Origin of the sequence: Paenibacillus sp. Marseille-P2973, assembly GCF_018101095.1 — a bacterium.
GTDB classification, from domain to species: Bacteria; Bacillota; Bacilli; order Paenibacillales; family Paenibacillaceae; genus Fontibacillus; species Fontibacillus vini.
The window spans coordinates 57,672-115,342 of sequence record NZ_JAGQEH010000011.1 but is presented as its reverse complement, the minus strand read 5'-3'; the positions used below and the strand labels follow the sequence as shown (position 1 = coordinate 115,342).

The window sequence follows — 57,671 nt, the reverse complement described above, 5'->3', positions numbered from 1 at the left end:
CGCCGTATCCGCCTCCACGGCGGCGAAGCTCGTTGATCAGCGTGGCGGTGAGTTTGGTTCCGGTGCAGCCGAGCGGATGGCCAAGGGCAATCGCTCCGCCGTTGACATTGACTTTGTCTTCGTCGATGCCGAGCTCGCGGATGATGTGCAGGCACTGCGACGCGAAGGCCTCGTTAATTTCGAAAAGCGAGACGTCGTCCAGGCTGATGCCCGCCATCTCAAGCGCCTTCGGAATCGCCTTCACTGGGCCGACGCCCATCAATTCCGGCTCTACGCCGGCCAAAGCAAAGGAGCGAAACGTCGCGAGCGGCTTCAAGCCGAGCTGGTCGGCGCGCTCGCGGCTCATGAGGGCAACCACGGCCGCACCGTCGCTCATCTGCGACGTATTCCCTGCCGTTACTGTGCCGCCGGCTTTAAAGCCGGGCTTCAGCTTCGCTAAAGCTTCAAGTGTCGTATCCGTCCTAACCCCCTCATCGGTATCGAAAACGACTGTGTTCCGCACCAGTTTTCCGCTGTCCCCAATTTGGGAGAGCTCCGCCTGAATCGGAACGATCTCTTCTTTAAACCTCTCCTCGGCAATCGCCTTCGCCGCTTTCATATGCGAGCGGAATGCGAATTCATCCTGATCTTCGCGGGAGATGCCAAACTTCTCCGCCACCCGTTCGGCCGTATGTCCCATGGCCATATACACTTCCGGCATCTCATCCACAATTCTCGGATTCGGTGATACCTTGAACCCGGTCATCGGGACATGGCTCATGCTTTCGACGCCTCCGGCGATCATTACTTCCGCATGGCCGAGCATGATCCGCTCCGCAGCAGAGGCGATCGCTTGCAAACCGGAGGAGCAAAACCGGTTGATCGTAATTGCGGGAACCGTCACCGGAAATCCGGCATACAACGACATGATGCGGGCAAAATTAAGCCCCTGCTCACCTTCAGGCATCGCGCAGCCGATGATGATATCATCCACATCCTCTTTATTCAGCCCCGGCGCCCGTTCAACGACGGCTTCCAACACCGCTTTCCCGAGATCGTCGGCACGGGTCTGTGCCAAACTGCCCCGCTTGGCCTTGCCCACCGCCGTTCGTGCCATAGACACAATCACTGCTTCTTTCATAAACTCACCCTCCCTTTCCTTTTTCTAATTCCGCAGCGGTTTGCCTTTGGTGAGCATGTGCTGCATCCGTTGTCTTGTTTTCGGCTCGCCGCATAAGCTCAGGAATGCTTCCCGCTCCAAGTCCAGCATGTGCTGCTCCGTTACCCAAGAGCCGGGCGGAACATCTCCTCCCGCCAGCACATGGGCCAGCTTGTTGGCGATCAGCAGATCATGGTCACTGATATATCCGCTCTCCCTCATGCCCAGCGCTCCCAACCGCAAAACCGCTTTGCCTTCCGTACCGACTACACGCAGCTTCGTTTCGGCAATCGGTTCGTATCCCGATGACGCCATGCGAAGAACCGCCTGTTTCGCTTCATAAATCGTATGGTCGGGATTCAGCACGACCCGGTCCGACGGTCGTAAGTAGCCCAACTTCTTCGCATCATGTCCGCTAGTCGATACTTTCGCCGTTCCGACCGTTTCGAAGATCCGGTTAATGTATGGCTGCAGATCCGCTTCAGGCAGCCCGGCCTGTTGACTGGCCCGCAGGGCAAGCTCCTTGCAGCCGCCCCCGGCGGGAATGAGGCCGACGCCGACCTCCACCAATCCATAATAGGTTTCCGCTGCTGCGATTACCTGATCGGCGGGCATACAAGCCTCCACACCTCCGCCTAACGTCATTCGATGCGGTGCGGCTACTACCGGTTTCTCAAAGCGTTTCAGGCGGTACATCGTGTTCTGGAACAGGCGGATAATATCATCCACTTCATCCCATTCCTCATCCTGCGCTTCCATCAGCAGCAGCATCAGATTGGCCCCGACACAGAAGTTTTTGCCTTGATTGGCGATGACCAACCCGTTAAAATTACTGCGAACCTCCTCTACACTCTGCGAGATCATCGCCAAAATATCCCCGCCGATCGCATTGTTCGGTGAATGGAATTCCAAACAGGCCACGCCGTCGCCGAGATCGATCAGGCTTGCTCCGCTGTTTCCCTTCACCACCCGGTTTTGCGCTTTCAGGTCCCGAAGCGAGATGACTTCCGGCGGCTGTTCCACCTGTTTATAACGCCCATCCGATACATGGAACAGCTTACCGTCTTCTTTCTTATAAAAAGAGGTGTTTCCCTCCGCGATCCAGTCTTTCACCCAAGCCGGAACCGTCATCCCCTCGGCTTCCATCCTGGATACGGACTTGACCAGCCCGATCGCATCCCAGGTTTCAAACGGACCGAGTTCCCAGTTGAATCCCCATTTCATCGCTTCGTCGATTTCCCGCACGGTATCGGCGATTTCACCCCGTTTTTCGGCGGCATAGATGAGCACTTGCTTCAAAATGCTCCATGCTAAATCCGAATACCGGTCGCCTCCGGCCAACAGCGCAGCAGTTTTGGCCTTGGCGCCTTTCGCCAGCTTGGCGGCCTCCAGCGACCCTGAAGCCGCCTTCCCCTGCGGCCGGTACTCCATACTTTGCAAATCCAGAGCCAGGATTTGGCTGCCTTCCGGCCCCTTGACCTTCTTGTAAAAGCCCTGGCCGGATTTTTCGCCCAATCTGCCCTGCGCCACCATCTGCTTCAGCACCTCAGGCGCCTCAAACACGGATTTCTCCGATTCATTCGAAACGTTCGAAAACACATTGTCCGCCACATGAAGGAAGGTATCGAGCCCGACCAAATCCAGAGTGCGGAACGTTGCGCTCTTGGGCCGTCCCATTGCGGGTCCGGTGACTGCGTCCACTTCCTCTACCGTGTAACCTTTTCGTATCATCTCGCTAAGGGTAACGAGCAAGCCGTAAGTACCGATCCGGTTGGCGATGAAATTCGGCGTATCTTTGGCCAGTACGACCGTTTTTCCCAGCGTACGCTCGCAAAACCCGCTTAAGTCCGCTACCAGCCCGGCATCCGTCGTTTCACCGGGGATGATCTCAAGCAGTTTCATGTACCGGGGAGGGTTGAAAAAGTGAGTGCCTAGGAAATGCTTCCGGAACTCCGGAGACCTTTCTTCCGCCATCGCATTAACGGAAATCCCGGAGGTATTCGTACTGACGATCATTCCTGGCGACCAATACTGCTCCACTTTGGCCAGGAGTTCTTTTTTCACCCCCAAATTCTCAACGACCACCTCAATGACCCAATTGACTTCCTTAATCTGCGACAAATGATCCTCCAGATTGCCCGGGGTAATACGCTCGGCAAAATCGTTATCATAGAGCGGAGCCGGCTTACTTTTCGTCATTCCTTTGATCGCCGAAACCGCCAGCCGGTTGCGCACACTCGGGTGCTCCAGTGTATACCCCTTAGCGGCTTCCGCCTCGGTCAACTCGGTCGGGACCCTATCCAGCAGCAAGCAGGGAATGCCTGCGTTGGCAAGTACGGCGGCGATTCCCGAGCCCATGATTCCGGAGCCGATAACGGCCGCTTTGCGAATTGGTTTATTCATATTCCGAACCCTCCATTTCACTTGTTCATCTCATATAGCTAGAACACCGACATCTCCAACAACTCGGCGATATCCCGTGCCTGGACCTGATCCTCGACCTCCTTCATCTTAGTGCCGTCCTCCAGCATGGTCAGACAGTAAGGGCAGGCGCTGCTGATTACCGTCGGCTTTACCTCCAGCGCTTGCTCCGTGCGGGCCAGGTTGACGCGCTTGCCGCCCGTCTCTTCCATCCACATCATCCCGCCCCCGGCTCCGCAGCACATCGCATTCTCCCGGGCACGTTCCATCTCGACGAGTTCCACGCCCGGGATCGCTTTGAGTACATTCCGGGGCTGGTCATAAACATCGTTGAAGCGACCCAAATAACAGGAATCATGATAAGTGATCCGCTCCTTCACTTCATGCTTGGGCGTCAGTCTGCCTTCCGTGATCAACCGGTCCAGCAGCTGCGAATGATGCCATACCTCCACGCCTTCCAAACCAAACTCCGGGTACTCATTTTTGAACGTATTAAAAGTATGCGGGCAAGCGGTAACGATTTTCCGGACCCCATATTTCCGGAAAGTCTCAATATTCTCCAGGCAAAGCTGCTGGAACAGCAGCTCATTGCCCATGCGGCGCGGCGTGTCCCCCGAGTTTTTCTCCTCGTTCCCGAGAATCGCGAAGCTTACGCCGGACTCTTTGAGCAGGCGGGCAAACGCCCGCGAGACTTTGCGGCTGCGCAGATCATAAGAGCCCATCGAACCGACGAAGAACAAATACTCAAACTCCGGATTCTCCTTGACGGTCGGCACGGTGATCCCTTCCACTTCCCCCGTCCATTTGGCGCGGTCGTTGCGGCTGATACCCCAAGGATTACCCTGCCGCTCGATGTTGGTAAGCGCCCGCTGGCCTTCCTGCGGCACGCTGCCCTGCATCAAGACGAGATGACGGCGCAGATCGATAATTTTGTCCACATGTTCATTGCCGACAGGGCACTGGTCTTCGCAATTGCGGCAGGTCGTGCAGGACCAGATCTCCTCCTCCGTCATGACGTCGCCGATCAGCTCCAGACTCACGGGATCTGCACCTTGCTCCCGCTTTTGCCAGGTTTCCTTTTGCCAATCCAGTGTCGGCCGGATATCGGTAATTCCCACGGAATCATTCCAATTCACTCCGGGAGTCATTTCCCCCGTCATTCCATGCGTGGACAGCCCTCCCGGCGCGAACGCAAACTCCGGTGCCCAAGGCGATTTTCCCGTGATAGCGGTGCCTTTTTCGGTCAAATGATCCCGCAGCTTGGTGATCAGATGCATCGGAGACAGCGCTTTACCGGTGTTCGAGGCCGGACAAACATTCGTACAGCGACCGCATTCTACGCAGGCATAGAAATCCAGCATCTGTTTCTGTGTGAAATCTTCGATTTTCCCGGCGCCGAAGCTTTCCGCTTCTTCATCCTCCAGATCGAGGGATTTCAATCGGCCGACCGGCTCCCTGCGCCGCAAACCGATATTGATAGGAGCCGTAATAAGATGAAAATGCTTCGACTGAGGTACATAAACAAGAAAGGAGAGCAAAATCAGGAGATGCAGCCACCAGAACACGTAAAATAAAATTTTCGCCGCCAAGGCCGAAAGGCCGGAGAACGCTGCTGCTATAAGTGAGGAAGCCGGAGCCAATGCCGAAGGTTCCAAATCGAGCCATAGACGCTCGAAGCCCAGCGACAAAACCACCGAGAACATAAGCGAGTATATGAAGAAAACGACCAGACTGGGTTTCCAGCCTCTTTTCAAACGAGGGAGCTTCTCGCCGTAACGACGGTACGCCGCATAACCCATAGCGATCAGAATCAGCAGAACCGTCAGCTCCTGCAGCAATCCGAATACGTCATAGGCCGGGAGCGGCAGATGCCCTCCCTCCGTCAATCCTTTTACGATCAAATCGATCGCTCCGAACTGCAAAATGATGAATCCGTAAAAAATGACGAAGTGCATGATTCCGCTTTTGCGGTCCTTCAACAATTTCTTTTGCCCGAACACCTGAGCCAGAAATTCGCTCCACCCCCCTTTAAGACGTTGCCTGAAATCCGAGGGCTGCCCAAGTTTTAAATAAAGGTAGCGATGATAGACGACCCTGCAGAACAAATAAATGCCCCAGCCCGTTACCGCCAAAAACAATGCCAAATTGATGATCTGCCACACCATCCCTGCCCCCACCCTTCTTCAAGACTAGTTAGAATTTCTTTAGTCCAAGCCTAGGTAAGCGTTTACAACGTGATTTTTAAAAATGGCGCTTCTATTGACAAAGCGCTTGGGTTCCCCTAAGATTAAGAAAAATGAATGAGTATTCATTCAGTTGACTTAAATTTTAGCATTGAGGTGTCGTCATGACAAGTAGGAAACAGGAAAAATTTGAAATGATTTTGGACGCCGCCGAAAAAGTCATTGCGGAGAACGGGTTTCACGGGTCCCAGGTATCCAAAATCGCCAAGGAGGCCGGAGTCGCGGACGGTACGATTTATTTATATTTCAAGAAGAAGGAAGATATCCTCATCTCCCTATTCGAGGACCGATTGGGGAAACTGGTCGCCCTCTTCAACGCCAACATTCAGGAATCGAATACGGCGGCCGAAGCGCTTCACAAAGTGTGTGAAATCCACTTCACCCAGCTCGAGCAAAATGTGGCCCTGGCTTATGTGACTCAAATCGAGCTGCGCCAGAGCTCCCTGGAACTGCGCAAGGCGATCGGCTTGTCGGTAAAGCCCTATATTCAGTTGATCGAGCATATTTTAAAAAGGGGGATGGAAGAACAGTCGTTCCGCGCTGATTTGGATACGAAGCTGACCCGCCAGCTCATCTTCGGGGCCATGGACGAGGTCGTCACATCCTGGCTCATCTCGGGACGGAAGTATTCCTTGTCCGCTCAGGTTAACGGAACGGTGGATTTTTTTCTGAGAGGTTTACGGTAAAAGGTTGTCTCAATAATGATCATTTTGAGAGGAGACGTGCCTGATGAACATTTACGTAATTCTGAAGCAGACCTTTGATACGGAGGAAAAAGTCGTTATTCAAAACGGTGAGATTCTTGATGACGGTGTGAAGTACATTATTAATCCGTACGACGAGTATGCCGTGGAAGAAGCTCTTCGGCTAAAAGAACAGCATGGCGGTACCGTGATCGTCGTATCCGTAGGACCGGATCGGACCGCCGAGGCGCTGCGAACCGCACTGGCGATGGGCGCCGATGAGGCGGTGCTGATCTCTGACCCGTCGATCCGAACCGATGAGTCCGGTATCGCCGCCCTGCTCGCCTCCTACTTCGGAAGCCAAAGCTATGACCTTATTCTCGGCGGCTACTTCTCCGTCGACAACGGCGCGGGACAGGTCGCTGTCCGGTTGGCCCAACTGCTGGACATTCCTCATGCTTCCGCGATCGTGAAGCTGGATGTTTCCGGCGGGCAGGCCGTCGCCGTCCGTGACGCGGAAGGTGACAGCGAAACCGTTGAAATATCCCTTCCTGCGCTGTTCACTGCCCAACAGGGCCTGAATGAGCCGCGGTATCCCTCCCTGCCCGGCATCATGAAAGCCAAGAAAAAGCCGTTTCAACAGCTCGGCTTGAATGAGCTTGGCATCGATGCGGAATCCATCGTCCCCAAGACCGAACGGATCGAGCTTTTCAACCCGCCGGAGCGCAAAGCGGGGATCATTTTGCAAGGCGGATTGGCCGAACAAGCTGCTGAGCTGGTTCGACTGTTGAAGACCGAAGCGAAGGTTCTATAGCTGATGAAAGCGTCAACGTCTACTTATTGAGGAGGGATATTCATGAGTAAAACGTTTATGGTCGTAGCGGAAACGCGTGACGGAAAATTGCGCCAGGTTTCTTTGGAAGCGCTTCAGGCCGCGGAATTGGCAAAAGAAGACGGCGATCAAGTGACCGCCGTTCTGCTCGGATATGAACTTGAAGGACCCGCGGAAGAGCTGGCCCGTTGTTTTCAAGGACGGGTTCTCGTCGTGGATCACCCGGATTTAAAGTCCTATTTGGCGGAAACCTATATTTCCGCGCTCTCTCAAGTCTTGAGCTCCATAACCCCTGACTTGGTTCTGTTCGGTCATACGACCGTTGGCCGCGACCTCGCCCCGCAAGTCGCTTCCCGCCTCCAGGCCGGTCAGATCTCCGATGTAACGGCGATCGAAAATTCTGGCGGCGATATCATTTATACTCGCCCGGTCTATGCGGGTAAAGGCTTCGAGAAGAAGCGGTTCATTGGAGGATCCGGCATCATTACCCTGCGCCCCAACAACATTCCGCCCGCCGGACCGGCTTCCTCCCCGGCTGAAATCACCGCTTTCGATTATGCACCTGCGTCTTCCCTGCGCTCGGTGATCAAGGATGTGGTCCGTAAAGCGACGGGAAAAATCGATTTGACCGAGGCGAAGGTCGTCATCTCCGGCGGACGCGGGGTCAAGAGCGCCGAGGGCTTCAAGCCGCTCGAAGATCTGGCCGAGGTGCTGCATGGAGCTGTCGGTGCTTCCCGCGGCGCCTGCGATGCTGGCTACTGCGATTATGCCCTCCAAATCGGGCAAACCGGAAAGGTTGTGACGCCCGAAATTTATATTGCCTGCGGGATTAGCGGCGCTATTCAGCACCTCGCCGGCATGAGCCAGTCACGCGTTATTATCGCGATTAACAAAGACCCGGAGGCGCCGATCTTTAAAGTTGCCGATTATGGCATCGTCGGCGATCTGTTCGAAGTTGTTCCTCTTTTAACCCAGGAATTCAAACAGGCCCTGGCTTGATTTCTTAAATAAATACACTATGGGGAATTTTTCATACCCGGCATTATTCCCAGAAACCTGGTCATCCAGGTTTTCTTTTTTTTCCCGAGGCGGTACGTCATCCTCCGCTCCCTGCATTCATTCCTGACCTGTGCGATACTGACTTTCGGATTATGAAATGTCTTCAATTCCAGTTCTCTTCTGTAAAATTCTTCGTAACTCAACTTGCCCCTCTCCCTTCCCACTCCATCGCTGTTCCGCTATGATATTTGTTACCATTATCTGCTATGAAATCAGGAAGAAAAAGTGTACACTATGTAAAACGCGTTTCCCCTTTTAACGTGCAAAGGCCGATGACACAAGGAAAAATGACAGTTGGACATTGCATTTCGGGGGATGACCGGATTGCTTTGGGGAGGTGTTATATGCTTACGGCAGAACGTTACATTACGCTGCTAAACCACTTTGCCGGGCCGGTGTCCGGAGAGCAGGATGAGTATGAAGCGACGCTTGAAGATTTAACCGAGCTCTTTCATTGTACGGAGCGGAACGTGAAACTGATCGTCCGCAAGCTTCAGGAGGAGGAATTGATTTGCTGGCTACCTGGTCGTGGCCGCGGTAACCGTTCCCGGATTCGTTTTATGGTCAATCGGGATCTGTTTCTGCTGGAGTTTGCCAAGCGGCTTGCGCAAAAAGGGGAATACCGGTCGGCTTTCGAGTTCCTGCATCAGTTCGAAGAGGATAAGACTATTTTGGACCAGTTTATTAAATGGTTGAATGACCAGTTCGGCGTGGAAAAAATCACCGCGGATGCCCAGGGAAAGGACGTATTCCGTCTCCCCGTTTATCGCTCTCCCGTCTCGCTGGACCCGTCGATGCTTTTTTTCGGATTTGATTCCCATCTGGTACGGCAATTGTTCGACCGGCTGGTGGAATACGACTCTGAGCGTGAGGAAATCATGCCGAGAATCGCCCATCACTGGGAACATAACGATTCGGGCACCGAATGGACTTTTTATTTGCGCAAAGGGATTCAGTTCCATCATGGCAAGGTTCTAGCCGCAGAGGATGTGGTTTTTACCTTGGAACGATTGCGGACCTCGATGAATTCCTGGCTGGTCAACATGATGAATAGCGTAGAAGCAATTGACACCAGAACCGTAAAAGTCACCCTACGGCAACCCAACTGGCTGTTTCCCCGCTTAATGTGCTCTTCCTGCGCCTCCATCGTACCTTCGGATTTATCCGCCAAAGAGGAACGGAGCTACTGGAGATTGCCTAGCGGCACGGGGCCGTTCAAAATCGTACATTGGTGCAACAACCGCATAGAATTGGTAGTAAATGATGGGTATTTTATGGGAAGACCTTACTTGGACGGGGTTAAGCTTATTTTTATGCCGGAGAACATCCCTAACGCATCCAAATTAAAATGGGAGCATCTCGTGGCGAATGAATCGCATACTCCAGCGAAAGCTGAGGGAGACTGGCAGCGAATCGAAACGCTCAGCAAAGGATGCAGTCTTATCAGCTGGAACCGAAATAAGGAAGGCCCGCAGCAATCCCTCTCTTTCCGGCAAGCCGTTAATCTGATCATCGACCGCTCGGCCCTGATTCAACATTCCGGAAAATCCGGATATCCCGCAAGGAGTTTCTTACCGAGGGAAGAAGCCGCACTGGGCGTCCATTGGCATGATGCCTCCGCCGCCAAGCGTTTACTTGAGCAATCGGGGTACGACGGCACCCCCTTCGTGCTGATTACCGGGGAATCGGAATGCGAGGATGCGGAGTGGATTCGCCAGCAATGCGCCTCCATTGGTATACCGGTTATCATCCGTTACGAAGAAAAAAGCTCGCTCACCAAAACGGAAACATCCCAGGAGGCGGATGCCTTGCTGATGTGCCTCGTTTTTGCCGATGATGAGGTTTGTGAATTGGAGAGCTTCCTGCAGGAGAACAGCATGATTTATCAGCATCTCGATCCGGGGCTCAGACAGTGGATCTTCGGGATCACTAATGAAATTTTCGCCACTCCGTCCAAAGGAAGGCGCAGCGCCTTGCTTCAGCAGATCGAATACCGGCTGCAGGACGAAGCCCAACTGCTGTTTCTCGTGCACCAGAAGCTCAACACCTACGTTCACCCCTCCATCCGCGGGCTCGTTATCAATAATCTGGGCTGGATGGATTTTAAGGATATCTGGCTCACAAAAAGGAACGAGTCTGAACTCGATGCCCGAAGAGCTTGAAAATGCAAAAAAGCGTTTGACAGCCGAACTGTCAAACGCTTTTTTTCTAAGTATATAATCCTGCTTAATTAAAAACTTTTACGCGGCTTTCGATCGGTGCGAACTGTTTCTCGCCAGGCTCAGCCACGATGCTGCCGAACGGCATTTGAGCCAGCAGTTTCCAGCTCTCAGGCAGGTTCCATTCCTTAGCTACTTGCTCGTCGATCAACGGGTTGTAGTGCTGCAGCGATGCGCCTACGCCTTCGTTTGCCAGAGCCGTCCATACTACAAATTGCAGCATGCCGTTGGATTGATTGGACCATACAGGGAAGTTGTCGGCATAAGCCGCGAATTGCTCCTGCAATCCTTGAATAACGGCTTGATCTTCAAAGAATAAAACGGTGCCGCGTCCGCTGCGGAAAGCGCCCATTTTCTCTTCCGTCGGAGCAAAGCTGTCAGCAGGTACGATTTTACGCAATGTTTCCTTGGTCAAATCCCAAAACTTGTCGTGCTGCTCACCAAACAGAACAACTACTCTTGAACTTTGCGAGTTGAAGGAAGATGGCGTATGATTAACTGCTTCCTCCACGATCTCCTGGATCCGGGATTCCGATACCGGAATATCTTTGCTAATTCCATATACGCTGCGTCTTGTTTTAACTGCATTTAAAAATTGACTCATTAAATTTCTCTCCTTCTTGCTTTTAAATTATTTACTTACGTTTTTTAAGTGACTATGGATAGTATATTACATGAACATAATTTGATTTGCAAGCATGAGATTGCAATAATTAGATTTCCCCCAATCTTTTTTGTTAAGTCTGGGTTATAATGGGAGAAACAAGCACCTTTGGGGGAGGTCACTTTCTTGGCAAGAACTAAAATTTTCATCAGTTCCGTAAATGAAGACGGCCTAAAACCTTTGCGCCGCAACGTTTTCCGGGAGCTTGAAGCCTTGGGGCACGAACCGGTCATGTGGGAAGAAAATTTGGGCCCCTGGCCCGCTCATGTTGACCCCGTGGTCCGCTGTCTGGAAGCGGTGGAGGAATGCGACATCTATCTGCTGTTTATTGGCGGCAAAGCCGGTACATATCATTCAAAAGCGAAGAGAACTGTAACACATATGGAATTCATCAAGGCGCATGAGCAGGAAAAAACGATTCTCGTATTTGGAGACGTCGAGGTCAAAGCCGCTTTCTTCGGGCAGGTCAAGCCTATTCTCGATCAATATATCGACGGTTTTATTAACAAAGAAGAGCGATTTCCAACCCCGTCACATATGATGGAAATGCTACAAGGAGACGAACGGGTTCCGCAAAATATCGATCCTTATGTCTGGTACTTGCTTTATGACATGCTAATGCGGAAAGTGTATATTGACGACTTGTCACTCGGGGTAATGATAGATTGGAAGGTGTATTTCAGCGATCTGCTGCGGAGAGGTTCCCTGTTGCTGCCTTTGGAGGATTCCATTGAGCAGAATGCCGACCGGCTTGACCGGTTTGACGAAGCATTCGAGCTTATGACCGGCTTGTTACCGAATCTGCGCATTTCCGGATTCCGACAAGCCGATAAGTTCCTTGAATTGATTATGCACCGCTTATCCGGCGGGTCGATCGAGCAAACTTATGGGCCCTATATGTCCGAATGCGTTGGGTATTACAGTGATTGCTGTGCAGCCACACTTTACGAGCTCCGTGAAAACGGCCTGAATCTGGTGTCTAAATCGGGAAGCGCGGCTTCCGTCGCCCTGTTTGCACTGGACGATAAGAGCTCTTACGCGGTGCTCACCGTCGATTTAGGCGATCCTGGAGAACAAGTGTTTTTTAAAGAAGCGAAGAGTATGTTCTACCACTGCATCAGGACGGGAAATTATGTCCTTACTCTGCATTATCCGGCCGATCCGGACTGGAATTATAAGAAATTCATCCACTACAAAGAAAGTGTCAACCATGCTATAATGAGTAAAAATCCGCTGATCATCGAAATTATCAAACTTTTTTTGGGAGGAATGCAGCCATGAGTACTGGAGTATTCGTATCCAAGAACGGCCGGGTAAGCAAAGCTGTCGGAATTCAGCCCAAGGAAGCGCTGTTGTTTGCTCCCTTAAATAAAAATTCCTCGCAAATATTGCGTGAACAGCGCACCGCCATGAAACGCAACAACAAACAAATTAAAGACCGATTTGCCCAGGCCTCAAAAAGGGCATAAACACAAACCGCTCTACCGGTTCTTTGACCGAATAGAGCGGTTTTTTTTGTATCTGCGAGATAATGCAATTAGGCCAACAATTTCAGGCCGACGGCTGCGGACAAAACCATCGCGATGAAGATAAGCCGCTTAATATCTTTGGACTCTCCAAAAATAAACATGCCGACCAAAGCGCTACCGACCGTACCCATTCCTGTCCATACGGCGTAGGCGGTCCCCATAGAGATCGACTCCATGGCGAACGAGAGCAGCACCAGACTCAATATAAAGCCTCCGAAAAGTAAGGCAAAAGATTTAAAATCCCGCGACCGGTTTAAGCGGTTGATTCCGGCAACTCCGACGACTTCGCCCAAACCGGCTAGAACTAATAATAGCCATGCCATGTTACTGCACCCCCTTCGTTTGAGGCTCCACGGTAACGATTTTCAATCCGATCACTCCGGATAACAGCAAAAGAATCAGCAACAGCTTCATGATCCGGAACGGTTCCCCGAAAAGCACCATTTCGGCAATTACGGTGCCAGCCGTTCCGATTCCGGTAAATACCGCATAGGCGGTTCCGACCGGCAATTTCTTAGTTGCAAGGATAAGCAAATACATGCTCATGATCAAGGCAAAGCCGGTTCCTGCCCATGACCAGACATCGTGCGAATGCTTTAAACCGATAACCCAGCCGATTTCCAGCAGTCCCGCGACCCAAATGAGATTCCAATAACGTTTCATGATCTTCTCCCCCTCCAGTTTCCGCCGTATATCTTCCCTCTCGGCTAACAAACAATAAGCCCGGGAAGATATCTGGCTTCGATATCCTCCCGGGCTTTTATCCCTCCGTGTCCGCAGAGTATGCTCTGCGTGTTCCCTCTCGGACCAAGACCGGCGAACCGCCGCGGAACCCTAGGGAACAAAGTGACACTAATATTACACGATTTGGCTAACCCGGTCAAGAGGGCGGTTACTTTTTCCTAAACAGGCCAATAAGCATATATAACACGAAAATAGCAACCCCGCCGATTATAACACAACGAATGAAACGAACACCCACCGCCATCCAATCACTCCGGAACGAAGAAGCCGATACGAACAAGCACAGGATGCCCAACAGCATAACGGCTACAGGCAATAGCCACTCGAATTTCTTCATCGCGGAGTTCCTCCCGTTTCTTCCGCCGGCGAAGGAAATGGAAATGTGACTTCAAACCGGCTTCCCGTTCCTGGTGTGCTTATCACATAGATCTCCCCGCCTTGCAATTCCACAAGTTTTTTAACGATGGACAGACCAAGTCCGGTTCCTCCAAACTTTCGGGATCTGGATTTTTCCACGCGGTAGAAGCGTTCGAATATCAACGACAATTCATTCTCGGGAATTCCCACTCCCGTATCCTCCACAGCAAATAGCAACCGGCTCTCTCTCGTGTCAACGGTGACAATGATCGAGCCTTCTTCCGTGTAACTTATCGCATTGTCGAGCAGATTGATCACGATCTGTTCCATTCTCAGCCCATCCCCTCGCAGCCGCGGAAGCGGGCCATGGCAATCCAGCTTGAGCTCCAGCCCCTTTTGTTTGGCCCTCCACTCTATTTTGTGGACGGCCTGCTCCACGATTTCCTCGAACTCCAACAGGTCCGGTTGCAGTTCAATCCGGCCTTCTTCCATTTTGGCCAGTTCAAACAAATCATTGACCAGCCGTTGCAGGCGAAGGCTCTCCTGCTCGATAATCCCGAGGTATAGATCCCGCTCTTCATCGGTCTCATACAGCCGGTTCTTCAGTACCTTGGCATACCCCTCGAGATAAGTTATCGGAGTGCGGAGCTCATGTGAGATATTGGCAAAAAACTCCTGCTGGGAATCCCGGTACCTTTGCAAATGTGCCGCCAGATCATTGATGGATTCCGCAAGGGAACCCACCTCATCCCTACTGGATATATCCAGCCGGGTCTCCAGCTCCCCTGCCGCGATTTTTCGCGTGGCACGCTGCATTTGAAGTAAAGGCCGCGACAGGATCTGCGCAATCAACCACGTGATTCCAAGCGCTAGCAAAAACGCCCCAAGCCCCGCCAAAACCAGCAACTGGCGAACATTGCGAAGTGAAGATTCCATATGAGATGAAGAGGCCAGAACATAAAGGGCTTCCGTTGGACCGTCTCCATGGCTGACAGGCATCCCGATCATAAAAAAACGCTGGCCACGGTCATCCGTATATTCCTCCCGAACCTTACTTCCTGAAAGAATCGAGGAGACATCTTCCGATTGAATAAATGACCGGTCAGCCGGAATATGCCGTCCCGAATGAAGTACAATGTTCTCTTTTCCATCTACATAAAAAACGCTGACTTCAGAAAATTCAGCAAAGTCCTTGATCATTTCCTGGGTCGTCGTGTTCGGAGAGGAAGCCATGGCTACCATATGCTTGGACAGTTCTTCTACCCTTGTCGTCATCTCGGTACGATAGAAGTTGGAGAACATCACGTCAAGAGCAAGGCCAAGCGCTACCAGAACGACCAAGAATACAGCCACTATAATTAAACCCAGCTTTTTTCCGATCCGGTTGCTGATCATGGTCCTGTGTCACCGTCAAAAAACTTATAGCCGATCCCCCAGATGGTCTGAATGGGATTGTATTCCAATCCGGCTTTACTCGTCTTTTCCCTTATATTCTTCACATGGGTATCCACGACCCGGGGGTCGCCAAAATAATCGTTCCCCCACACCCGTTCCACCAGCTCTTCTCTAGGAAATGCACGTTTCCCGGATTCAGCCAGAGCAACCAGAAGATCGAATTCCTTCGGGGTGAAATCTACCGGCCGGTCTTTGACATAGACCTGACGGCCTTCCGGCAAGATCAGCAGATCGGTAAACCTCAGCTTGAACTCAGGCTGGACCGCCTGCTTATTTACGACAGACCTGCGGATCAAGGAGTAAATGCGGGCGATCAGTTCCTCCGGTTCAAACGGCTTCGTCAAATAATCATCCGCCCCAAGTCCCAAGCCGCGTACTTTATCCTTCGTCTCCGAGCGGGCGGTCAGCATAAGGACGGGAACCTGGCTGCGGGCCCGGATTCCTTGGCAAACCTGCCACCCGTCCATATCGGGCATCATCACATCGAGCAGGACGATGTCGAATTCCTCCCTGTCGATCCACGCCAGCGCCTCATGCCCGTTCGAGGCTTCCTTTGCCTCAAAGCCTTCCTTTAGCAAGTAAATACGGAGCAGATTCCGCATATTCCATTCATCATCCACGATGAGTACCTTTAACTTCATAAGCCATGTCACCTGCTACTATCGATTTCGAAATATGTATATATTATATCTGATAATTATGTAGAAAAAATGTAGCATGTTGAGCGGATGGGACGGCCTCCGTCTCGGCCTCGCCAGGTTTATATCTATCCTAACGGACACAGCGGCCGTTATTTGGGCAAAATAAATCGGTTATGAATTCTAACGGACACCTCAGCGTTTATTAAGGCGCTTTTAGCCAGTTGGGCTCCCTTTTTCATCGAATAAGGTCTCGTGTGTCCGTTAGATTTTCAAAACAGCGAATTTGCTGAAGATAACGGCTCTGGTGTCCGTTAGAAGTTGCGGTTTCAACAAAAAAGCCCCGGCACCAACCCCGGAGCTCTTTTGTTGAATCATCATCAGATCACAAATTGGAGGTATCGTCAAAGCGGTACGCGCTTTGCATCATAGTCCCGCTTTGCTGCATTCCATTTCCCTGATGGCAGTTTTGATACATTTGATTGAGCTCTCCCTCGGACAGCTGTGGATGCATCTTTTGCATGAACGGCAGCATGTCCCGGAATGAAGGAGTCCCGTCCGCCGCATAAACGGCAGTTCCGATCCCTAGCGTCAACAGGATGGCTCCCAAGCCGGCAATCCATTTTTTGTTCACAGTGTTTCGCCTCCTTAGACCCCATATTACTTAATAAGTTTGTGGTTTTTGTGGGGACCGTGTGAAAACGCCGTGAGCAAAACTAATGTCCCATGCTTCCGTGTCCTTCGCCTTTAGCGGATACGATTTCGAGCATCTCGTCGATCTCGGCCTGTGCCGCATAGGTCAGGTCCTCTTCATTCCCTGTCAGCCAAGCATGATTGTAAGGACCCTCCGCCGGACTATGCTCATACTTGGGCTGAATGGACATGACATAGTCCATCACGGAGCCGGGCATCTTGTCCTTGTCCGTAAAAATGAGCGGAGCATGCTTGCCGAGATGGGAAAACGGTGCCGCCGCTATGGCAAGTTCTATCTTCCCCTTATTCAGGAAGGACAAATTATGGCCCGGTGTCGTAATGCCCCAGCCAAAGCCGGTTTCCGGGTCTTTGAATTTTGCAAAAGCGATCGCGTTCTCATAGACATCATCACCAGCGATTCGCGTTACTTTTCCGTAGTTCTCTAATTTGCTCTCAACATCCTTCGAAACGGCCGCTTCGGGTCCGATCAAATAAATATGAGCCTGGCCGTTTCTTTTTTTCAACGCTTTCTCCGTTTCCGCCGGAATGGCGTCTTTCGTTACATAGAGAAGCGGCTCCGGCATATGGGCAATCCAATTGACTGCGGGAAGCGTATATTCCGGATTATCCAAGGAGCCCACAACGACGGATTTTGGAAGCTCGCCGGCGGCTTCTGCGTAATAAGCGTCAATGGCTTCCGCGACGGCCGCAGGCTCGTCCCCTTGAATATGATCAAATTTGAGCTTCATTTGCTTTAATTCAACCTTTACGGCTTCAGAGACGGGACCAACAAGCACGGCTTGAACTCCGCGATTGCTTTCCGCCCCTGTAGGTGCGAGGCGCTTCAGTTCATCAGCTGTAACCCTCGGTAACCCGTCCTTTGTCACGAACAATATCGGCCCGTTGTTGGGATGGTGAACCAGATCGGCACTGGCAGCCGCGATTCCCCAGTTTCCGGGATCCACCAGTACCACGCTTCCCGGAGTATTGCTCTTGGCGGTTGCGGGCCATAACGACCTCGACACCAAAACCGCTGCTTCAGCCGGATCCGATGAATTGACCCTGGTAGTATTTTTGGTTGCGATCCAAGGGGCTTGCCCTTGTCCACCCCCTTCTTCTGCGGCCGCGGCCTTCACTGCATTGCTATTGCTCCCCTCCGCGCCGCTGCCGGCCGATGACTGGCATCCGGCGATCACAACGCCGGTGAGTAAGAGTAAGGATAGGCCGATCGTCCATTTTTTATTGTTCATAATAAATCCCTCCATTTTCCATATTTCCATATTTCCGGCCTTATAAACTTACCCCGAATGTATGGAGAAACTGTGAAGCGAATATGGAGATTTCGCAGGGTCGACTTGTATCACCGATTTCTTTGATCTAACATAGACACAGAGGGATTGAGATCTACTCCATATAGACTTAGATAAACAAAGGAGCGAAATCATGAACAACAAACTATTCACACCGTACACCATAAAAAATGTCACTTTAAAAAACCGTATCGTCATGTCCCCAATGTGCATGTACTCTTCCCCGAACAAAGACGGGAAAATCGCAGATTGGCACCGGATCCATTATGCAACCCGGGCCGTCGGCGGCGTGGGTCTGATCGTTGTTGAAGCGACGGCTGTTCTGCCGGAAGGCCGGATTTCTTATCGGGATTTGGGCATCTGGAACGATGAACATGTCACCGGCTTAAAAGAAATTACGGACCTGATTCACCAAAACGGAGCCAAAGCGGCGATTCAGCTTGCCCATGCCGGCCGGAAAGCCGAGCTGGACGAGCCGATTTATGCTCCGTCGGCCATTCCTTTTCCGGGAATGCAAACACCTGTCGAGGCTGATGGTGATTACATACAGAAGGTTGTCGGCGCATTCAAGGATGCAGCCCGCCGGGCGAAGGAAGCCGGATTTGATATTATTGAGCTGCACGGCGCCCACGGTTACCTGATTAATCAATTTCTGTCCCCGCTAGCCAACCATAGACAGGATCAATACGGCGGCAGCGCGGACGGGCGATATCGGCTGCTCGGTGAAATCATTGAGGCGGTTAAGACCGTATGGGACGGTCCGATCTTCGTACGCGTCTCCGCTAATGAATATGACGAAAACGGAAATACGCTCGACCAATATATTGAATACGCACGTAAAATGAAAACCCAAGGCGTAGATTTGATCGACTGCAGCTCTGGCGCTGTAGTGCCTGCAAAAATCAACGTCTTTCCCGGTTACCAGGTAGATTTATCCGATCAAATCCGCAGCCAGGCCGGCATCGCAACCGGAGCCGTCGGTTTGATCACCAATACCGCTCAAGCCGAAGAGATTCTAGGCAATGAACGAGCTGATTTGATATTCCTCGGACGGGAATTGCTCCGCAATCCGTATTGGGCTTTAAATGCCGCCAAGGAACTCGGCGCCGAGATCGACCGGCCTCAGCAATATGGGAGAGCCTGATCCCACCGTTAATTCCATTGAAGCGTTAATGAAAGATAAGAGAAAGAGGATCACATAAGGAGTTGGCAAAAGAATGACAGATAGAGCAAGCAATCCGTCCATAGGGCGGGACCCGCAAGCGCCAGTCAAGCGGGTTCTTATCATGACCGCGGTCGAGGCGGAACGGGACGCCGTGCTCCGCGGTTTGAGCCGCGCTTCTGCTGCGGGTTCTTCCTCCGCAGCAGAAGCTGGCGGCGAGCCGGCCGTGGACGTGCGGCTGGCCGGGGTCGGGTCTGCACTGGCCGCGGCGGCTACGGCGGCCGAGCTGGCGGCCGGCGCTTACGACCTCGTCGTCAGCGCCGGCATTGGCGGCGGCTTCGAGAGCCGCGCGCCGGTCGGCTCGCTCGTGGTCGCGAGCGAGATCATCGCCGCCGATCTCGGGGCGGAGACGCCGGACGGCTTCTCCAGCGTGGACGAGCTCGGCTTTGGCTCGGCCCGCGTGACCGTCCATGGCGGCCTGGCCGCACGCTGGGCTGATGCTGCTCGGGACGCCGGCCTCCCCGTTTGCCAGGGACCCGTGTTGACCTTGTCCACGGTCACCGGCTCGGCGGCCACGGCGGACCTGTTGGCCGACCGTGTCCCCGGTGCGGCCGCTGAGGCAATGGAAGGCTACGGTGTCGCCGCAGCCGCCCACCGCCTGGGCATTCCCGCGCTGGAAATCCGAGCGATTTCAAACCGCGTCGGCCCGCGCCAGCGCGAGCTGTGGAAGATCGGCGAAGCGCTTCAAGCGCTTGAACAAGCCTGCTCATTACTACCGGAGGTGCTGCAATCATGAATATAGCTTTTTCCCCTTGTCCCAATGACACTTTTGTATTTCATGCCCTGGTGCATGGGCTCATTCCCGGTGCGCCGGAATTTGATGTTACTTACGCGGATATCGACATAACCAACGGCCTCGCAGCCTCTGGCAACGGTCCCGATCTCCTGAAAATTTCATACGCCGCCCTGCCTTGGGTGCTGGACGAGTACGCTTTGCTGCCTTGCGGCGGGGCGCTCGGCCGCGGCTGCGGTCCGCTCGTCCTGACGGCGGACGGCCAGCAAGATCCGGCAGCCCTTGCCGGTAAAAGGGTCGCCGTGCCGAGCGAACGCTCGACCGCCTACCTGCTGTTCCGGTTGTGGGCTGCTCAAAACGTGCCGGGCGGCATCGGTGAAATCGTCGTACTTCCGTTCGACGAAATTATGCCGGCCGTACAACACGGCTCCATCAACGCCGGGCTCGTCATTCATGAAGCCCGGTTCACGTATCCGACCTACGGTCTGCATATGCTCGCCGATCTCGGCAGCTGGTGGGAGTCGGATACCGGCCTTCCCATCCCGCTCGGGGCCATCATCGCCCGGCGCTCGCTGGATTTGGAAGCCGTCTCCGGCTGGATCCGCGCTTCCGTCGAATACGCTTGGGCCCATCCCGAAGCCTCTGCGGAGTACGTACTCCAGCATGCTCAGGAAATGTCCCCGGACGTCACAAAGGCCCACATTAACCTGTACGTCAACGAGTACACGGCGAATCTGGGCGATGACGGCTACGCTGCGATCACGGCTTTGCTTGACCGAGCTGCCCGGGAAGGGCTTGTTCCTGCGGTCGATCTCTCCCGGCTTAAAGCGGGATCCAATGTTACTAAATAACAAATAGGAAATAAAAAACCACCCTGAGGCGAGTATATGTCACAGGGTGGTTTGCTTTAGGTTTGCGCGGTGCTCCCGGCGCGCCTTCATTTCTGCTTATCCTCGTATCTACTGTTTATCCGCATATCAGCCTATCCACTAGCCTGCTTTTGCATCATAGGTTCCATGGCTAACGAACCCTAAAATCGCTATTTATCGTTTTTTTCACTCTTAATGTTTTTAACGAACTCAGTAAACCTTATTTGGCAAAATAACTACCCAATAGACCCATCTTCGCTCAAATAGCGAGTCTGGAGTTCGTTAGCTTCAAAAGCTAATGAAAAATGGGCACATAGCGATGCTCAGATTCGTTAGAACTGTTATATAAAGCAATTCAAATTACTTGCCTAACACTGGCCCACTTCTTACGCCCCGCCAAACCGTTGACGGTATCCGCATTTGCGGCACAATTCCTCCACCGCAATACGGCGCGAGAATCCGTCGTACAACCGGTTCGCCCGTTCACCTTCCACGATTTCCGAGAACGGTGTCTCATAGACATTTCCCAGATTGATGATGCCTTCCCCATCCAGACAGCAAGGAATGACCGTCCCGTCTACAAGGATTCCGGCTTGATTGCGAAGCGCATGGCAAAAACCGCGGCCGTCGTCTTCCTTAGCCCTTAAATCCGGCCAGTCAAATTCATGATCCTGATTTAGGTAAATGCGGTCAGCCAGTTTAATGCCGCTGCCAGGCACCACCTTCTCTTCGATCCGAAAATCCAACCCGAATTCCTTCTCGATCAACTCCAAAGTCGCCCTGTTACGGCTGCGCTCCAGGTTGGTCTCGTTGTCCTTCGTCAAATTCCATAGACGGAACGACACGATCATCTCGGAGGCTGCCGTCGCTTCCCTCACGAAGGACAAAACACTGGTGATATACCCTTCTCTGTCCGTCGATCCCTCATGCCCGTCAAAGCTGTGCAAAGAGAAATTCATCTGCCGGAGCGCCGGCTTACCTAACAGCTTATGAGCGTTTTTGCGAATCAGTGTACCGTTGGTCGTAATGTTGACTTTAAACCCTTTTTCATGACTGATATCCAGCAACTGATCGATTTTGGGATGCAGCAGCGGTTCTCCCTTGACATGAAAATAAATATAATCGGTGTGCGGCTTGATATCATCAAGAATTTTGCTGAAATCCTCCACCGAGATAAATTGAGATTGACGGTGGGTCGGAGGACAAAAACTGCAAGCCAGATTGCAGATACTCGTTGTTTCAATATAGAATTTTTTGAATTTTTTCATAATAACCTTTAACCTGCTTCTCTACGGTATTTTCACACATAGAACCTATTCTATCGTATTTTCTCATTCATCCCAACAGCAAATTTATAGGGGTGGCAGCATTAGTCAAAAAATTGCATGTGCAGCTTGTCCGCCTTGTAGTATTCCATGCGATCCGCCAACGTTCCGGTATGAAATTCAAATTGGTGTCCGTCCGGATCCAAGAAATAAACCGACTTATAATCCCGGGCATCCCGATTGCGCCCCTCCAGTACGACAGCACCCGCCTGCTCCAGTTTATCCTTCCATCGATCCAAGTCTGCTTCCTCGACCGTGAAAGCGATATGCGTATATGTATGGACGTCCCTGTCCCGTTTGACATCTTCCTGATTCAAGGCAATCCAGAGGCCATTGAGGTCAAAATAAGCCAAAGACCTTCCCTTTACAAGCAGCTTGGCATCAAAAACGTTCTGATAAAATAAAATTGACTTTTCCAGATACGATACGGAAAAGCAAAAATGATTTATTCCTTGCAGCTTCATCCTGTTCCCTCCGTTTCGATCCACCCAGCGGGACCGGAGCTCCCGATCCCGCCGATTTTGGGCGTACAACGCCGGTATGCGCCCATCGCAGAAACTATGCTGTTACCGGCTGCACATTCAGCTCCACATTCTCAATAATGATCGGAGTCCCTGCCAATATCATATCCAAGCCTAGGCGGAGCGTCAAAGCTGAAGGATCAATAGAATATAGCCTGCTCTCTTGCAGCATCCCATTCACAAACAAACGGGAATAACAATTAAATGACAAGCCTTCAATCGCCTCTACCGGTCCCCCAACATCGTTTGTAAATTGGCTGGCTTCAACGACCGTCAAAGCTGCTAATTCGGTATCGGGAATATAAAAATATCTGTAAACCCTCGGCACAATCATTATATCCGAGCTACCCGGCGGGCCTTGCGGGCCTCGGGGACCCTGAATCCCTTGTTCTCCTTGTAACCCTTGTTCTCCTTGTAACCCTTGCTCTCCTTGTAACCCTTGCTCTCCTCGTTCTCCTTGAGGTCCTTGCAATCCCTGCGGTCCCTGCAAGCCCTCCGGTCCAGGTGCCCCGCGTTCTCCTTGCGGTCCAACCGGACCCGGCATTCCTTGTTCTCCCCGTTGGCCCTTTACCCCTTGCTCTCCTCGTTCTCCTTGAGGTCCTTGCAATCCTTGCGGTCCCTGAGGTCCCTCCGCTCCAGGTGTACCTCGGTCTCCTTGCAGCCCCTGTAAACCCTGTGGTCCCGGAATTCCCTGTGGTCCCTGAGCGCCCTCAGGTCCAGGCGCACCGCGGTCTCCTTGCGGTCCAACCGGACCCGGAACTCCTTGTTCCCCCTTCATCCCCATCGGCCCCGTTGGTCTGGCGGGTCCTATAGGTCCGGCGGGGCCGCGTAGTCCATCTCTGCCTTTTCTCCCGGGCGGACCCGCAGCTCCAAACACTCTCCGCTGGATGGGCTTTCTCCGCTTTCTCTTACGCCCCAACGATCCCTTCCGGCCCGGTATTATCGAATGTTTTGCCTTACCTGGCGAATCCAATTGCCGCGATTTGCGTTTAAGCCTACCATGGCCGGGGCGAGCCCGCCAATTACATGGTTTGGGTGGAGGACATACGCAGGAACGACTTCTTTTCTTTTTATAGGAAAAGTGTCTTTTCCTCTTAAACAAAGGATCACCTCCCATTGTCCTAAAACCTTCAATATCATATGTCGATCTCCCGGCTATGAAATAGACGAACTGCCTGAAATCAGGAACATTTGACCTCAAGGAGGAAGAAACGCCGTTTCATCGAGAAAAACTGATCATTAACTGTTAAGGAATCGAGGATTGTCTCGATATCCTGCTGATTAGGAGGTGAAACCATAATGCCAGTAATCAAGCCTGTTTTCACTGCTGTTGCCAGTGCTCCGGTATCTACCGGCGGAGTAATCACCACTTCAATAACTCCGTCCATTACCCGCTATTTTGCAACGATAACGGCTGCTATGATCGGAGCAACCGACACTACAATTGCTGCCGCAAGCTTTACGGATGACGCGGATGCGGCCATCACAGCGTTGCCGGCTTTGGCTGCCAGCGATTATTTTAACGTTTATATTAACGGGGTTTTGCAGCAGGCGTCCTTATCGACGCTTTCCACCGCCAGTCTGGTATTGGACACGGTTGATTTGATCGAAGGAGTTCCGGTCCAACTGGAAATTGGAAGCTTTACGGGTGTAACTTCGGATATTACGACCCAGCCCGTCATATCGGCTCCCACCATCACGATCATCACCTGATTCTCCGATGAACATGGATCGACCCGGCCATTGGCCGGGTCACAATTCCATAATTGCTTCGAATCCAGAGCTGGAATCCGCCCAGTACTCTTGGCCTGTTGTGCATAGTATAGAGCAAATAAGAAGAAAAGGTGATGTAATGGCCAGTTTTCGTAAAGCTTATTTGCTTAAGCAGCGTTATTCCGCACGAATGCTAAGACAACGGGGAATTCATGGCGTCGGGGTCGGCTTTAAAGAGCCATCGAAACCGCATAAAGGAGCAGCCCTCATCGTATATGCGGACGCAATTTCCGCTGCGTCCGGCAAAAACAGGAAAGGCAAATCTAAGCCCAAGGCCCTCTCTCTACCCGCAAAACTGAAAGCCGAAATTCCGGTGCGCATTGTGAGATCAACCAAATTTCATAAAAACAGCTTGCTTCCATCACGCTTCCGGAGAAGAATTCGACCTGTCCCTGCCGGATACAGCGTGGGTACTCCTAATGTCTCGGGAACCGTAGGCTTGATTGTCAGCGACAAAAAAAAGCCCGGAAGCCGATTTATACTAAGCAACAACCATGTGCTGGTCAACGAAAATTCGAATCGTCCTTCCGCGACAATCCAGCCGGGCGGAGCTGACGGCGGTACCGTACCTCGGGACAAAATCGGAAGCGTGCAACGATTCGTCAAGCTTCACAAGAATAAGCCCAACTTCCTCGATGCGGCGCTCTCAAAGCCGCTGCGCCGCAACCTTCTATCCCCGTCTTATGCGGTTTACGGAAATGTACCTGGCTTCGTCCGCTCTTACGCCATTGGCGACAAGTTCAAAAAGGTCGGCCGGACAACAGGAGCCGTAACCGGAACTGTTGAATCGATTCACACGGATATTCAGGTCAACTATGGAGATTACGGTAATTTGGGAACGATCACTTTCAAGAACCAGAGCGTGATCCGGGGCAAGCGTCCGGTATCGCTCGGCGGAGATTCCGGTTCCGTTTGGCTGACACGCCGGGGCAATCTTGCCGCAGCCGTTAATTTCGCGGGTACGGAAGAAGGCCGTCTCTCCATCGCCTATCCCGTCGAATGGTTCATGAAGGTATTCGGTACCCGTGTCGCGCGCTCCGGTAGACGTTCGATCCTGGCACCGGCTAGAGGCGGTAAGCAAAAATACATGTGCGTTCGTCCGTTAGGTCGTAAAACGGAAAAAGCGCTGCGGCCAAAACAATGCCGTTTTGTATCCAAATCATAAAATAAAAAGAGGAAAGCCCCTTTTCCTAGCGGCTCAATCGGCCGGGTCAAGGAATGCTTTCCTCTTCATATGTGGTCGTACTTTACGCTTTTATTCCATAAAGTCCTTCAAACGCTTGCTGCGACTTGGATGTCTGAGCTTCCGCAACGCCTTGGCTTCGATTTGACGAATCCGTTCCCGGGTTACGCCAAACTCTTTACCCACTTCTTCCAAGGTCCGTGTTCTGCCGTCATCCATACCGAAACGCAGCCGGAGCACGTTTTCTTCCCGCTCGGTCAGCGTATCCAACACTTCTTCCAACTGTTCCTTCAAAAGTTCATAAGCGGCTGCCTCCGCCGGAGCCAGAGCGTCATGATCTTCGATAAAATCACCCAGATTGGAATCGTTCTCTTCACCGATCGGCGTTTCCAGGGAAACCGGTTCTTGGGCGATCTTCATAATCTCCCGAACTTTCTCAGGCGTAAGATCCATTTCCTTGGCGATTTCTTCCGGCGTCGGTTCCCGTCCGATCTCTTGCAGAAGCTGTCTGGATACACGAATCAGCTTATTAATGGTTTCCACCATATGCACCGGAATCCGGATCGTTCTCGCTTGGTCGGCGATCGCTCTTGTAATGGCTTGACGAATCCACCATGTCGCATAGGTGCTGAATTTGAAGCCTTTGGAATAGTCAAATTTCTCAACCGCTTTAATCAAGCCCATATTTCCTTCCTGAATCAAATCCAGGAAGACCATACCGCGCCCTACATAGCGCCGGGCAATACTCACGACCAGCCGCAGGTTCGCTTCAGCCAGACGACGCTTGGCCTCTTCGTCTCCCTGCTCGATGCGTTGAGCGAGTTGAATTTCCTCATCGGCGGACAAAAGAGGTACCCGTCCGATTTCCTTTAAATACATACGGACCGGATCATCGATTTTTACGCCTGGCGGCAGCGTAAGGTCATCTGTAAAATCAAGTTCACTGCGCTTTGTCAAATCCTCTGTCATGGCTCAGACCCCCACCCTAATAAATGGAAAAGAATAACAAGATTTTTCTCTAACAACGGTATACTCTATTTGACAAATTAGTGCTAATATGCTATTATATAAGCGATGTTGATTAAGTCAGCCCATTGATTTGACTATCCGTCATTTTAACATATTTATTATGGCTTTACAAGATCATTTTTTACTAATGGAAATGAACGCTGGTCTATAGAGATCAGCGTTTTTTTATTTTCTTCATATTATTCGGTATTAATCCTGCTGTTCCGTGCGCTTTTCCCACACTTGCTGCAGTGCTTTCTGGAAAACTTCCAACGGCTGAGCTCCAGATACCGCATATTTTTCGTCCAAGACAAAGAACGGCACCCCGCGGACCCCGATTTCTCCAGCCAACCGTTCATCTCTCCGAACTTCATCCGCAAAGGCGTCAGACGCCAATATATCGGCTGTTTCCTTTCCATCTAATCCAATTCCTTGGGCCAGAAAAATAAGTGTATCCATATCGCCGATATGTAGGGAATCCGTAAAATAAGCTTTAAATATCCGTTCGGACATCTCGGCCATTTTCCCTTGCTCCCCAGCATAATGAGTCAAGCGGTGAGCATCAAACGTATTCGTCGGAATCATAGTGTCGAACCGGTAAACCAGCCCCTCTTCCGAAGCTTGCCCCGCAACACGATCATTGGCTGCTTTCGCCTCATCCAACGACATCCCGTATTTTGCTGCCAAAATCTCCTGCATACTCGTCCTGATTTCCTTCGGAGAGGAAGGATCCAGCTCAAAGCTGCGAAACACGACTTCCACTTCATCTTTATGAGGGAATTGCTCCAGCGCTTTTTCGAATCTTCTTTTACCGATATAACAAAACGGACAAGCGTAATCCGACCAAATCTCCACCTTCATAACAAATTGCCTCCCATTTGCTTCTTAGCTGCCTCAGCGAATCAAGCCAAGCTCTTTGGCCTGTTCTTCTGTAAGTATAAATTGCTCCGTCTCCCAGATCTCATCATCTTTTGTAATTCCGAACATGCTCATCACTTGTTTCCATATGCCTTTTTCCAGAGCTTCATGCTGGGTGATCATAATTTTCATGGACCCATTGCCCCCTTTTCCGTTCGTCTTCCGCCTTATTCCCTGATTAACCGGATCATCGGATTTTGAAGCTAAAGAAGTTCTACGTACAATGAGGAGCAATTATTCCATAGCTTAAGTTACCCCGGATGAAAAAGTCCAATTACAATTGTGAATTAATCCATAAGACCTATGTCTGTATGTATCATTTATGACGAATATAATAACATACCCCTTTCTAAGGTCGCAAATCATTCCCGGATTTCCGGGACAAATTTCGGCTTAAATACGGGATAATACAATGCTATGCAGGAGGTTAGGCCTGGAATAACCCGATTATTAGAGAATCCTCTCATCATGTCTCTACGTTGCTCCTATCCCGCAATGAACGAACTTACTATTTCCATAAAGGAGTGTACTTCTCTTGAAAACAGGATCCTTCCTCCGCAGATTTACTTTGAGCATGGTATGTGCTCTGATGATTTCGTCTTTCGGCTATGCGATGAAACCGGCTTTGGCAGAACCTGAGACGGGTACTCTGACTAAGACGACCTGGCTGTGGCATACTCAGCTTATTCAAACTTCGCCAGCCGAACTTCTTGAATTTTCCGAATCCCAAGGAATCGATATTATTTATCTTCAAATAAGCACCAAAGTGCAACCTGCTTCCTACAAGAGCTTCATCCGTCAGGCTGGCGAGAAAGGAATCGAGGTCCATGCGCTGAACGGTGCCCCGGACTGGGCCCTTGCTACTAGCAAACCCAAACTGGATGCTTTTATAAAATGGATTAACGACTACCAGGCCACAGCTGCCCCCAATGAAAAGTTAAAAGGCATTCACGTCGATATCGAGCCGTACCTGCTTCCGCAATGGAAGACCGACTGGGCTTCCCTGGTCGGGCAATGGCAGAAAAATGTCGACGATCTCGTAGAACAGGCGAAAGCGGCAGAATTGCCTCTTTCCGCAGCGTTGCCTTTCTGGCTGGACAATGACAATTACAAGGTTCCGGACAGCGATCAAACCTTAAGTTCCTGGATGATTTCCCGCTTTGAATCCGTTACGCTGATGTCTTACCGCGACAATGCCAGCGCCATTTATAATACGGCCAAGGGCGAGCTTTTAGAAGGAGAGCGGCTGAACAAAAAGGTGTACACCGGTGTGGAAACAAAGCCCTCATCTGAAGGCAATTTCATTACTTTCTATGAGGAAGGTAACGGCGTTCTGAATGAACAAATGCTTGAGCTTGAGAAGTTAGCCTCTACTCATTCGTCCTTTGGCGGAATAGCCGTGCATGACCTGGTCGGATGGATGGACCTGGTTCAACGGGACAAGCCAATAAATTAAAAACATTAACCCCGGTCAGAATCCGTAAATATCGGATATGGCCGGGGTTTTGTATTTCATTAGGCCAGCCTATTTATTCCCTGACACAATCAGTACATCACGGGCCGTTGATTTTCGAATAACGCCGAGTCCAATAGCGGGACTGATACTCAAACATCTCTGCCAACGTCTGCGCGTCTGCCCCATTATAATCTGAGTAGCCCCTAGTTTGTCTGCTTTCGATAAAAGCGTATCGGCTATCCTGCAACGCCGAGGGCTGGTCAACAGATCAAATGTCCCTCCAAGCCGTTGCGTTAATCTTTTTATTTGTAACAATTCCTGATCTTCTTGTAGGGAAGCCTGTTTACGTATATCCACAAACGTGACATGCCATTCCGCCTTCAAGCGGTAAGCAAGCCTGAATCCATGCCGAATAATCCTCTCGGCATTCGGGCCTTTGTCTACGCAGACGAAGATCAATTCTTTTCTTCGCCAAGGACCGCGGAGCGAATTTCCGCGATCCCAGGACTCCAGCCTTTCGTCGACATCATCGGCGATCTCCCGCAACGCCAATTCACGCAGAGCGATTAAATTCCCGATCTTAAAGAAGGACTGCAATGCTTGATCTACCTTGGAAGAAGCATAAATCTTGCCTTCTCTTAATCGCTGTTGGAGCATCTGCGGAGTCACATCAATCAATTCCACTTCATCGGCCTTCCGAAGTAAATCATCGGGTACGGTTTCCCTTACCCGTACCCCTGTCACCTGCTCTACCGCATCGTTCAGGCTCTCCAGATGCTGCACATTTACCGTGGTAATGACGGATATACCAGCATCCAAAATTCGAAGAATATCCTCGTACCTTTTCACGTGCAGGCTTCCGGGGATGTTCGTATGGGCCAGCTCGTCAATTAAAACGACCTCGGGGTAGCGGCTTAGCACAGCTTCCGTATCCATATCTTCCAACTGTGATCCCCGGTAAACCGCCTTGCGCCGTGGAATGATCTCCAAACCACCAAGCTGTGCGATCGTTTCGCGCCTCCCATGCGTTTCAAGCAGCCCAACGACAACATCGACCCCACTGCTTCTCAGCAGGTTTCCTTCCCGAAGCATGGTATAGGTTTTACCGACACCTGGCGAAGCTCCAATATACACCTTGAACGTCCCCCGGTTAAGCCGTATCTTCTGCTGCTCCGCTTCTTCGGGAGTTTGCCTGCGGAATGTTTTAGCAATTGCACCCGGGAGACCTTGTTCGTACTCATGATGTTTTATCGGCATAATACGCTCCCCTTCTGTATCCGCCCGGTCGGCCATTAGGAACAAATCGGTATGCGTCAGCTTTCGCAGCAATCCATGGATGACGGAGCCTTTAAGGATTTCCTGAATCCGGCTCTGTTTGGAATGCCCCATTACAATCCTCGTAGCCCCAAGCCTGGTTGACAGTTCCCGCAGTTTAACCGGCAAAAGCCGGCGGCCCGGCAAAGGCCACTCCGTAAACTGGGCGCCAATCTTACTACAGAGTTTAACAATCGAGCGTTTAAAAGCCTCCTGCTCCTTCGTAAGCTTGATTCCTGGCTTCACGAAACTGGCCACAATCAAATCACCGTTCAGACGTTTAGCAATCTGTTGTCCTCGGCGAATATAGATTGAAGCGTTCCAGTGATATTGCACCGAAACGAGAATCCGTTCCGAGGCCCCGGAAGGGCCCGACAGTCCTTCTGTTTCACGATGGCGGTTCAACAACTCATTCACGCCTTCGGCTACTAACCGCAGCGATAATTCGCGCAATACCGCCAGATTGTCGCGGCGGCAAATCGATGGATGTACCTTTTTTCCGAGCAATCCCGCTTCGATCCGTTTCATCACCGTTTCCGGCGCAACATCGATCAACCGGACTTCATCCGCCAGATCCAGTGTCCCCGGCGGGATAGTCTCTTCTGCCTGAATACCGGTTCGCTGTAAGGCAATCTCATCCGCTCCTGCCAGCTCATATGCATTGATCGTGGTAATCACGCTGATTCCTTGTTTGAGCAGAAACAGGATGTCCTCAAGCCGGGTGTTGAATTTAGCCCCAGGCCGGTTGCGATGTGCCAGATGATCGACTAGTACCACCTCCGGATTCCGCTTAACAAGCTCCTCCACTGGCAAATCCTTTTTTTCCTCACCATTCTTCATCCAATGGATACTTGGAATCCGGTCCAATCCGGCAAGTTGCTCTACTGTCTCGGGTCGTTGCAGTGTCGTCACCGCACAGATCACGACATCGATACCCCGCTCCTTTAACTGCTGACCCTCCCTAAGCATTTGGTAGGTCTTTCCCGTACCGCTGGCGGCTCCAATCAATATTTTGAATTTTCCATGCTTTAGCCGCTCGATCGATTCCAGCAGCTCTTCCGGCGTTTTTCTGCGAAAGGTCGTCATCGCTGGCATTTCGCTCCTATCATCGGCTCATTCCGGCCATTTCCTTTTGTAAGGCCAAATTCAGCTTAAGCACGTTTACTCTCGGTTCGCCGAATATCCCCAGATCCCTACCTTGTGAAGCCTCTTTGATAAGATTTCGTAACTTCTCTTCCGAAACTCCGGACAACTTGCTTACACGAGAAATTTGAACTTCTGCGGCTTTATTCGTGATATGCGGGTCCAGCCCTGACCCGGAGTTCGTAATTAAATCAATAGGGACCAAGTTTACCGGTATATCCGGATTATTCATGGACCAATCGTTCAACGAGGCCTGCATCCGCTTCATCAATTCAGGATTCGAGGGTGCATAATTGTTAGAACCCGAACCTTCGGCATTGTATTCGATACTCGACACACGGCCTTGGAACCATTGAGGGTCCGTATAGGATTGGCCAATTAACTCGGAGCCGATAACGATTCCTTCACTATTCTTCAACTGACTTCCGTTAGCCTGATGAGGGAACAACAGCTGAGCTAAACCTGTGCTTGCCAGCGGGTAAAGAACGCCGCAAATAACGATCAAAATAAGACTGAACCGCAAGGCGGCCCAAAAAGTAGTTCCGAATGAAGCTGTCAATGAAGCGCTCTTGGTATCTTGAGTTTGGATATGATTCATGAAGGAAAACTCCCTTTCCACTTTTTAAGGGGATCCGGTTTGCCGAAGCAAACCGGTCTGCATATTTGTTAAATCCACAAATGAACCACCAGGTCAATCAACTTGATGCCGATAAACGGGGCTATGACACCACCGACTCCATAGATCAGCAAATTTTTGGAGAGCAGTCGCTGGGAGCTCATCGGTTTATAGGCGACGCCGCGCATCGAGAGCGGTATCAACAACGGGATAATAACCGCATTGAAAATCAAGGCCGACAACACTGCGGATAACGGGGAGCCGAGCCCCATGACATTCAGGGTATTCATTTGCGGTACAGCCAGCATGAACATTGCCGGAATAATGGCAAAATACTTGGCAATATCATTTGCGATACTGAACGTGGTTAGCGCACCGCGGGTCATCAGCAGCTGTTTGCCGATGGCGACCACTTCGATGATCTTGGACGGGTCGGAATCGAGATCGACCATATTGGCCGCTTCCTTCGCAGACACCGTACCGCTGTTCATCGCCAGGCCGACGTCCGCTTGGGCCAGCGCCGGAGCATCATTCGTGCCGTCCCCGGTCATGGCGACGAGTTTGCCTTGCGCCTGTTCACGGCGGATCACCGCAATTTTGTCCTCGGGCTTACTCTCGGCTATAAAATCGTCGACCCCGGCTTCACGGGCGATCGTTGCCGCCGTCAGCGGATTGTCCCCTGTACACATGATTGTTTTTATGCCCATCTTCCGCAGTTGATCAAAGCGTTCCTTCATTCCCGGTTTCACCGTGTCCTTCAAATAAATAATCCCGTAAATCCGGCCGTCTACGGCAACGGCAAGCGGAGTTCCGCCTTCTGTCGCAACGTGTTGGCTCTTCTGTTCCAAATCGCCCGGGATGGTTCCGCCTTGTGCTTGAACCCATTCGCGCACGGCATCTACCGCTCCCTTACGGATTTTGCGGCCATCTTTCAAGTCGATGCCGCTCATCCGCGTCTCCGCCTTGAACTCCACAATTTCTCCGCCCTCAGCCATTTCCGCGTCAAATGTAAATCCGCGCACCTTCGTAAACTCGATGACGGAACGGCCTTCCGGCGTCTCATCCCGGAGGGACGCTATCGCCGCCCAAGCGGCAAGCTCGCTCTCTTGTTCCCCTTGCGCAGGAAGGAACTCCGATGCCATACGGTTCCCGTACGTGATCGTTCCGGTCTTATCCAGGATCATCGTATTGATATCCCCTGCCGCTTCCACCGCTTTACCTGACATCGCCAACACATTGAACCGGGTGACCCGGTCCATGCCTGCGATGCCGATGGCGGACAGCAGGCCGCCGATGGTCGTCGGTATGAGACAAACGAGCAAAGACACGAGGACGGGAATTTCAAGCTGAATATTTATAAAGTCAGCGATCGGCTTTAACGTGACAACCACGATCAAGAAGATCAGTGTCAGTACGGTAAGCAACGTGCTCAGAGCAATTTCGTTCGGCGTCTTTTGCCGTTTCGCGCCTTCGACCAGCGAGATCATACGATCGATGAACGATTCTCCGGGATCGCTGGTGATCCGCACGACGATGCGATCGCTCACGACCAGCGTGCCGCCTGTCACCGAACTGAAGTCACCGCCAGCTTCCTTGATGACCGGGGCGGATTCCCCGGTGATCGCAGACTCATCCACAGAGGCTAGCCCTTCGATAATTTCTCCGTCGCCGGGAATCATCTCGCCTTGTTCAACAACGACGATGTCCCCCTTGCGTAAGTCCGTAGATGACACTTCGCGAAGCGCTCCGCCTACAAGCTTATTTGCAGTTACCTCTTGCTTCGTCTTTTTCAGCGAATCAGCCTGCGCTTTCCCCCGCCCTTCAGCCAAAGCTTCGGCAAAGTTAGCAAACAGCACCGTGAAGAGCAGAATCAGGAATACCGATAAATTAAAACCGAATCCATTGCCGGAACCGGACAGGTTCGGAAACAGCAGAAGGAGCATTACGATGGCCATTCCGATTTCGACCACGAACATGACCGGGTTTTTCATCATTGTGGCCGGATTCAACTTGACCAGGCTTTCCACCGCAGCCTTACGTATAATCGGGCCAGTAAGCATTGTTTTACGACTGTTCGACATCCATTAACCCCTCTTTCGCTTATCCTAAAGTTAAAAACTCGGCAACCGGGCCCATAGCAATGACCGGTAAAAACGTGAGCGCACCGATAAGGAGCACCGTTCCGATCAATATGCCGACGAACAGGCGGTTGTCGGTACGCAAGGTACCGATCGTTTCCGGAATCGGCTCCTTGGCCATTAGTGAACCCGCAACGCCCAACAAGGCTATGATGGAAACATAACGCCCAAACAGCATGACCAACCCGGTCATAATGTTCCAGAACGGCGTATTGTCCGCCAGCCCTTCAAAGCCGGACCCGTTATTTGCGGCAGAGGAGGTGTATTCATACAGCACCTGGGATAAACCATGGAAACCGGGGTTCGTGATTGCACTGTGCCCCAGATCCGTCATAAAACTGATTGCAGTCGGCACAAGAATGATAAACGGATGCGCCAAAATCGCGATGGCGATCAGCTTCATTTCCTTGGCCTCGATTTTGCGGCCCAGAAATTCCGGCGTCCGGCCGACCATCAGCCCGCAAATAAACACTCCTAGAATGGCGTACATCATCATGTTCATAAGGCCGACGCCTTTTCCGCCGAATACGACGTTCAGCATCATTTGTACCAGCGGAACCATCCCGCCGAGCGGCGTCAGAGTATCATGCATATTGTTGACGCTCCCTGTCGTAGCGGCCGTCGTTACAGTGGTAAACAGCGTGGATCCGGCGATCCCGAAGCGAACTTCCTTCCCTTCCATGCTTCCTTGCGCAGCGTCGATACCCAGTGCGTTGATTGCCGGGTTACCCGCTTTTTCCGAGAAATAGACGGTGGATAAAAAGACGAGAAATAGAATCATCATGGCGGAGAAAATGACCCAGCCTTGTTTCTTATTCTTGGCGAACAACCCGAATGTGTATGGCAACGCGGCACCAATCATCCACATCGACCACATTTCCACGGCGTTACTCAAACCGTTCGGATTCTCAAACGGATGTGCGGAGTTTACTCCGAAAAATCCCCCGCCGTTCGTCCCCAAATGCTTGATCGACTCGAGCGAGGCGACGGGCCCCATCGAAATTCGCTGTAACGCGCCATCCAGCGTATGAACCGTCAAGGTCGGATCCAACGTCTGTGGAACCTGCAGTGCCACGAGAATTAGGGTAACGAGCAAAGCTGCCGGTAGAAATACCCGGACATGGGCTTTTGTAAAATCTTCAAAGAAGTTTCCGAGCGTTTGCCCTCTCTGCGTCAAACCGCGGATAAATGATATTGCTACGCACAGACCGCTGGCGGCCGAAGTAAACATCATCATCGTAATGACGGCCATTTGTGAGAAATAGGATAGAGCAGACTCCCCGCTATAATGCTGTAGGTTCGTATTGGTCATAAAGCTGATGACCGTATTGAATGAAAGCGACGATTCCATGTTTCCCATCCCATTAGGATTCAAAGGAAGAAACTGCTGAATCCGCAGAACCAAATAGCTTACTCCCACCAGAACGGCGTTCGTCACAATCATGCTAAAGGCGTATTTTTTCCAGCTCATGCCTTCACGGCGTTTGAAACCGACCAGCTTATAGATCAGTCTTTCGAAACCTCCGAATATGTTGTCGGTACGGTTCGATTCCCCGGAAAACACATGGTATAAATAAGTGCCCAGCGGTTTCACCAGTACAATGATGACGCCGATCACAACTAACATTTGCACTAAATCCATTGGGATCCCCCTCAAAAGTAGGCTTTTTAAAATTTCTCAGGATGAATCAAGGCATAGATCAAATAAAGAAATACGAACAGGACGACCAACCCGATCCCTATCATGGCGTATCCCCCTCCTTTAATTCCTGTTAATCCCCGGTTTCCGGAATGCCGTTTGCTAAAAATCCGACCTCGCAGGAACCGGAATGAATCACATAAGTCGCTCCAAGGCCCTTGTAAATCATTCTCGGATGCCGCTCCGGCGTAATCACGATTATTGGACTCGATGTCCATTGACGGCATAACTGCAAATATCGACATGTTAAAGTTAGCGTAGTTTCAAAAATAAAGACCCTCCCGATCCGAAATTCGGGAATCCTCCAAGTTTTCTCATCCTCCGTCTTCACCCGGATCACTTGAACCGTCCCCAATTTACGAGCCCGTTTCTCCTCAGTTTTGTTGTTCACGAGAACCGCAACATTCCGCCGCTTAGACAACAGCAGCCGTACAAAATTCAGCCCTGCCTGATTTGGCGCAGCAATGAGGATACAATCTTCCTCCACCTTTGTTTCCTCCCTCAGATAATAGCAAGACCTAAAGCCCCTCCTGGTGAGGTAGACTTTACTAGTAAGCTCATTCCAGTACTTTGCACAGCAAAAAAGCCGCAGGAAAGGAAGGAACCTTTCCGCAGCTTCTGGCATGGTGTTCATAACCATGGTGGGCTTATGGCGGTTGCCTCTCCCAATTACGCTTACGAGGTTAGCTGTCGGATTCGGGCGCGAGAGTCGCCCTACGCTGGAAATTAAGGATATTTCCGGCGATTCACCCCATGAAACGTTCCGATCCCAGATCGGCGTTTCGTTGGTTCCCCCGCTTCTGCGTTCGCAGAATTCAGCGAAAAAGACATTATTATTCATTTCGATTTTTCATAACAATTTCAGTCAATTTTTCAGTTTAGGCAATAAAAAACCACAGAGGCACCTTGGCGCTCTGTGGCCTACTCATACGGCTGACAGTTCACCCATCCTCTCTTCATCCACGCTTACGAAGTTAGCTGTCGGATTCGGGCGGTGAGAGTCGCCCTACCCGAACGGAATCCATGGTTTCCGTCCGGGATTCACCCCTGTCCGTTTGCGGTCTTTAACTCTCACATTAAAGACCGCAAACGAACGAAACGGCTTCTTGGCCTTGGAGCCAAGATAGATGCGCCGCAATTTGGTTCCCCCGTTTTCCCGTTTCCGGGAAATTCAGCGATCGACAAATGGTATGATATTTGTTTCATGGATTGAATCATAACTCCGGCGCCGAATCCAGTAAAGTCAGGCAACCGTCTAAAAACAGTTTGCAATTGCCAAATATATGAAACGGGAGCGTTTTCATAATGGTTAAACTCTCTCATTTACGTCATATCTCTTTAATGCTTCATTTTTCATTCCATTATATTAAAGGTCATTAAACGGTTATTGCCCTAAGAAAAATACTACGGCTACAATACAATTGTAAACGTTTACAATTATTCCGGATAGAAAGCGAGGGGTATTCATGCCGATTCGTCAACAAAAGAAAGCCTTATTGAATCAAGTTGTAGGTTCATTGATTTTCAAAGGGTTGACTGCTTCTCTATTCCTTTGCTTCTCTTTTATCCTCGTGGCTCAGATCCCCTACGCTCACGCCGAATCCATGCTGACCATCGATTCTCCGGCGGAAGGTGATCAGGTACCTCCGGGATGGCTGCGGGTTACGGGAGGGTATACCGAAACTTATGACATCAAATTGATTATTAATGGAACCGAACAGCTTAACTCCGTAAGAGAGGACTTAAATGGACCCGAAAGCGGCACTTGGTATGCGGATGTCGACGTATCCAAATACGACGGCAACATCTCGCTGATTGCCAAGGGAGTGCAGAGTTCGTCTCGTTATGGAATCTCCACGGCTACGACATCGGTGTATGTCAATAATCCCGAAGCCAGCCTCCCTGTTGTGAAGATTACAAATCCTTCGGACGATGAAACCGTCCACGGCTCGGTCCCTGTAAAAATCACCGTCGACGCCAAGAATTCCGTTGAGCTGGTAGAGATTCGAATCAACGGCGGGCCATGGATGAAAGCAAAGCAAACCGGGAACCACTATCAATTCAAATGGGACGCCAAAAATCTCGGTAACCGGACCTCCAGTCTGGAGGCAAGGGCCTTCGACGAATTCGGCAATGAAGGCCGGAGCACTACGGTTTATGCTCATACCGGGAACTGGGCTCCCGAACCGGTTACACTTGAAAAGCAAGACCGTGCGATGTGGATCTGGGAAAAAGCCGCTTACAATCTCTTTTTGAACCCGGGCTCCAAATCGGCGTTAAAAGCGCTTGCCGATGATACCGGAACCTTCGGCTCCGATCCGATCACCACCTTTTATATCGGCGTTTTTCCGTATGAGGGTGTAGACATCCTTGAAGACCAGCCTGAGGCTGTCCGGGAGTTCGTAAAGTGGGCGCATGACAACGGCTATCGGGTCCACGCCTGTATCGCCGGAGGAACCGTACCTCCCTATTATGGCGCCCTGGCTCCATATCACGGCAATGCAATCCATGAGATGGAAAAGGTCATCAATTACAACCTCTCCTCCTCCGCAGATGAGCAGTTTGATGGGGTGAATGTCGATATCGAGCCTTATATTTTACCTGAGTTTAAGACCGATAAACCGGCCGTACAGCTTCAATATTTAGATGTGCTTCAAAAAATGATTCAGCGCAGAGACGCCGCCGGCATTGACCTTCCTTTCGGCCCGGCGATCCCGAGATGGTTTGATAGCAGCGACACTTCCAGCAATATTACCTGGAACGGTCAGACCAAGTGGCTGTCCGAGCATGTACAGGACATCAGCGATTATATTTCAATCATGGATTACCGGGACACCGCCGAGGGCGGCCCTGGCATTATACCTCAGGCTCAGGCCGAGCTTGCCTATGCCAATGCGATCGGGAAACCGGATTCGGTCATCGTAGGGGTAGAAACGCTGGACATTGCCAACAGCGGAGACCCCGAAACAATCACATTCCGGGAGGAAGGCCGGACCTATATGGAAAGTGAACTGGATAAAGTTTATACTGCCTTTTCCGGAGATCCGGCTTTCGGCGGCATTGCGATGCACCATTATGACTCGATACGCTGGCTTCCTTCCGCTTGGGGACCTAGTGGATTTAAGTGGACCATGAATCCGCCGGATACAGCTCCTCCTACCGGAGTAAGCAGGGAACCGCAAGCCACTGCGTTCGATTTCAGTACCATTGAACTTTCCTATGGCAGAGCCTCCGACGATTCCGATATTGAGGAGTATATTATTTACCGCGGCACCGAGCCCGGATTTACGCCGGATGATTCCAACATCGGGGGAACGTCGAGAAACCTGACTTACCGCGATACCGGATTGCTTCCTAACTCCGTTTATTATTACAAGGTAGCCGCCGTCGATATCAGCGGGAACATCGGTCCAGTTTCTAGCGAAGTTTCAGCCGTGACCGGAAATACGACCCTGCGCCCTATGATTATCGGGGACATGAACATCGTGTTTAACGGCACGCAGGGAAAAGTAACGCTACAAGTCATCGATCTGGAAACCGGCGAAGGAATTACTGCTGACGTTCATGGCCGGTTTACCTACAACGGCGGAAAATATGTAGATCTGATCACAAATGCTGCCGGATCCGCCACCGCTACTTCCGAAACGCTACCTAAGGCAGCGGGGCTTGTCGGCTTCTGGCCGCAACGGATCGCCGCCCAGGGATATTATTGGGCTTCCGCTTATGACCGTCCGCATACCGTTACCGTGTCTTGGCCCGAAAATGAGTGATCTGAGTAAACGAAAGGGACTGCCTACGGGTCAATAAGACCTGTAGGCAGTCCCTTTTACATTTTGGCAACTGCTTTAGCTGTCGATTTGCCAGTCGCAATAGCCCGGTGTTAGTTAAGATCTCCCGGACGCCAAGATCTTACCGCGCCAACCATATCCGCTGCATTCTGAGTGATCGTTTCGTAACGCTTTTCCCGAATGAGAGCAGGATTTACCAGGCATCCGCCTAATCCGACCGCTGTAGCACCCGCCTCTAAAAATCCATGAATATTGTCGAGACGCACGCCTCCCGTCGCAATCAAAGGAATCCGGTCGAGCGGGGCGGTTATCTCTTTGAGGTAACCCACTCCAAGAGAGGCCATCGGAAACACCTTCACCGCAGTCGCTCCCGCTTTCCAGGCCTTCACAATTTCCGTAGGCGTCATCGCTCCGGGAAAAACGGCTATTCCTTGTTCAAGCGCATAAGCCACAACCGCCTCATCCAGATTCGGGGAAACCAGATATTCTGCCCCAGCCCGGACCGCTTCTTTGGCCTCCTCGAGGTCCAGCACGGTGCCTGCCCCAATCTTCATCCGTTCTCCGAATGTCTCTCTCCAGCTTGAGATCATTCCTAGCGCACCTTCCGTATTCAACGTCACTTCGGCAAACACAATCCCTCCCAAGCTAAGCGCTTCGGCAACAGCTTTCCCCTGCTCCTTCGGCACACCGCGCAGGATAGCAATGATTTTCTCCGCCTTCAGCCGATCCAATAAGGAAGTTGTCATCCCGTTCCCCCTTAATATGTATTTGAGTCTGCCTATATTTTAACCTATAGACCATGACTTGAGGAGCTTGACCCGATATAATGAAAAGGTAGTGTAAACCTTTCCATAGGAGTGATAATTATGAAGCTGACTTATTTGGGACATTCCTCCGTGCTTATCGATACGGGCGAATTCACACTCATCATCGACCCCTTTCTGACAGGAAATCCGGTGGCTTCGGCCAAAGCCGATGAAATCAAAGCCGATTATGTACTCCTGACCCATGGACATTTCGACCATATCGGAGATGCTGAAGCTATTGCCAGAGCCAACGGGGCCACGATCATCGGAATTGTGGAGTTGGCTGACTTCTTCAAAAACAAAGGATTAACAACCGCTGGCTTGAATCTGGGCGGATCGTTCGTTTTCCCGTTCGGGAAATTGACCTTGACCCCCGCCCTCCACAGCTCATCCGTAGAGATTGACGGCACCAATGTGTATCTGGGCGTAGCAGCAGGAATCTTGCTGGATCTCGGCGGATTCGTTCTCTATCATGCCGGCGATACGGCATTGTTCAGCGACTTGAAGCTGATCGGAGACCGGCGACAGATCGATCTTGCTTTCCTGCCGATCGGTGATTATTTCACTATGGGACCGGAGGATGCGCTGCTTGCGGCCGAATGGCTTCATCCCAAGCATGTCGTCCCTATTCACTACAATACCTTCGGACTCGTCGCCCAAGACGGAGCGAAATTTGTGGATCAATTAAAACACAAAAACATCATCGGCCATGCGCTCAAACCAGGAGAAAGCCTGGACACCTCCAGCCTGGACCAATAACTGCAAAAGCAAAACAAAACTCCACAAATCTTCCTGGCGAAGGTCTGTGGAGTTTATTTATTTATGAACATTCAAAACAATAATTAAAGGTTCAGTCCGTTAACTCCTTGCCCTTTGTCTCGCTTCCGAGCAGCAATACCGCCACGGCGCCAACCAGGATAGTAATGAAGAAGATCCAGAATATTGCACCGATGGACACCTGCCGGGCAACCAGCATACCGACAAGGTAAGGGCCGATAATGCCTCCCACCCGGCCGAAGGAAGCAGCCAAACCTACTCCCGTAGAACGAACCCGGGTCGGATATAATTCGGGCGTATAAGCGTACATCCCGCCCCATGCTCCAAGATTAAAGAACGACAGACAGATTCCAGCCGCAATGAGCATGCCTTCGCTTGTCGCATTGCCGAACCAGGCAGCGCTTGCTGCAGTCAGCAGCAAATACACGACAAGCACAAATTTCCGGCCGAATTTTTCGATTAAATAAGCGGCCGTGAAATATCCCGGCAGTTGGGCGAGCGTCATAATCAGTACGTATTCAAAGCTCTTCACCAGGCTGAAGCCTTTGAGCATCATAACGTTAGGAAGCCACAGAAACATGCCGTAATACGAAAAAACGACTGTAAACCAAAGGATCCAAAGCATAATCGTAGATCGTCTGTGCGGTCCAGCCCAAACCGATACGAACCGTTCCCGGACCGACAGCTTTTTCTGCCTGCCTCCGGCGATGTTCTGAGTAAACCGCGGCGGGTCTTGAATCGATTTGCGCAAATAGAGCGCGTAGAGTGCCGGTACCGCCCCGATCAGAAAAGCGGCCTGCCAGCCGAATTTCGGAATAACGAAATAGGCGATCAAAGCAGATAAAATCCATCCGGCGGCCCAGAAACTTTCCAGCAGAACTACCATTCTTCCCCGGTCCTTTGCCGCTACCGATTCCGATACAAGCGTCGACGCCACGGGCAGCTCCCCACCCAGACCGAAGCCGGCTACAAAACGAAGCAAGCATAATACCGCAAACCCGGTTGCCGCTGCGGACAAACCGCTGGCGATCGAGAAAATAAGAAGCGTCCAAAGCAGCACAGCTTTGCGGCCGTACTTGTCCGCCATGATGCCGGCGATCGCCGCGCCGAACGCCATGCCGACCGAATTAATGCTGGTGAAAAACCCGGTCTGCTGCGGTGTCAGGCTCCATTCGGCCGCCAGTGCCGCGGCGATAAACGAAATGATGCCTACGTCCATCGCATCGAACATCCAGCTGAGGCCGGCGCTCATTAGCAGCTTCCGCTGTTTGGGCTTAGGCGCAATTTCAGCAGTATTCATTTGTATTCCCCCACTCATCCTCAAAATCAATTTTTCTATCTCATATCTTGCATCTTATTTTAGCAAATAATGCTATTTTTTTCACAAAAAATTTGACAGCACAACCATACCGATCCCTTTCACAATTAAATGACCGGAATGTAGTTCTGTCACGATATCCTCGCCAAAAGCTACTTCCCATTTCCCCAGCTCCGGTAAAGAAAAGGTTTGTGATGAAGATGAAGCATGATATAGAACATATAAATTCCGGGCCGGGTCTCCTCCTGCATGTTCCCTTAACGTAAAAGCAACGGCGGATTCCGCACCCGCTGTCGGCTCGAACCGAAGGTGCCGGGAAATCTCTGCTGCGGTTTTCAATCGGAAAGCAGGATGCCGTTTCCTCAGTTCAATCATCTTCCGAATGGCCTCAACTTCATCCTGATATGCCGCACACCGGGACCAATCCAGTTGATTTACGGCCGGGGGAGCCTGATAGCTGTTGCCCATCCCGCCCTTGGTACGCAGAAATTCCTGGCCCGCATGAAGAAACGGGATACCTTGACTGGTGAGCACTATTCCCGCAGCCAAACGCTGCATGCGCCTGCGCTCATTTTCATCGGCTTTCGCGGCGGAACAGGACAGTTTATCCCATAGCGTATGATTATCGTGACATTCGGCAAAATTCACGCACTGCGTCGGCTCAGACGCAAATCCGTGCACTTCATTGTTATAGGAAATCGATCCGACGACGCCTTTCATGATTTCCGGCTCCAACCCTTTCCCTCTGCTCACGAAGCCAGTTTGATCAGGCTTGAAAATATCTCCCTTAAGCGCATTTCGAAGCTCCCCGTTAAAATGGGCAATGCCCGGCATCCTGCCGGCTTGCTGTAAATTAGCCCTGCGCTCAGCCTGAAGCTCCGTCTCCATAATCCATCCCTCACCGAGCACTAGAATAGACGGATCGATTTCATCCAATCTCCGGCGGATTTCGTTCATCGTGTCGACATCAAGCAAGCCCATCAAATCGAATCGAAACCCGTCCACCCGGTATTCGGTTGCCCAGTAAACAACGGAGTCAATAATATATTTAGACATCATGAACCGCTCGGAAGCACAATCATTGCCGCAGCCCGATCCGTTCGAGAAGCTCCCGTCCTTCTTGTAACGCAAATAATAACCCGGCACCAGCTTCGTGAAATGAGCAATGTATCCGTCGTAAACGTGGTTGTAGACCACATCCAGAATTACCCGTAATCCCTGTTCATGCAGCGCTTGAACGGCTTGCTTCAGCTCGCGGATCCGGAGCCCGGGCTGAAAAGGATTGCTGGCATACGAGCCTTCCGGCGCATTAAAGTTTTTCGGATCATATCCCCAGTTGTACTGCAAATTCTTCTTGCCAGTCGCTGCAGTCTTTTCTTCATCCACACTGGCTTTTGCAAAATCCTGAACCGGAAGAAGCTGCACATGGGTGATTCCCAAATGCTTCAAATGGTCCAATCCGGTTAGAATGCCTTGCGGCCCCCTTGTTCCCGTTTCCGTGAAACCCAGGTATTTCCCCTTATGCTGGATCCCGCTCTCCGGGTGAAGTGAGAAATCCCCGACATGCACCTCATAAATGATGACATCGGTTGCCGAAACAAGCGACGGCTTATCCGGGGTCCAGCGTGCAGGATTGGTTTTCTGTAAATCCAGAATAACGCCTTTGTCCCCATTGATTCCTACTGCTTTGGCATAAGGGTCTACCGCCTCGTTCCAGTTGCTCCCTACCCGGACGACAAAAGTATATAATACCTGGTCCAGATTGCGTTCCACCGTCAATACCCAAGTCCCCGAATCGCTCCGGGTCATCACAAGATCCTCAAACGATTCGCTCTCGGCATTCGGATATAATCTTACCTTGGCTTCCGAAGCAGTTGGAGCCCAAAGCCGAAATTGCGTCCGTTCCGGGCTATATTTCGTACCCAGATCGTTACCGTCATACCGGTATGCCTCATCAAATTCGCGCGAAAAAACAGAGATCCCCCCGGTTACGGCTGGATCTCCATAGTCAGTTACCATTTTTCTTTCCTGCTGAACCGCCAAATCGGTCCCTCCTCGATATCGGATACATTCTACACTTCATTTATAAACATAAAGTGTTCCTCCGAACTTCAAGTTATACGCACGGGACAATTCGGTTGCAGCAGAGTTGGTTTATGCGGTCATACCGCGGTCTTTTTTCATCATTAACCGTTGTCTTACAAAAAAAGCGGCGAGCAGTGCCAGCAAAAATATAGCATAGGACAAAATCAGCAAACGGAGATCCATGTTCGGAAACACGATCGAAGCGCTAAGAATTCCGAACAGCCAAATACTCGACAGATTGCCGATAATATTGGACCAAGTGTAGGATCCCGTCTTCAAATTGGACACCGCCGACATAAATGAAATGAGATTATTAGGCATGATCGGAACGGTACGCAAGAAGATAACGGCCCAAACGCCGTAACGGTTCAGGCTTTTTTGCCAGCGTTCATACTTCTGCAGCTTGGACAGCCACCTTCGGTTAAACCAGTCGGAAAACAGAAACTTGCAGAGCATATAGACAGCCATGCCGGCTACCGAACCGGCGATCCAGCTGGCCAGCAATCCGTTCATCACGCCCAGTACGGAAATGTTCAGCATAACGATTGTGGCAAATGGAAAAATGCCGATGATGCCTTGGATCAAAGCAAGAGGAATCGTAATCAGTAAAATCCAAAAGCCTTCGATCTGAGTGACTTCGAGCAGCCACCCGGTAAATTGTTCAATCCATTCATTCAATGTAGTCCTTCTCCATTCTCCTCGTTCCCGTCTATTCTTCTTCCTAAAATGACCAAATCGCGCTCAACCCCGTCCAGGTTCGCCACCCGCGGTAAAAAGGCCCATTCTTCGAAACCGAATTTACGCAGCAGGGAAAGACTTGGCTCATTATGTGCAAACACAAAACCAAGGAGCGTCTTTACGGAAATACTCGGACTAAACTCGATGGCCTTCTTCAGCAGTATGCTTCCCAGACCTTTGGCGCGATGATTCCCCGAAATATAGATGCTGATTTCCGCAGTCGCGTTGTAAGCCGGTCTTCCGTAAAAAGATTGAAAGCTAAGCCAGGCGACGATCTCCTCACCGGATTTCATGACCCAAAGCGGCCTTGAATCGGGTAAATGCTCCTCGAACCAGCGCAGCCTGCTATCCACGGTAACCGGCTCCAGATCGGCTGTCACCGTCCGCCCGGCAATTGTCTCATTGTAGATCGATACGATGGCTTCCAAATCGGACAGCTTGGCGTCTTCAATCGTGTAACCTTCAATTTCTGATTTGTACATAGTGTTCTACCGTCGGGAAGGGATCGTAAAAATGATGCAGCAGCGCCTTCCATTCTTCGTATTGGGGCGATTTTCTGAAGCCTATTTCATGATCCGCAATGGAGTTCCATTTTACGAGTAAAATATATTTATCCGCAGTTTCTACACACTTATGGAGCTCATGGTCTATGTACCCGTGCATCTGAGATATAATTTTGGAAGCTTTGCGGAAATTGCTCTCAAAATCGTTGATAGTTCCGGGCTTCACGCGCAGCTCGGCTACCTCAAGTATCATCACTTCATCCCCTTCCATTTTTATGATTATATCATGTACTCAGTGCTTTATGAATCCAAATCGCGGCGATCGAACCTTCCCCCATGGCGACGGTAACCTGCTCCGCATGAACGCCCAGATCTCCGGCCGCGAATACGCCCGCGATGTTCGTCGCCTTACTGCGTGGGTCGGTTTCGATATGTTTATTATGGCTCAGAGAGACTCCGAGTTGACCAGCCAGTTCCGAATGAACCTTATTCCCTCCAAATGCGATAAATCCCCGTTCCGCCTCAAAAAGGCGCCCATCCTTCATCACCACGGCTTTAATATCACCTTCGTGTCCTTCATTCCCTGTTCTCAATTCCTCAATCTCACCCTCCTCATAACCGATGTTTAACGATTTTAGAGACTCCATTCGCTCAGGTGAAACCGTTTCTGATTCATGATTCAAATAGATCAATTCCTTCGTCCGATCCGCAAGAATCATCGCCATATCAGCACCGGCATTTCCCGAACCCATCAGCACCGTGCGCCGATTCTGAATTTCATGTCCGTCGCAATCCGGGCAAATATACACCGTGGAACCCAAAACAGACAGAAGTCCGGGAATATCGGGGAATCGGTCCATCACTCCCGTTGCCAGCAGCAGAGTTGCAGCTCTATATTCCGTCCCGTTCGCTCCTGTTAATTTAAACTGTTCATCGGTTTGTTCCGCGTGCAAGATCCGGTCGTGTTTGAAAGAAACCCCTAAAGATTCAGCCTGCTTTTGCCCCCGGCTGCGGAGCTCCGGACCCGAAATGCCGTCCGGAAACCCCAGGATGTTGCGATAATTTCGGCAAATGGCCGATCTGCCATCCCCTGCATCGATAACAAGCACTTGATGGCGGTCATATCTGCCTAATTGAATGGCGGCCTGTAATCCGGCGATTCCGCCGCCCACAATAATACAATCATAAACCATGCACATTCTCCTCTCCGATCTTCCTGATTAATGTCCCCGGTGATGAATCGTTAAATGCATCCCGGCCTTCTGTTTCACTCCCTGTGCATACGAGGTAATGAACCGGGAGAACCTATGCGGTATATTAAACACATTTCGGCATTTTTAAAGGAGGTGAAATCATGGATAAAATTTTGGTGAAGCTGCTCGGAAACGGAGTCATCGTAGTTGCCATGATGATGATTCTCAGCAACGCCTCTTTTATCGGTTCGCTTCTTACGGCGGTTGCACTATCCGCTTTGGCTTATTTGTTCGGCGATTTGTTCATCCTTCCGCGGACCAACAATATGATTGCGACCCTCACAGACGGGGTATTGGCTTTCGCATTTATTTGGGCCATTTCCGCCAATGCTGCCTGGACCCTCTCCATGGGCGAGATTTTATCGACCGCCCTCGTGCTTGGGATATTCGAATATGCCTTCCATATCTGGCTGTTGAGAGACGGCATCCGGCGGGACAGCAGCGTACGTGTGCGATGATCTTACAGCGGTGCAAGCTATGAAAAAAGCCTATTGCTAGACGGGAAATTCCGTTCAGCAATAGGCTTTTTATAATATCTCAGGAGCCGAGGACCACGCGGTCATCCGACAGCTTATGCCCGCTGATGCGCTCAAATTCGCCGATCAGGCGCTCCATCGTCAAATCGCGCTTCGTTTCGTCATCAACGTCAAGAATGATGCGTCCAGCATCCATCATGATGAGCCGGTTCCCCAAACGGATCGCCTGCTCCATGTTATGGGTAACCATGAGGGTCGTCAGCTTCAGCTCGCTGACGATATTTTGCGTAAGCCGGGTAACCAGCTCTGCGCGGGCCGGATCAAGTGCGGCTGTATGCTCGTCAAGCAAAAGGATTTGCGGCTCCGTAAACGTCGCCATCAACAGGCTGAGCGCCTGGCGTTCCCCGCCGGACAAGGTGCCTACCTTCGCTTTGAGCCGGCCTTCCAAACCGATGCCTAGGCGGCTAAGCTGCTCGCGGAACATACCGCGCCGTTTGGAAGTGACTCCGAATCTTAGACCGCGGGATTTCCCCCGGGAATAAGCCATCGCGAGGTTCTCCTCAATCGTCATATGCGGCGCCGTCCCGGCCATCGGGTCCTGGAATACCCGGCCTACCCAGCGGCTGCGCCGATATTCCGGCAAATGGCTAATTTCATGACCGTCGATCCGTACCTCACCTGCGTCAGGTTTCAATACGCCGGAAATCATATTCATGAGTGTGGACTTGCCGGCCCCGTTACTGCCGATGACCGTTACGAAATCGCCTGGACGCAAATCAAGATTCACGTCGATCAGAGCGATCTTTTCATCGGGGGAACCGGGATGAAATAGCTTGGATACATGATTCAGTTGCAGCATCAGAGCCCACCCCCCACTTGTTTACGGTCCGGCATTGAGATCATTTCCTCAGAGCGGATACGCGCCATGTTCTTTTGCTTCCACGTCCTGCGTGCGGATGGGACTACCAGAGCGATTACTACAATCACTGCCGTAATCAGCTTCAAATCGGTCGGTTCCAGCCAGTCGATCCGCAAAGCCAGCGCTACGACCACACGGTAGACGATGGAACCGAGCACGGCCGCTAAGGTGGCGAAGAATACGGTCCGCGCTCCGAAGATCGCCTCGCCGATAATGACGGAAGCCAACCCAATTACGATCATTCCGATCCCCGAAGAGATGTCGGCAAAGCCGGATTGCTGGGCGATCAGCGCACCGGACAATGCCACCAATCCGTTGGAAATACTGAGCCCCAGAATAATCGTATTGTCCGTATGTGTTCCGAAACTGCGGATCATGCGCTGATTATCCCCGGTCGCGCGGAGCGCCAACCCGAGGTCGGTACGCAGAAACAGATCAAGCAGCACTTTTACAATTACGACGATAATCGGCATCAAAATTAGCGGCGCAATGGAGTTAAACACCGTATTTTCGCCAAGCAAACTGATGTTGGGCTTACCCATAATCCGCATATTAATCGAATAAAGTGCGATCATCATCAAAATCCCGGACAAGAGTCCATTGATTTTCCCTTTCGTGTGCAGCAATCCGGTTACCGCTCCGGCAACCAGGCCGCCCAGCACGGCGGCAAGGGTAGCGATCCAGGGAGAGCTTCCCCCCGAGATCATAACCGCGGCGATCGCGCCGCCCGTTGTAAAGCTCCCGTCAACCGTTAAATCCGGGAAGTCAAGGATACGAAACGTAATGTAAACGCCAAGCGCCATCAAGGCGTACAGCAATCCGGATTCGAGGGCTCCAAGCATTTGGATCGTCATGATGTATTCCTCCTACATTTTAGGCAAGGCCCTATTGGATCAAATTGTTCTCCTGATCCTGCACTTCGTTTTTCATGGCGTCAGTCACTTCAATGCCCTGCTCTGCAGCGGCTTTCAAGTTGAGGATCAGATCCAGCTTGTCGGGAACTGTCACACTCATGTCGCCCACCTTCTTGCCATCCTTGAGTACTTCAACTGCCATCTGGCCGACTTGATAGCCGTGGTCGAAATATTTGAAGCCTACAGTTGCAAAAGCTCCATTTTCAACGGTATCACGGTCTGCGGAGAAGAAAGGAATATCGTTATCGTTTGCCACTTTAATGACCGAATTGACGGCTTCGACAACCGTATTATCCAGGGTAATATAGATGGCGTCTGCGCGGCCTACAAGAGATTCCGCAGCTTGTTTTACCTCGGAAGTATTGGTTACCGCAGCTCTTACCATTTTAATGCCGCTCTTCTCCAATTCCTTCTCGGCAAGATCAGCCATGACAACCGCATTCGGTTCGCCCTGATTGAGTACGACGCCTACATTTTTCACATCTTTAAAGTTCGTGGCGATGAAATTCATCAGCTTCGTAATCGCTTCCGGATTCGTATCGGAGGCACCGGAGATATTGCCGCCCGGTTTCTCCAAATTATCGACGAGCTTCGCATCCAGCGGATCTGTCACAGCTGCGAATAAAACCGGAGAATTCTTCACTTGCCCGGCGAGTGCGATAGCCGGAGGCGTAGCGATCCCCAGAACCAGATCATATTTCTCGCCTGCGATCTTTTGAGCAATGGACATATTATTCGTAGGATCGGCTTGGGCATTGCTATAATCTACGGTCAGATTTTCTTTTTCAATCAAGCCCGCATCTTTCAGCGCCGCCATGAAACCTTCCCGGGTTGCATCCAGGGACGGATGCTCGACGTACTGCGAGATTGCGATTTTGTAAGAGCCTTTTGCCGTATCATTGGCAGCCCCTTCATTCGACGTTTTTGCCGCGTTTCCGGCGCCGGTGTTCGTGTTAGCGGAGTCCGGCGTCTTCGCCGAGTTGTTTCCGCAGCCCACAACGCCGATCAATAGAGCCGTCACCGCCAAAAACATGCTTAGCTTGTTCCTCTTTTTCATTCTAAAAACCCCTCTCTCATTTTAATAATGTCGGCCTGAAAGATTTAGGCCATGAAAGCATGATCCTGTTACCGCTTTTACAGATGAAAGTATTAAAGCAAGAAGGTGTGAAGGGATGCAGTCCCGCTCACCGATGTATTATTCCTATATTAAATGGTGGTCAATTATCCGTCAATCAAAAAAAGAGTCCGTTTTCAGGACTCTAAACTTTGGAATCAAAAAAATGATGTTGTGCTTTCAGTCCGCTCTCTGTCCATTCCAAAATGCCGAACGAATACCTCGGCTGTCTCCTTTTATCGGTGGGTGATCCCGGATTAAAAAGCAGGATTCCATCCTTCCGTTCAAGCAGCGGCTGATGGGAATGACCGAACAGGATCGCATCCAATGTCTGGCCGGCAAACGTTCGAAGCGCTTTGTCCTTGGCGGTGCCCCGTCCTTCCGGCAAAAAGCCATGAGTGAGTCCGATTCTTGCGGCTCCACCGCCCACCGTGATCACCTTATGGTATCCAAATCTGCGGACTATCTCGGCAGGATCGTTATTGCCTGCCACCCCTTCAACCGGAGCCAGCGAGGCAAGCTGATCCAGCACATCGATGGAAGTCCAGTCTCCCAAATGAATGATCATATCCACCCGGCGAAAAGTTTTCAGAAGGGCAGCCGGCAAGGCCTTCGCTTTGCGCGGCATATGCGTATCCGACAAGACTCCGATCCGCATCCTTCCTACCTCAGCGGCGAAGCGGCCATCCGGATATAAGTATGCCTGCGCCCTCGAATCGCTATCGACAAAGCCATGATGTTCTCGGGGTTCGCCATTCCGGAATAACCGGCATCGCCGATATGCAATATATCGGCGCCTGCACGCTTGGCGCTGAGTGCGATCGTCCGGACTGTGCCTTCATCGGCACCTTCCTGACTCGTACCGATCGCAGCTAATGCCAAGGCGCCTTTCTCTTTCACCTCCGCGATGATTCCCGCAAGTTCCTCTTCCCGGAGTCCCGGAACGGTTCCCGGCGCCGGAAACAGAACGATGTCGGCGCCCGCTTCGGCAAAAGATACGGCGGCCTCCCTGTCGATGACGCTTCCCCGCGTGCCGGCGCCATGCATTTTACCGGCGATGATCAAGCCGCCGAAATGCTCCTGCGCGGTACTGATCGCCTGCAGGATCTGGGCATTGGTCACCCCGGTCTTCGGGTTGCCCGTCAGGCAGACGAAGTCGCAGCCCAACTCTTTTGCCCTCGCCAGACTGCCAGCCGTTGCACGGCGCCCTTCCGGCAATACGTTCAGGGATTCCACCGCATCGGCCGAAGCGTCCACCGGCTCCAGATTGATGCCGACCGGCAGCCCGGTCAATCGTTTGATTTCCGCAATCGGGTTCGAGACCGTTCCGGCTCCGCTATCCGGATTGAAAATATCGAACGGAACAATACCGCGTACCTCCGGCTGAAACACATCAAACACGTTGAGCAGAATCAAATCCGCTCCAAACGCCTTCGCCAACTCGGCATTCGTGATTTCCGGCAGCAGCGGCTGCGAGACGACGACCGTCTCCGCCATCACCGTCCGGCCTTCTGCGGCCAGAATGGCGCCTTTGAGCTCCTCACGCCCCATTTGCCGAAAATTCGAAGCCCGGCAATCCAATATTCTTTTCATAGGGTCACCTCACTAGTTCTAAGATAAAGGTTAAAACCTCTTAAGATATACTCTGGCCTCATAGGGGCGCAGTTTCAGACGGGTAAGATCCTCCCCTTTTTTGGGCTCGAAATTGGAGATCAACAGCTCCATTCCTTCAGGCTCCAAACCGTCTGGCATTTCAAATACCGGCTCTTGACCGAAAAAATTCAAAATCACAAGCAGCTGCTCATTCTCCAATGTTCGGGTATACGCGTAAATTTCTTCGTGAAGCGGTAGCAGCAGCTTGTATTCGCCATAAACGATCACTTTATGTTTCTTCCGCAGCTCGATCAGCTTCTTATAATAATGATAAATCGAATCCGGATCTTTCATCGCCCGAACCACGTTGATTTCCATGTAATTCGAGTTGACCTTCAACCAGGGCTGCCCCGTCGTAAAGCCCGCATTCTCGGTAGCGTCCCACTGCATGGGCGTCCGCGCATTATCACGGCTTTTGTTGTGGATCGCCCTCATGATGTCTTCTTCGGGAACGCCTTGCTGCCGCTTTTCCTCATAATAGTTCAGCGTTTCAACATCCCGGTATTCATCGATAGAGTCGAACGCGACGTTGGTCATTCCAATTTCTTCGCCTTGATATATATATGGCGTCCCTTCGAGCGTATGAATGAACGTTGCCAGCATTTTAGCCGACGGTACCCGGCATACGACATCGTTGCCGAACCTGGAGACCGAGCGCGGCTGGTCGTGATTGCATAAATAATTCGCATTCCAGCCCCGGTTGTGAAGAACAATCTGCCAATTGCTCATGATTTTCTTAAGTTCGATCAGGCTCCAGGGGACCATATCCCATTTCCCGCTTCCGGCGGAGGCGGCATCCAGGAACATATGCTCAAACTGAAACGTCATGTTCAACTCACGCCGGCCATCTCCTACGTAGTCAAGCGCTTGCTCCGGCCCGAGACCGGACGTCTCTCCAACCGTCATAATATCGTAGAAATACAACACTTTGTCGTAAAGATTTTGAAGCAGCGTGTGTACGTTTTCCAGATTGGAGAACATGTCATAAGCACGAACCGTGGGCGACTGGTTCGGATTCTCCGCATCCGGCAGTCCCTGCTGCTTGACGATATGGGCGATAGCATCGAACCGGAAGCCGTCGACGCCCTTTTTCAGCCACCACTCGACCATATCATGCAGCTTCTCGATCACCTCCGGGTTTTCCCAATTCAGATCCGGCTGATATTTGGAGTATAGATGAAGGTAATATTCGTCCGTCTCCGGATCATACTCCCAAACCGAGCCGCTGAAATAAGATTCCCAGTTGTTCGGCGGACCTCCGTTTTTCCCTTTGCGCCATATGTAGAAGTCCCGTTTGGGATCATTCTTGGATCTCTTCGAATCAAGAAACCAGGGATGTTCATGTGAAGTATGATTAAGCACCAGGTCCATCATCAGTTTCATGCCGCGGATATGAATCTCTTTCAGCATGAGATCAAAATCCGCCATCGTCCCGAATTCCTTCATTATATCGCAGTAGTCGCTAATATCGTATCCGTTGTCGTGATTAGGTGATTTGTAAATCGGGCAAACCCAGATTACGTCGACGCCGAGGTCCTTCAAGTAATCCAGCTTGGATATGATCCCCTTGAGATCCCCGATTCCGTCTCCGTTAGAGTCCATGAAGCTGATCGGATAGATTTGATATACCACGCTCTCTTTCCACCATTTCGGATTCATCTGCCATGCCTCCTTATTTTCCTTATCTATAACATACCCGATTCAGCAAGGTTTCCCGCATCTCACATGAAAGTCAGCGGCTCCCCGATTTGGTAACCTTGTAGTATAATTAGAAAATCTATTCCAGAAGAGGTGGATCAAAAAGTCATCTTTCCACGACGAAGGGGATCATGAAGCGGATTCGACGTCGAATCTTGAATTCAGCCGGGCCTTCCGTTGCTCACGTACCTCATGTACGCTCCGCTACTCAGCCCCTAGCTTCATCCAACCTTCTTGATCCTGATAACCTGACTTTTTGAACTTGCACTAGAAAGGAACACATCCATGAGTCTTACTGTCGAAAATACTTCTATATCCCAAGCACCCAAATCACGTTCAAGCCGCATGAAGGCCGCGATCATACTGGGCAGCTTATCGGCCTTTGGCCCGCTGTCTCTGGATATGTATCTGCCTGCTTTGCCAAAAATGGCGGGCGACCTTCACACCAGCGCTCCGATGATCCAGCTCAGCCTGACGGCTTGCCTGCTCGGTCTTGCCCTCGGACAGCTAATCGTTGGACCGCTCAGCGACACACGGGGGCGCCGCGCCCCGCTGATTATATCGATGGCGGCCTACGCCATCAGCTCGTTACTCTGCGTGTTCGCACCGAACGTGGCTGTCTTGAACATACTTCGCTTCATTCAAGGTCTGTCCGGCTCCGCCGGCATCGTTTTGTCCCGTGCGATCGTGCGGGATATGTATTCCGGCTCCGAGCTGACCAAATTCTTCTCGCTGCTGATGCTGATCAATGGCGCGGCACCGATCCTTGCTCCGATCTTCGGAGGACAGCTGCTGACCTTCGTCTCGTGGCGCGGCGTATTCGTCGTCCTCACCCTGATCGGCGTCTTAATGCTCCTGTCCGTATTGCTCGGCCTTCCGGAGACCTTGCCCAAAGAGCGCCGTCAAAGCGGAGGTCTGGGTGAAACGCTATCGACCTTTTCCCGGCTGCTCCGCGACCGGCTGTTTATCGGCTACTGCCTCTGCCAGGGACTTATCTCTGCGGCGATGTTCGGTTATATCTCGGGATCTTCGTTCGTGCTGCAAAACCTGTTTCATGTCTCCGAGCAGACGTTCAGTCTTATCTTTGCCATGAATGGTCTCGGAATCATCTTTGCCAGCCAGATTACCGGACGCCTGGCGGGGAAAATCGACGAGTCTACCTTACTCCGATTCGGAATCGGGCTGGCCGCCGCCGCATCGCTTGTGTTGCTTGGCGGCATTCTGATGGACGGAGGCTTGGCCGCCGTGTTGATCCCGCTGTTCTTTGTCGTATCCTGCGTAGGTATCGTCGGCACCGCCAGCTTTACGCTCGCCATGCAAAACCAGCGGGACTCCGCGGGGAGCGCTTCCGCTTTACTCGGCCTGCTGCCATACATTCTCGGAGCGGCCGTCGCACCGCTGGTAGGTCTCGGCGGCGAAGAGACCGCCTTGCCGATGGGCCTGGTCATTGCCATATCCGACGTCGGTGCCGTCCTGTGTTATCTTTTCCTCGTTATGCCCATGCGTAAACGGGGTTAATAAATGAAGGTTAATCCCCAATCCAAACCGAAAGTGAGGAATAGATCATGTCGAAATTACTTAATGGCATAGGATTTGCTTCCATCATCGTCAGTTTTCTTGCAGGGATTACCCAAGGTATATATGGAGGCGGGTGGCTGGCAGCTCTTCTGCAAATCATTGGCGGGATTGTGATCGCGATCATATTTTTTGCATTAGCCCTCATCCTTGATCGTTTGGACGAAAACCGTGAATACCTGGAGATCCTGCTTGATAGAACGGAAAAGCCAGTCTCAACTACTTCTCCCTATCCGGCTAACGCCAGACCTAAAGCGAAATCGAAGTCAGCCTTAGAATCTTTAAAGGATTTTAAATTGAATGCAAAAGACTAATCCTAGGTTATAAAAAAAGGTGGTATCTTCGTGTTCCGTTCAGGTAAACCCGTAAATTCGCCTTCCGATCAAGAATTGGTGGAGCAAGCCCGTTCCGGTCATCAGGATGCGTTCAACCTGTTGATGGAGCGGCACCGCCACCATGCGCTGCACTGGGCGCGACAAATTGCCGAAGACCCTCACCTGGCCGAAGATATCGTCCAGGAAGGGTTGATCAGTGCTTTTACATACTTGGGTTCGCTGAAACAAATCGAAAAATTCGTTCCCTGGTTCCGCCGCATCATTACCAATCAGGCTTTAATGCATGTAAGACGGGGAGGACCTTACGCCAAGGAACGCCCCTTCTCTTCTTGCATCAGCAAATCCGTTGAATATACGGGTAAGGATTTTGAGCAAATCGAATTCATTCTCGCCACACTTGCCAAAAATACGACCATGGAGCGCGAGCAAAACGAAGACCCCGTTAGGGAGATCATCATGCTCGATACTTACGAAATGCTGCGCGCGATACTTCAAGACCTGAGTACCCGGGAACGCGAAATATTCGAAGCCCATTTCTTCAGTCACTATTCTCCTCAAGAAATTGCTGCTATGTATTCCACCTCTTCCGGCAACATCTACACGATCCTATCCCGCACAAGAAAAAAGATCAGCCAGGCAAGATATGAAGCCAACCTGGCAAACTATTTGCATAGCCGTCAGCAACTATCATCTCCGCGAACTCATAATCAGCTTCAGGAACCGGCCGTCTATTTTGGAGAAATTTGGGATACCTTTGCATTAAGTATCCAGCACGCATTGCAATATACGGACTTCACTCATTACACTATGACTGAAATTATGGGCCTTACCGGTCTGGCTTTCCGGCTTCAAGTACACCGTGAGCGGACCGATTTTATCGGGGTGACGGCTTTTGACTGGCGCAACGTTTTTGGCAGAGGACTGTTAAACCTTGGCTTTGCGGCTCGCTCGGTCGGGGACGGAAGCCGTATTCCGCAATCCCATGAATTGCTGGTCGAGGCGTTCTCGTTCATTCACCGTACAGGGCCAGCCTGTCATTGTATGGGGCGTAGAACTGCCTACCTTCGCCGTTATCCACGGCTATGATGATGAACGTCGGTTATTTCGCATCACCGGATTGTTTGAGCAAACTCATCTCGGCTATGACCAGCTTGGCCGCGAATGGAGTGCCGATTTATTCGCAATATCGTTAGGTACGCCCGCTCCTGTGACCCCTTTAGATGCGCTGCATGGCGCGCTCGGCATGATCGTTACCCACGCCGAAGGACGGGAACGAACGCCGCACGCCGATTATGTGCAGGGATTGTACGCCTATGATTTATGGATTAGCGCTCTTTCCAGGGACCACATCGATCATTTTGGTCATGCCTACCTTGTATGGTGTACAGCCAATGCCAGGTCCTTTGCCGTCCAATTTCTCGAACTGGTAGCCAGTCGTCCCGAGGTTTACGGCAACCGGAATTCCCGCCTTGCAGGCGATGCTGCTGATTACTACAGGAAGACTGCGGACGCTCTCCGCCAAATGTGCATGCTCTTTCCATTCCCTGGCGGAGGACACCCCGAAGAACCAGAATGCAGAAAAATGGCTCTCCAGCTGCTAGACCACGCAAAATCAAACGAGGTTCTGGGACTGCAAATTCTAAAAAAAATATTTTTATCGTTATGCGACTCGTAAAAAGTGTAAGGCTCTTCCCCTTCCTGGCATCAGAATCTAAGTAACGTGATTCAATTCCATGGGGGGTTAGGAAATAATGATCAAAAAACGAAGATTGGCAGGCTGGTGCGCGGTACTTCTATTAAGTGCAGCGGCTCTTAG

The 57,671-nt window shown here is 51.3% G+C and carries 55 protein-coding genes, 1 pseudogene and 3 riboswitches (2 of these 59 cut by a window edge); of the genes and pseudogenes, 20 read left to right on the top strand and 36 right to left on the bottom strand.

Going from position 1 to position 57,671, the window contains the following annotated elements; all coding sequences use genetic code 11:
- The 3 genes in view from KB559_RS19420 to KB559_RS19410 are tightly spaced (at most 38 nt apart) and all read right to left on the bottom strand, a layout consistent with a single transcriptional unit that may run on beyond the window.
- Positions 1–1,120: the 5' portion of an acetyl-CoA C-acetyltransferase gene (locus tag KB559_RS19420; protein WP_211024119.1), read on the bottom strand. 62 nt of this gene lie to the left of the window's left edge; 1,120 of the gene's 1,182 nt are visible here — the first part of the coding sequence; its start codon is at positions 1,118–1,120; its stop codon lies beyond the left edge, outside the window.
- 24 nt (positions 1,121–1,144) lie between these two features.
- On the bottom strand, positions 1,145–3,541 hold the full coding sequence (locus KB559_RS19415; RefSeq protein ID WP_211024117.1) for a 3-hydroxyacyl-CoA dehydrogenase/enoyl-CoA hydratase family protein: 2,397 nt from the start codon (positions 3,539–3,541) through the stop codon (positions 1,145–1,147).
- 38 nt (positions 3,542–3,579) lie between these two features.
- On the bottom strand, positions 3,580–5,724 hold the full coding sequence (locus KB559_RS19410) for a (Fe-S)-binding protein (protein ID WP_211024115.1): 2,145 nt from the start codon (positions 5,722–5,724) through the stop codon (positions 3,580–3,582).
- A gap of 182 nt (positions 5,725–5,906) precedes the next feature.
- Between KB559_RS19410 and KB559_RS19405 the strand changes: the two genes are divergently transcribed.
- The 4 genes from KB559_RS19405 to KB559_RS19390 all read left to right on the top strand — a co-directional run bounded on the left by KB559_RS19405 (position 5,907) and on the right by KB559_RS19390 (position 10,538).
- Complete coding sequence (locus tag KB559_RS19405) at positions 5,907–6,488, top strand: TetR/AcrR family transcriptional regulator (protein ID WP_211024113.1); 582 nt, start codon at positions 5,907–5,909, stop codon at positions 6,486–6,488.
- 43 nt (positions 6,489–6,531) lie between these two features.
- Positions 6,532–7,299, top strand: coding sequence for an electron transfer flavoprotein subunit beta/FixA family protein (locus tag KB559_RS19400; protein ID WP_211024111.1), 768 nt, complete (start codon positions 6,532–6,534; stop codon positions 7,297–7,299).
- Between the two features lie 42 nt (positions 7,300–7,341).
- Positions 7,342–8,316, top strand: a complete 975-nt coding sequence (locus KB559_RS19395; RefSeq protein ID WP_211024109.1) for an electron transfer flavoprotein subunit alpha/FixB family protein — start codon at positions 7,342–7,344, stop codon at positions 8,314–8,316.
- Positions 8,317–8,720: 404 nt separating this feature from the next.
- The gene (locus tag KB559_RS19390; protein ID WP_211024107.1) at positions 8,721–10,538 is read left to right on the top strand and encodes an SgrR family transcriptional regulator; all 1,818 of its coding nucleotides are present in this window, start codon (positions 8,721–8,723) and stop codon (positions 10,536–10,538) included.
- A gap of 64 nt (positions 10,539–10,602) precedes the next feature.
- On the opposite strand, the gene KB559_RS19385 is transcribed toward KB559_RS19390, so the two are convergent.
- The gene (locus KB559_RS19385) at positions 10,603–11,199 is read right to left on the bottom strand and encodes a nitroreductase family protein (RefSeq protein ID WP_211024105.1); all 597 of its coding nucleotides are present in this window, start codon (positions 11,197–11,199) and stop codon (positions 10,603–10,605) included.
- Between the two features lie 186 nt (positions 11,200–11,385).
- Between KB559_RS19385 and KB559_RS19380 the strand changes: the two genes are divergently transcribed.
- Both KB559_RS19380 and KB559_RS19375 read left to right on the top strand, forming a co-directional pair.
- Positions 11,386–12,540 carry a DUF4062 domain-containing protein gene (locus KB559_RS19380; protein WP_211024103.1) on the top strand — a complete coding sequence of 385 codons (1,155 nt, stop codon included), beginning with the start codon at positions 11,386–11,388 and terminating at the stop codon, positions 12,538–12,540.
- On the top strand, positions 12,537–12,728 hold the full coding sequence (locus KB559_RS19375; RefSeq protein WP_211024101.1) for a hypothetical protein: 192 nt from the start codon (positions 12,537–12,539) through the stop codon (positions 12,726–12,728). The genes KB559_RS19380 and KB559_RS19375 overlap by 4 nt, the downstream gene beginning before the upstream one ends.
- A gap of 68 nt (positions 12,729–12,796) precedes the next feature.
- Here KB559_RS19375 and KB559_RS19370 read toward each other — a convergent pair whose 3' ends face one another.
- The 7 genes from KB559_RS19370 to KB559_RS19340 all read right to left on the bottom strand — a co-directional run bounded on the left by KB559_RS19370 (position 12,797) and on the right by KB559_RS19340 (position 17,925).
- Positions 12,797–13,111 (bottom strand): DMT family transporter, encoded by a 315-nt coding sequence (locus KB559_RS19370; RefSeq protein ID WP_211024099.1) that lies wholly within the window; start codon positions 13,109–13,111, stop codon positions 12,797–12,799.
- Position 13,112: 1 nt separating this feature from the next.
- Positions 13,113–13,451: a DMT family transporter gene (locus KB559_RS19365; RefSeq protein ID WP_211024097.1), complete on the bottom strand. Its 339-nt coding sequence runs from the start codon at positions 13,449–13,451 to the stop codon at positions 13,113–13,115.
- A gap of 84 nt (positions 13,452–13,535) precedes the next feature.
- Positions 13,536–13,637, bottom strand: a riboswitch (guanidine-I (ykkC/yxkD leader).
- Between the two features lie 43 nt (positions 13,638–13,680).
- The gene (locus KB559_RS19360; RefSeq protein WP_211024095.1) at positions 13,681–13,869 is read right to left on the bottom strand and encodes a hypothetical protein; all 189 of its coding nucleotides are present in this window, start codon (positions 13,867–13,869) and stop codon (positions 13,681–13,683) included.
- A complete protein-coding gene (locus KB559_RS19355; RefSeq protein WP_211024093.1) occupies positions 13,866–15,284 on the bottom strand; it encodes a sensor histidine kinase in 1,419 nt (472 codons plus the stop codon). Before KB559_RS19355 ends, KB559_RS19360 begins: the two co-directional genes overlap by 4 nt.
- Positions 15,281–15,985, bottom strand: coding sequence for a response regulator transcription factor (locus KB559_RS19350; protein WP_211024091.1), 705 nt, complete (start codon positions 15,983–15,985; stop codon positions 15,281–15,283). Before KB559_RS19350 ends, KB559_RS19355 begins: the two co-directional genes overlap by 4 nt.
- 382 nt (positions 15,986–16,367) lie before the next feature.
- On the bottom strand, positions 16,368–16,616 hold the full coding sequence (locus KB559_RS19345) for a hypothetical protein (protein WP_211024089.1): 249 nt from the start codon (positions 16,614–16,616) through the stop codon (positions 16,368–16,370).
- A gap of 82 nt (positions 16,617–16,698) precedes the next feature.
- Complete coding sequence (locus tag KB559_RS19340) at positions 16,699–17,925, bottom strand: cell wall-binding repeat-containing protein (protein ID WP_211024087.1); 1,227 nt, start codon at positions 17,923–17,925, stop codon at positions 16,699–16,701.
- Between the two features lie 193 nt (positions 17,926–18,118).
- Here KB559_RS19340 and namA point away from each other — a divergent pair, with 193 nt between their 5' ends.
- The 3 genes from namA (at position 18,119) to KB559_RS19325 (ending at position 20,791) form a co-directional block, all read left to right on the top strand.
- On the top strand, positions 18,119–19,129 hold the full coding sequence (gene namA, locus KB559_RS19335; RefSeq protein ID WP_211024085.1) for an NADPH dehydrogenase NamA: 1,011 nt from the start codon (positions 18,119–18,121) through the stop codon (positions 19,127–19,129).
- A gap of 73 nt (positions 19,130–19,202) precedes the next feature.
- The gene (locus KB559_RS19330) at positions 19,203–19,943 is read left to right on the top strand and encodes a futalosine hydrolase (protein WP_211024083.1); all 741 of its coding nucleotides are present in this window, start codon (positions 19,203–19,205) and stop codon (positions 19,941–19,943) included.
- A complete protein-coding gene (locus tag KB559_RS19325; RefSeq protein ID WP_211024081.1) occupies positions 19,940–20,791 on the top strand; it encodes a 1,4-dihydroxy-6-naphtoate synthase in 852 nt (283 codons plus the stop codon). The genes KB559_RS19330 and KB559_RS19325 overlap by 4 nt, the downstream gene beginning before the upstream one ends.
- 404 nt (positions 20,792–21,195) lie before the next feature.
- Here KB559_RS19325 and KB559_RS19320 read toward each other — a convergent pair whose 3' ends face one another.
- The 3 genes from KB559_RS19320 to KB559_RS19310 all read right to left on the bottom strand — a co-directional run bounded on the left by KB559_RS19320 (position 21,196) and on the right by KB559_RS19310 (position 23,574).
- Positions 21,196–22,077: a radical SAM/SPASM domain-containing protein gene (locus KB559_RS19320; RefSeq protein WP_211024079.1), complete on the bottom strand. Its 882-nt coding sequence runs from the start codon at positions 22,075–22,077 to the stop codon at positions 21,196–21,198.
- Positions 22,078–22,178: 101 nt separating this feature from the next.
- Complete coding sequence (gene fosB / locus KB559_RS19315) at positions 22,179–22,598, bottom strand: metallothiol transferase FosB (protein WP_211024077.1); 420 nt, start codon at positions 22,596–22,598, stop codon at positions 22,179–22,181.
- Positions 22,599–22,692: 94 nt separating this feature from the next.
- On the bottom strand, positions 22,693–23,574 hold the full coding sequence (locus KB559_RS19310) for a DUF4183 domain-containing protein (RefSeq protein WP_247681956.1): 882 nt from the start codon (positions 23,572–23,574) through the stop codon (positions 22,693–22,695).
- Positions 23,575–23,954: 380 nt separating this feature from the next.
- Here KB559_RS19310 and KB559_RS19305 point away from each other — a divergent pair, with 380 nt between their 5' ends.
- Both KB559_RS19305 and KB559_RS19300 read left to right on the top strand, forming a co-directional pair.
- On the top strand, positions 23,955–24,368 hold the full coding sequence (locus KB559_RS19305) for a DUF4183 domain-containing protein (RefSeq protein ID WP_211024073.1): 414 nt from the start codon (positions 23,955–23,957) through the stop codon (positions 24,366–24,368).
- Positions 24,369–24,507: 139 nt separating this feature from the next.
- Positions 24,508–25,593, top strand: a complete 1,086-nt coding sequence (locus KB559_RS19300) for a chymotrypsin family serine protease (protein ID WP_211024071.1) — start codon at positions 24,508–24,510, stop codon at positions 25,591–25,593.
- 90 nt (positions 25,594–25,683) lie between these two features.
- Here the strand turns inward: KB559_RS19300 and rpoD are convergent.
- From rpoD to KB559_RS19285, 3 genes and pseudogenes are all read right to left on the bottom strand, one after another.
- Positions 25,684–26,547 (bottom strand): annotated as a pseudogene (gene rpoD, locus KB559_RS19295) (RNA polymerase sigma factor RpoD); the annotation flags it as partial.
- A 282-nt stretch (positions 26,548–26,829) separates the two neighbouring features.
- Positions 26,830–27,480, bottom strand: a complete 651-nt coding sequence (locus KB559_RS19290) for a DsbA family oxidoreductase (RefSeq protein ID WP_211024067.1) — start codon at positions 27,478–27,480, stop codon at positions 26,830–26,832.
- Positions 27,481–27,513: 33 nt separating this feature from the next.
- Positions 27,514–27,669, bottom strand: a complete 156-nt coding sequence (locus KB559_RS19285; protein ID WP_211024065.1) for a hypothetical protein — start codon at positions 27,667–27,669, stop codon at positions 27,514–27,516.
- 403 nt (positions 27,670–28,072) lie between these two features.
- Here KB559_RS19285 and KB559_RS19280 point away from each other — a divergent pair, with 403 nt between their 5' ends.
- Positions 28,073–28,993 (top strand): hypothetical protein, encoded by a 921-nt coding sequence (locus KB559_RS19280; protein ID WP_211024063.1) that lies wholly within the window; start codon positions 28,073–28,075, stop codon positions 28,991–28,993.
- A gap of 69 nt (positions 28,994–29,062) precedes the next feature.
- Here KB559_RS19280 and KB559_RS19275 read toward each other — a convergent pair whose 3' ends face one another.
- The 6 genes from KB559_RS19275 to KB559_RS19255 form a co-directional block, all read right to left on the bottom strand.
- Entirely contained in the window at positions 29,063–31,393 is a 2,331-nt protein-coding gene (locus KB559_RS19275; protein WP_211024167.1) for a histidine kinase, read from the bottom strand.
- A 19-nt stretch (positions 31,394–31,412) separates the two neighbouring features.
- A complete protein-coding gene (gene kdpC, locus KB559_RS19270) occupies positions 31,413–32,048 on the bottom strand; it encodes a potassium-transporting ATPase subunit KdpC (RefSeq protein WP_211024061.1) in 636 nt (211 codons plus the stop codon).
- A gap of 68 nt (positions 32,049–32,116) precedes the next feature.
- Entirely contained in the window at positions 32,117–34,147 is a 2,031-nt protein-coding gene (gene kdpB, locus KB559_RS19265) for a potassium-transporting ATPase subunit KdpB (RefSeq protein ID WP_211024059.1), read from the bottom strand.
- 19 nt (positions 34,148–34,166) lie between these two features.
- On the bottom strand, positions 34,167–35,846 hold the full coding sequence (gene kdpA, locus KB559_RS19260) for a potassium-transporting ATPase subunit KdpA (protein WP_211024057.1): 1,680 nt from the start codon (positions 35,844–35,846) through the stop codon (positions 34,167–34,169).
- A gap of 26 nt (positions 35,847–35,872) precedes the next feature.
- Positions 35,873–35,950, bottom strand: coding sequence for a potassium-transporting ATPase subunit F (locus KB559_RS25605; RefSeq protein ID WP_354006027.1), 78 nt, complete (start codon positions 35,948–35,950; stop codon positions 35,873–35,875).
- 26 nt (positions 35,951–35,976) lie between these two features.
- Positions 35,977–36,390 carry a hypothetical protein gene (locus tag KB559_RS19255; RefSeq protein ID WP_348772939.1) on the bottom strand — a complete coding sequence of 138 codons (414 nt, stop codon included), beginning with the start codon at positions 36,388–36,390 and terminating at the stop codon, positions 35,977–35,979.
- A 170-nt stretch (positions 36,391–36,560) separates the two neighbouring features.
- A riboswitch (cyclic di-AMP (ydaO/yuaA leader) is annotated at positions 36,561–36,734 on the bottom strand.
- Between the two features lie 117 nt (positions 36,735–36,851).
- A riboswitch (cyclic di-AMP (ydaO/yuaA leader) is annotated at positions 36,852–37,090 on the bottom strand.
- 279 nt (positions 37,091–37,369) lie between these two features.
- Here KB559_RS19255 and KB559_RS19250 point away from each other — a divergent pair.
- Positions 37,370–39,673, top strand: coding sequence for an Ig-like domain-containing protein (locus KB559_RS19250; RefSeq protein WP_211024055.1), 2,304 nt, complete (start codon positions 37,370–37,372; stop codon positions 39,671–39,673).
- Positions 39,674–39,783: 110 nt separating this feature from the next.
- Here KB559_RS19250 and KB559_RS19245 read toward each other — a convergent pair whose 3' ends face one another.
- On the bottom strand, positions 39,784–40,437 hold the full coding sequence (locus tag KB559_RS19245; protein ID WP_211024053.1) for a bifunctional 4-hydroxy-2-oxoglutarate aldolase/2-dehydro-3-deoxy-phosphogluconate aldolase: 654 nt from the start codon (positions 40,435–40,437) through the stop codon (positions 39,784–39,786).
- Positions 40,438–40,557: 120 nt separating this feature from the next.
- Between KB559_RS19245 and KB559_RS19240 the strand changes: the two genes are divergently transcribed.
- Positions 40,558–41,256 (top strand): metal-dependent hydrolase, encoded by a 699-nt coding sequence (locus tag KB559_RS19240; RefSeq protein ID WP_211024051.1) that lies wholly within the window; start codon positions 40,558–40,560, stop codon positions 41,254–41,256.
- 91 nt (positions 41,257–41,347) lie between these two features.
- On the opposite strand, the gene KB559_RS19235 is transcribed toward KB559_RS19240, so the two are convergent.
- The 6 genes from KB559_RS19235 to KB559_RS19210 all read right to left on the bottom strand — a co-directional run bounded on the left by KB559_RS19235 (position 41,348) and on the right by KB559_RS19210 (position 47,111).
- Positions 41,348–42,574, bottom strand: a complete 1,227-nt coding sequence (locus KB559_RS19235; RefSeq protein ID WP_211024049.1) for an MFS transporter — start codon at positions 42,572–42,574, stop codon at positions 41,348–41,350.
- 81 nt (positions 42,575–42,655) lie between these two features.
- The gene (gene pulA / locus KB559_RS19230; protein ID WP_211024047.1) at positions 42,656–44,635 is read right to left on the bottom strand and encodes a type I pullulanase; all 1,980 of its coding nucleotides are present in this window, start codon (positions 44,633–44,635) and stop codon (positions 42,656–42,658) included.
- 111 nt (positions 44,636–44,746) lie between these two features.
- On the bottom strand, positions 44,747–45,355 hold the full coding sequence (locus KB559_RS19225) for a TVP38/TMEM64 family protein (RefSeq protein ID WP_211024044.1): 609 nt from the start codon (positions 45,353–45,355) through the stop codon (positions 44,747–44,749).
- Positions 45,352–45,897 (bottom strand): GNAT family N-acetyltransferase, encoded by a 546-nt coding sequence (locus KB559_RS19220; RefSeq protein ID WP_211024042.1) that lies wholly within the window; start codon positions 45,895–45,897, stop codon positions 45,352–45,354. The genes KB559_RS19225 and KB559_RS19220 overlap by 4 nt, the downstream gene beginning before the upstream one ends.
- Positions 45,878–46,171: an antibiotic biosynthesis monooxygenase family protein gene (locus KB559_RS19215; protein ID WP_211024040.1), complete on the bottom strand. Its 294-nt coding sequence runs from the start codon at positions 46,169–46,171 to the stop codon at positions 45,878–45,880. The genes KB559_RS19220 and KB559_RS19215 overlap by 20 nt, the downstream gene beginning before the upstream one ends.
- A gap of 31 nt (positions 46,172–46,202) precedes the next feature.
- On the bottom strand, positions 46,203–47,111 hold the full coding sequence (locus KB559_RS19210; protein ID WP_211024038.1) for an NAD(P)/FAD-dependent oxidoreductase: 909 nt from the start codon (positions 47,109–47,111) through the stop codon (positions 46,203–46,205).
- A gap of 161 nt (positions 47,112–47,272) precedes the next feature.
- Here KB559_RS19210 and KB559_RS19205 point away from each other — a divergent pair, with 161 nt between their 5' ends.
- Positions 47,273–47,629, top strand: coding sequence for a DUF2512 family protein (locus KB559_RS19205; RefSeq protein ID WP_211024036.1), 357 nt, complete (start codon positions 47,273–47,275; stop codon positions 47,627–47,629).
- A gap of 79 nt (positions 47,630–47,708) precedes the next feature.
- Here the strand turns inward: KB559_RS19205 and KB559_RS19200 are convergent, their stop codons facing one another.
- The 6 genes from KB559_RS19200 to KB559_RS19175 form a co-directional block, all read right to left on the bottom strand.
- Complete coding sequence (locus KB559_RS19200) at positions 47,709–48,506, bottom strand: ABC transporter ATP-binding protein (RefSeq protein WP_211024034.1); 798 nt, start codon at positions 48,504–48,506, stop codon at positions 47,709–47,711.
- A complete protein-coding gene (locus KB559_RS19195) occupies positions 48,506–49,420 on the bottom strand; it encodes an ABC transporter permease (RefSeq protein ID WP_211024032.1) in 915 nt (304 codons plus the stop codon). The genes KB559_RS19200 and KB559_RS19195 overlap by 1 nt, the downstream gene beginning before the upstream one ends.
- A 31-nt stretch (positions 49,421–49,451) precedes the next feature.
- A complete protein-coding gene (locus tag KB559_RS19190; RefSeq protein ID WP_211024030.1) occupies positions 49,452–50,537 on the bottom strand; it encodes an ABC transporter substrate-binding protein in 1,086 nt (361 codons plus the stop codon).
- A 202-nt stretch (positions 50,538–50,739) separates the two neighbouring features.
- Complete coding sequence (locus KB559_RS19185; protein ID WP_211024028.1) at positions 50,740–51,252, bottom strand: metallophosphoesterase family protein; 513 nt, start codon at positions 51,250–51,252, stop codon at positions 50,740–50,742.
- Between the two features lie 5 nt (positions 51,253–51,257).
- A complete protein-coding gene (locus KB559_RS19180; RefSeq protein WP_211024026.1) occupies positions 51,258–52,187 on the bottom strand; it encodes a DUF7916 family protein in 930 nt (309 codons plus the stop codon).
- Positions 52,188–52,217: 30 nt separating this feature from the next.
- A complete protein-coding gene (locus KB559_RS19175; RefSeq protein ID WP_211024024.1) occupies positions 52,218–53,906 on the bottom strand; it encodes a glycoside hydrolase family 13 protein in 1,689 nt (562 codons plus the stop codon).
- A 324-nt stretch (positions 53,907–54,230) separates the two neighbouring features.
- Here KB559_RS19175 and KB559_RS19170 point away from each other — a divergent pair, with 324 nt between their 5' ends.
- The 5 genes from KB559_RS19170 to KB559_RS19150 form a co-directional block, all read left to right on the top strand.
- The gene (locus tag KB559_RS19170) at positions 54,231–55,463 is read left to right on the top strand and encodes a multidrug effflux MFS transporter (RefSeq protein WP_211024022.1); all 1,233 of its coding nucleotides are present in this window, start codon (positions 54,231–54,233) and stop codon (positions 55,461–55,463) included.
- 47 nt (positions 55,464–55,510) lie between these two features.
- The gene (locus tag KB559_RS19165; protein WP_211024020.1) at positions 55,511–55,834 is read left to right on the top strand and encodes a hypothetical protein; all 324 of its coding nucleotides are present in this window, start codon (positions 55,511–55,513) and stop codon (positions 55,832–55,834) included.
- 30 nt (positions 55,835–55,864) lie between these two features.
- Positions 55,865–56,941: an RNA polymerase sigma factor gene (locus KB559_RS19160; protein ID WP_211024018.1), complete on the top strand. Its 1,077-nt coding sequence runs from the start codon at positions 55,865–55,867 to the stop codon at positions 56,939–56,941.
- Positions 56,942–56,972: 31 nt separating this feature from the next.
- Complete coding sequence (locus KB559_RS19155; RefSeq protein WP_211024016.1) at positions 56,973–57,530, top strand: hypothetical protein; 558 nt, start codon at positions 56,973–56,975, stop codon at positions 57,528–57,530.
- A 76-nt stretch (positions 57,531–57,606) separates the two neighbouring features.
- On the top strand, positions 57,607–57,671 hold the beginning of the coding sequence (locus KB559_RS19150; RefSeq protein WP_211024014.1) for an outer membrane protein assembly factor BamB family protein. It continues 1,123 nt past the right edge of the window; only the first 65 of its 1,188 coding nucleotides appear in the window; the start codon lies at positions 57,607–57,609; its stop codon lies off the right edge, out of view.

Coding starts and splice junctions, on each gene's coding strand:
- KB559_RS19415 (WP_211024117.1), bottom strand. CDS start 3,541: ATGAATAAACCAATTCGCAAAGCGGCCGTTATCGGCTCCGGAATCATG.
- KB559_RS19410 (WP_211024115.1), bottom strand. CDS start 5,724: ATGGTGTGGCAGATCATCAATTTGGCATTGTTTTTGGCGGTAACGGGC.
- KB559_RS19405 (WP_211024113.1), top strand. CDS start 5,907: ATGACAAGTAGGAAACAGGAAAAATTTGAAATGATTTTGGACGCCGCC.
- KB559_RS19400 (WP_211024111.1), top strand. CDS start 6,532: ATGAACATTTACGTAATTCTGAAGCAGACCTTTGATACGGAGGAAAAA.
- KB559_RS19395 (WP_211024109.1), top strand. CDS start 7,342: ATGAGTAAAACGTTTATGGTCGTAGCGGAAACGCGTGACGGAAAATTG.
- KB559_RS19390 (WP_211024107.1), top strand. CDS start 8,721: ATGCTTACGGCAGAACGTTACATTACGCTGCTAAACCACTTTGCCGGG.
- KB559_RS19385 (WP_211024105.1), bottom strand. CDS start 11,199: ATGAGTCAATTTTTAAATGCAGTTAAAACAAGACGCAGCGTATATGGA.
- KB559_RS19375 (WP_211024101.1), top strand. CDS start 12,537: ATGAGTACTGGAGTATTCGTATCCAAGAACGGCCGGGTAAGCAAAGCT.
- KB559_RS19370 (WP_211024099.1), bottom strand. CDS start 13,111: ATGGCATGGCTATTATTAGTTCTAGCCGGTTTGGGCGAAGTCGTCGGA.
- KB559_RS19365 (WP_211024097.1), bottom strand. CDS start 13,451: ATGAAACGTTATTGGAATCTCATTTGGGTCGCGGGACTGCTGGAAATC.
- KB559_RS19360 (WP_211024095.1), bottom strand. CDS start 13,869: ATGAAGAAATTCGAGTGGCTATTGCCTGTAGCCGTTATGCTGTTGGGC.
- KB559_RS19355 (WP_211024093.1), bottom strand. CDS start 15,284: ATGATCAGCAACCGGATCGGAAAAAAGCTGGGTTTAATTATAGTGGCT.
- KB559_RS19350 (WP_211024091.1), bottom strand. CDS start 15,985: ATGAAGTTAAAGGTACTCATCGTGGATGATGAATGGAATATGCGGAAT.
- KB559_RS19340 (WP_211024087.1), bottom strand. CDS start 17,925: ATGAACAATAAAAAATGGACGATCGGCCTATCCTTACTCTTACTCACC.
- namA (WP_211024085.1), top strand. CDS start 18,119: ATGAACAACAAACTATTCACACCGTACACCATAAAAAATGTCACTTTA.
- KB559_RS19330 (WP_211024083.1), top strand. CDS start 19,203: ATGACAGATAGAGCAAGCAATCCGTCCATAGGGCGGGACCCGCAAGCG.
- KB559_RS19325 (WP_211024081.1), top strand. CDS start 19,940: ATGAATATAGCTTTTTCCCCTTGTCCCAATGACACTTTTGTATTTCAT.
- KB559_RS19320 (WP_211024079.1), bottom strand. CDS start 22,077: ATGAAAAAATTCAAAAAATTCTATATTGAAACAACGAGTATCTGCAAT.
- fosB (WP_211024077.1), bottom strand. CDS start 22,598: ATGAAGCTGCAAGGAATAAATCATTTTTGCTTTTCCGTATCGTATCTG.
- KB559_RS19305 (WP_211024073.1), top strand. CDS start 23,955: ATGCCAGTAATCAAGCCTGTTTTCACTGCTGTTGCCAGTGCTCCGGTA.
- KB559_RS19300 (WP_211024071.1), top strand. CDS start 24,508: ATGGCCAGTTTTCGTAAAGCTTATTTGCTTAAGCAGCGTTATTCCGCA.
- KB559_RS19290 (WP_211024067.1), bottom strand. CDS start 27,480: ATGAAGGTGGAGATTTGGTCGGATTACGCTTGTCCGTTTTGTTATATC.
- KB559_RS19285 (WP_211024065.1), bottom strand. CDS start 27,669: ATGAAAATTATGATCACCCAGCATGAAGCTCTGGAAAAAGGCATATGG.
- KB559_RS19275 (WP_211024167.1), bottom strand. CDS start 31,393: ATGACGACCTTTCGCAGAAAAACGCCGGAAGAGCTGCTGGAATCGATC.
- kdpC (WP_211024061.1), bottom strand. CDS start 32,048: ATGAATCATATCCAAACTCAAGATACCAAGAGCGCTTCATTGACAGCT.
- kdpB (WP_211024059.1), bottom strand. CDS start 34,147: ATGTCGAACAGTCGTAAAACAATGCTTACTGGCCCGATTATACGTAAG.
- kdpA (WP_211024057.1), bottom strand. CDS start 35,846: ATGGATTTAGTGCAAATGTTAGTTGTGATCGGCGTCATCATTGTACTG.
- KB559_RS25605 (WP_354006027.1), bottom strand. CDS start 35,950: ATGATAGGGATCGGGTTGGTCGTCCTGTTCGTATTTCTTTATTTGATC.
- KB559_RS19250 (WP_211024055.1), top strand. CDS start 37,370: ATGCCGATTCGTCAACAAAAGAAAGCCTTATTGAATCAAGTTGTAGGT.
- KB559_RS19245 (WP_211024053.1), bottom strand. CDS start 40,437: ATGACAACTTCCTTATTGGATCGGCTGAAGGCGGAGAAAATCATTGCT.
- KB559_RS19240 (WP_211024051.1), top strand. CDS start 40,558: ATGAAGCTGACTTATTTGGGACATTCCTCCGTGCTTATCGATACGGGC.
- KB559_RS19235 (WP_211024049.1), bottom strand. CDS start 42,574: ATGAATACTGCTGAAATTGCGCCTAAGCCCAAACAGCGGAAGCTGCTA.
- KB559_RS19220 (WP_211024042.1), bottom strand. CDS start 45,897: ATGTACAAATCAGAAATTGAAGGTTACACGATTGAAGACGCCAAGCTG.
- KB559_RS19215 (WP_211024040.1), bottom strand. CDS start 46,171: ATGATACTTGAGGTAGCCGAGCTGCGCGTGAAGCCCGGAACTATCAAC.
- KB559_RS19210 (WP_211024038.1), bottom strand. CDS start 47,111: ATGGTTTATGATTGTATTATTGTGGGCGGCGGAATCGCCGGATTACAG.
- KB559_RS19205 (WP_211024036.1), top strand. CDS start 47,273: ATGGATAAAATTTTGGTGAAGCTGCTCGGAAACGGAGTCATCGTAGTT.
- KB559_RS19200 (WP_211024034.1), bottom strand. CDS start 48,506: ATGCTGCAACTGAATCATGTATCCAAGCTATTTCATCCCGGTTCCCCC.
- KB559_RS19195 (WP_211024032.1), bottom strand. CDS start 49,420: ATGACGATCCAAATGCTTGGAGCCCTCGAATCCGGATTGCTGTACGCC.
- KB559_RS19190 (WP_211024030.1), bottom strand. CDS start 50,537: ATGAAAAAGAGGAACAAGCTAAGCATGTTTTTGGCGGTGACGGCTCTA.
- KB559_RS19185 (WP_211024028.1), bottom strand. CDS start 51,252: ATGCGGATCGGAGTCTTGTCGGATACGCATATGCCGCGCAAAGCGAAG.
- KB559_RS19180 (WP_211024026.1), bottom strand. CDS start 52,187: ATGAAAAGAATATTGGATTGCCGGGCTTCGAATTTTCGGCAAATGGGG.
- KB559_RS19175 (WP_211024024.1), bottom strand. CDS start 53,906: ATGAATCCGAAATGGTGGAAAGAGAGCGTGGTATATCAAATCTATCCG.
- KB559_RS19170 (WP_211024022.1), top strand. CDS start 54,231: ATGAGTCTTACTGTCGAAAATACTTCTATATCCCAAGCACCCAAATCA.
- KB559_RS19165 (WP_211024020.1), top strand. CDS start 55,511: ATGTCGAAATTACTTAATGGCATAGGATTTGCTTCCATCATCGTCAGT.